The organism is Allomuricauda sp. XS_ASV26 (assembly GCF_041224615.1).
GTDB classification, from domain to species: domain Bacteria; phylum Bacteroidota; class Bacteroidia; order Flavobacteriales; family Flavobacteriaceae; genus Flagellimonas; species Flagellimonas alginolytica.
Genome location: NZ_JBGFGK010000030.1, coordinates 173,014 through 230,684, shown reverse-complemented (window position 1 = coordinate 230,684; position 57,671 = coordinate 173,014). Strand labels below are relative to the sequence as shown.

Here is a 57,671-nt window from a genome sequence, read left to right as displayed (position 1 = left end):
TAAAATTCTTGACATTGGAACAGGAAGCGGGTGCATTGCAATAGCATTGGCCAAACATCTACCGGGTGCTAAAGTATATGCACTGGATGTTTCCGAGGGAGCGTTGAGCGTTGCTCGAAAAAATGCGGAAATGAACGAAGTGGATATTACATTTTTGCACCATAACATTCTGAATCCTGGACTTGAACTTGAGTCTGAACTTGTGTTTGATGTAATTGTGTCCAACCCACCCTATGTCAGGGAGTTGGAAAAAAGTCAAATCCATAAAAATGTGAAAGATTTTGAACCCCATACGGCGCTATTTGTCCCAGATAACGACCCATTGGTGTTTTACAGGGCAATTACAGATTTTGCTGAAAAATATTTATCAAAAAAAGGAAAGTTGTATTTTGAGATCAATCAATATTTGGGAGACGAGACCAAAGCGCTTTTCCACACCCAGCACTTTTCGGAAATTGAAATGCGCAATGATATTTTTGGTAACCCGAGAATGCTAAAAGCTGATAGAAAATGAACATCCAAGAACAAATAGCATCGCTTCGTAACGAACTTCGCGAACACAATTATAAATATTATGTGCTCGACGAGCCTTCCATTTCCGATTATGAGTTCGATATGAAGCTCAAGGAACTCCAAAAATTGGAAGAAGAACATCCGGAATATTATGATGCCGCATCACCAAGTCTGCGAGTAGGTGGTATGGTCACCAAAAATTTTGAAACCGTTGCCCATGAACATCGTATGTATTCTTTGGACAATTCGTATTCCAAGGAGGATTTGGAAGATTGGGAAAAACGTATCCAGCGGATTTTGGGCGATGTGGAAGTAGAATTCACATGTGAACTCAAGTATGACGGGGCCTCTATCAGTCTAACCTATGAAAATGGAAAATTGGTCAAAGCCGTTACCCGTGGCGATGGTTTTCAGGGGGATGATGTAACTAACAACATCAAGACCATAAAATCCGTTCCCTTGCAGTTAAAAGGGGATTATCCATCAAAATTTGACATTAGGGGAGAGATTATTTTGACACTCGAAGGTTTTGCTAAAATGAACGCCGAGCGGGTGGAAGCGGGCGAGGACCCTTACATGAATCCAAGGAACACGGCTTCCGGCAGTTTAAAATTACAAGATAGTGCCTTGGTGGCACAGCGTCCGTTGGAATGTCTGTTGTATAGTGTGGTTGGCGACAATTTGGGTATCAATTCGCAGTTCGAGATGTTGGAGAAAGCGCGTTCTTGGGGATTTAAGGTCCCAACCGTGGCCAAATTGTGTAAATCTACCGATGAGGTGCTTCAATTTGTAAATCATTGGGACACAAACCGTCATCATCTGCCCTACGAAACGGATGGTGTAGTGGTCAAGGTGAACAGTTTGCAACAACAAGAGGAATTGGGTTATACGGCGAAGTCGCCCCGTTGGGCCATGGCCTATAAATTTAAGGCTGAGCAGGCCGTGACCATTCTCAATAAGATAACCTATCAAGTGGGGCGTACCGGCGCGATCACCCCTGTTGCCAATCTTGAACCGGTTTTGCTGGCAGGGACTACGGTAAAGCGCGCATCCTTGCACAATGCGGACCAAATAGCCAAGTTGGACGTTCGCGAAGGGGATACCGTTTTTGTGGAAAAGGGAGGAGAGATTATTCCAAAAATTGTGGGGGTTGATTTTACCCAACGCAGTCCAGACTCAAAACCCACCCAGTATATTGCCCATTGCCCTGAATGCGGAACGGAACTGATCCGAAAAGAGGGCGAAGCCCAACATTTTTGCCCCAATGATGTAGGTTGCCCGCCGCAGATAACCGGCAGGATCCAACATTTTATTTCGCGAAAAGCCATGGATATTGAAGGTTTGGGGGGAGAAACCGTGGAATTATTGTTTAAAGAGGGTTTGATTCAGAACTATGCTGACCTTTACACGTTGACCAAAGAACAAATTCTACCATTGGAACGAATGGCGGATAAATCTGCTGAAAATTTGGTGAATGGAGTTCAAGCTTCAAAAACCATTCCGTTTGAACGTGTCCTTTTTGCTTTAGGAATTAGATATGTTGGAGAAACCGTGGCCAAAAAATTGGCAAAGGCATTCAAGGATATTGATGCTTTGATGACTGCTTCTCACGAAGAGCTTGTGGCTGTGGATGAAATTGGTGATAGGATAGCGGAAAGTGTACTCGATTTTTTCTCAGAACCTGCAAATGTTCAGGTGGTAGATCGATTAAAATCTTACGGTCTTCAGTTTTCGTTGTCCGAGGAGCAATTGGAAAATCAAACAGAGCTGCTAAAGGGGCAGACATTCGTTGTTTCTGGAGTATTCGAGACGATTAGCCGAAACGATTTAAAGAAGATGATAGAGGATAACGGAGGAAAAGTCTCTTCTTCCATTTCTTCAAAAACCAGTTTTTTGGTCGCAGGCGATAAAATGGGTCCCAGTAAACGGACCAAAGCGGAAACCTTAGGTGTGCCCATTATATCGGAACAGGAATTTTTGCAAAAATTGGAAGTATGAGGCCAAAGACTTTTAAGCAATTTGCTTCTAGCTTAGATTTGGATGTGCCGCCAAACGATTGGCCCGAAGCTTTACAATCTTTATGGTTCGACGCCAAGGGAGATTGGGAAGCGTCCCATAATATAGCCCAAGACCTCCCTACGACCATGGGTAGTTGGATCCATGCCTACTTGCACCGTAAGGAAGGAGATAAGTGGAATGCCGGATATTGGTACGATAGGGCAGGCCGTTCTTTTCCAAATTATAGTTTGGAGGAGGAGTTAGAAGAGTTGGTGGAGGCTAATCTATAGCCTTATTTGTTCTACTGATTTTCCTAAACCCTAATACTCACTCCCTTGGCAGAGGCTTTACTATCGGCATCAAAATAAAAATCGATTCGCCCTACATTGATACCGTAGCAGCCCACTTGGTTCACCAGTACTGAATTGCCGTTTTGGTTGATACGCACATCGGGCTGGTCCAAAAAGGTGTGGGTATGCCCACCAATGATAAGGTCGGTGTGGTACGTTTGCTGTGCCAATCGAGTATCGCACGGTCTATCCGGTTCTTTGTAGTCATAACCCAAATGAGAGAGGCAAACGATCAAATCACATTGTTCCTCCTCTTTGAGTCTTTTTTCCATGTCCAAGGCGATATCAAAAGGATCCAGATATTGGGTTTCCTTGTACAGTTTTTTGGTTACCAGACCATCTAACTCTATCCCGAGTCCGTAAACGCCTATTTTTAGGCCATCCACAGTATAAATTTTGTAAGGCTTCACGTAACCATCCATTACGGTATTGGAAAAGTCGTAATTGGCAGAGATCATTTCAAAGGAGGCATTGGGCATTTGGGCCAATAAGCCATCAATTCCATTATCAAAATCATGATTGCCCACCGTGGCGGCATCATAGTTAAGGGCGCTCATTAGTTTAAACTCCAATTCACCACCATAAAAGTTAAAATAGGGAGTGCCTTGAAAAATATCCCCGGCATCAAACAGCAGCGTGTTCGGATTTTCGTTGCGAATTTGTTCCACTAAAGTGGCCCTGCGGGCCACTCCGCCCAAATTAGCATATTTGGAATGGGAATTGGGAAAAGAGTCGATATGGCTGTGCACATCGTTGGTGTGCAAAATCGTGATATGCTTTTTGCCCAGGTTGGTGCATGAGGCCAAGCTAAGGCCGCCAAGCCCCACCAATGTGGAGGCAGCGGTGGTATTGGTTATAAAATCTCTTCTTTTCATTTAATCCAATTGTTTTATGCGGTCGTCTACTTCAGATTTTAGGGTATCCACTTTTTTTAGGTGGTCGATGATGGCATTACGTAGAAGATAATCGATTTCTGTCGTAGAAACGATTTCGTCGAAAAAGCCAACGCTCGGACCTCCATTTACCAAGTAATCGGAGGTGGCCACGTAGTAATTTCGACTTTCATCAAAAGGTTGCCCTTTAATATTTACGGACTCCAAGGAACGGTTTTTGTCCGTTAAAATCTGTAATCGCGAAACGGGGTGGGGTCTCGAAGATTTGGCTACAAAATCAATAAGTTTCCTAGCGGCCGAACCGCTCAGTTCTACCACTACGATATAGTTTTCAAAAGGCATTACTTCATATGCGTTTCTTGCACTTACGTTGCCCTGCGAAATTATGGAGCGAACACCCCCGGCGTTAAGTACAACAAAATCCAGTTCTTTTCCGGTTCTGGAATTAAATACGGGCGCAGTTTCTTCAAAAACGATATCCGCCATTAGGTTGCCCATGGATGTGTTTCGTTTCCCATCGTTCAATAAAAGAGGTTGGGGGGCGTAGGCCAATGTACTGTCCAGTACTTCATTTATCCTACTTCGGAAAGGAGCAATATACTTTTCAATGGAGTCGTTTCCGGTAAAGGTGGTGTCCACAGGAATCTGCTTACCCTTGATTTCTGTTAGTTGGACAGCATCATTTTTGCATGAAACCACAACAATTAATGTTATAAATATAACAAAGTGTTTAATTTTTAAAATCTTCACAAGCGTATCTTTGTTAAGTCGTCTTGGTATAATATTTACCTTTGTAAAAATCATCAAAAATATGTTTTTGAAAGGACTCCAAGACAAATTTAAAGTTAAATCCGGGCTAAAATATTTAAAGGAGGAAATGGAAAAACCTCCTAAGTCCGTGACCAGGGAGAAGGGAGTTGCCAGCATTGGCTGTATAGTGGATGTGGACAATTTCTCCAAAGCGGAGGTCTTTTATGAACTGATCGAAGAGTTTTCGTTAAGGCCCAATGCCATTAAGATCATAGGCTATAAAAGTGAGTACGATAAAAACTCGCCCTACGCCATTCAAATGTTTTCGGACAAAGATCTTGGCTGGAAAGGGCAAATAGAAAATGGCTATGTTCTTGAGTTTTTGGGACGGGAGTACGATATCCTTATCAATTATTACGAAAGAGATAGTTTAATGATGAAGCTGTTGTCCGTTAAAACACCTGCCCGGCTAAAGGTCGGTCTCGCTGCCCAAGACCCCAAGGTCAACGATTTGATTTTAAATACACCCTTGAACGATTTTGAATTGTTCAAGAGCGAATTAAAAAAGTATTTAAAGGTCTTAAAAGAAATTTAATAAAATGGAGCAGTTTGTTGGAACAGGTGTGGCCTTGGTCACTCCTTTCAAAGATGATTTTTCGGTGGATGCAAATGCACTGGCAAAAATTGTTGAATACAATATTCAGGGCGGCACGGATTATTTGGTGGTATTGGGCACAACGGCCGAAACGGCCACACTTTCCCCGGCCGATAAACAATTGGTGGTCGATGTTGTAGTACGGACCAACGCGGGTAGACTGCCGTTGGTTTTGGGTGTTGGCGGGAACAATACGATGGCTGTGGTCAAAGATCTGCAAATGTTAGATCTTTCCGATTTTGATGCGATCTTATCTGTTTCGCCCTATTACAACAAACCAACACAGGAAGGGATTTATCAACACTTTAAAAAGATTGCCAGCACATCGCCCGTTCCAATAATCCTCTATAATGTACCCTCGAGGACAGGAAGCAACATGTTGCCCGAGACAACGTTGAGATTGGCACAGGATTTTCCCAACATTGTGGCCATAAAAGAAGCATGCGGGGAATTGGCTCAGATAGATAAGATCATTCAACAAAAACCAGAGGGTTTTTTGGTGATTTCCGGAGACGATTCCACAGCTTTACCTACCGTTCTGGCAGGTGGGTCCGGTGTGATTTCCGTTTTGGGCCAAGGTTTGCCCTCCCTTTTTTCTGAAATGATACAATTGGGATTGGATGGTAGCGCCAAGAAAGCATTTCAAATCCATCATACATTATCTCCGTTGATGGGTCAGATTTTTGAAGAAGGAAACCCGGCAGGAATCAAAAGTATCTTCGAACATAAGGGAATCAGCACAGCCGCTGTTAGGTTGCCATTGGTCGAAGCCTCCCAAAACCTTAAGGAGAAAATCAACAATTCATTGAAAAAACTGGACAAGGCCGCTGTTTAAAAATAGTTAAATGTTGCACAAATTGTTGTGTGTTGGCCAATGTACCCTTTACATTTGAGAGGTAAAATTCATTTTTTATATCCATTCAATATCACTAATTTTGCAAAATGTTTTTGAAAATGAGGTCAATACTTCTCTTCTGTTTAGTAGCAGTTTTTCTCGTATCCTGCAGCGAGTACCAAAAGGTACTTAAGGAAACCGATGTAAAGGCCAAGTACGATATGGCCGAAAAACTTTATAACGAAGGTGATTTTAAAAGAGCGGTGCGTCTGTTCGAACAGATAGCGCCAAAGTATGTGGGCAAACCACAAGGGGAGAGGGTTATGTTTTTCTTTGCGGATTCTTATTTCAAGAACAAGGATTATTATTTGGCCGGATACCAGTTCGAACGTTTTGTAAAGTCGTATCCACGTAGCGATAAAATCCAAGAAGCCAGTTTCTTGGGCGCAAAAAGCTATTATATGCTTTCCCCGAGGTATTCGCTGGATCAGTCGGAAACAGATAAGGCATTGGCAAAACTCCAGACATTCATCAATAATTATTCGGAATCGGAGTATTTTGAGGAAGCCAATACAATGGCCAAGGAGTTAACGGCGAAAAAAGAAAAGAAACAAATTGAGATTGCCAAGCAGTTCAATAAACTGGGAGAATTTAACTTGCCGGTTTTGGTTTCCGCCATCACCGCATTCGACAATTTTATCACAGATAATCCAGGTTCCATTTACAGGGAAGAAGCGCTATACTACAGGATAGAAGCTTCCACTCTGTTGGCATTGAACAGTACGGAGGATAAGAAAAAGGAGCGCTTGGAAGACGCGCTCAGTTCCTATAAAAATTTAATGCGTTATTTTCCAGAAACGCAGTTTAAGAAAGAAGCTGATAAGCTCGCGGAAACAGTTCGAGAAGAATTGAGCGCTTATCAAAATACCACATTGTCCAAATAAAAATTAGTTTTTAAACCACTGCACATGCAAGATTTGAAAAACACCAAGGCACCGGTTTCCACTGTTACTCTTAACAAAAACGAGTTCGACGCAAAGACCGAAAATGTTTATGAAGCCATTTCGATTGTGGCAAAAAGAGCGGTTCAGATCAACTCCGATATTAAAAAAGAGTTGTTGGAAAAGCTAGAGGAATTTGCCACGTACAGCGATAGCTTGGAAGAGGTATTCGAAAACAAGGAGCAAATAGAGGTTTCCAAGTTTTACGAGAAACTGCCAAAACCACATGCGCTTGCCGTACAAGAGTGGTTGGAAGATAAAATCTACCATAGAAACACAGAGAAAGACTCTTAAGTAATGCTGGGCGGTAAAAATATCCTTTTGGGAATTTCCGGGGGAATTGCCGCGTACAAAACCACATTTCTGGTAAGGTTACTGATCAAAGCTGGTGCACAGGTCAAAGTTGTTATGACCCAGAGCGCCAGCTCTTTTGTTTCTCCACTTACACTTTCCACCCTTTCCAAAAATCCGGTCTTGCTCGATTTTATAAATGAGGAAGACGGGAGTCTGTCATGGAACAACCACGTGGAACTTGGCCTTTGGGCGGATATCATGATCATAGCCCCGGCCACGGCCAATACCCTTTCCAAAATGGCCAATGGAACCTGCGACAACCTGTTGTTGGCCACATATTTGTCAGCTAAATGTCCGGTGTATTTTGCACCGGCGATGGATTTGGATATGTACAAGCACCCTTCTACCGAGGCTTCTATAAAAAAACTGGAATCCTATGGAAACAGTTTGATTCCTGCCGAGTCTGGCGAACTTGCCAGTGGTTTGCATGGCGAAGGCCGAATGGCAGAACCTGAAAATATACTTTCTTTTGTTCAAAATGATTTAAGCAAAGGACTTCCTTTGTCTGGCAAGCAAGTATTGATTACCGCAGGACCAACACACGAGGCAATCGACCCTGTTCGCTTTTTGGGCAATCGTTCTACTGGCACCATGGGTTTTGAATTGGCCAAGAAAGCGGCCGACTTGGGGGCAAATGTAATTTTAGTGTCAGGTCCAACGCATTTGAACGTAAATCATAATAATATCCAATTGATTCGGGTGGCCTCTGCACAAAATATGTACGAAGCCTGTCACGAACACTATGGGGATGCCGACATTGCTATATGTGCTGCCGCGGTTGCAGATTATCGTCCTAAGTCCATTGCTTCGGAAAAATTGAAGAAGAAGGACGACGATTTAAATATTGAACTGGAACGTACACCGGATATTCTAATGTCGCTTGGAGAGGCCAAGACCACCCAGTTCTTGGTAGGTTTTGCCTTGGAGACCCAAAATGAGCTTGAAAATGCCAAAAACAAACTCAAAAGAAAGAATTTGGACGGCATTGTGCTAAATTCATTAAAAGACGATGGTGCGGGATTTGGGGGGCACACGAATAAAATTACCTTTATAGATAAGAATTCGGGGATAAAAACGTTTGATTTGAAAACGAAGCCCGAAGTGGCTTCCGATATTTGGGAAGAAATTATCTCCAGAATCCATGCGTAACATACTTTTTGTCATTTTTCTTTTGTTTGCTGTCTTAAGGGCCTATGCACAGGAACTCAATTGTCAGGTCACTGTAAACTCGGACCAAGTAGGGCAGACCAATCAGCAGATATTCAGGACACTGGAGCGTTCGCTCAACGATTTTGTGAACAAGACCAAATGGACGAATAGGGTGTACAGGGAAAACGAACGGGTCAATGCCCGTATGTTCATCACGGTTACCCAATACGAATCGGACCGTTTCGAGGCCAATATCCAAATACAGTCCACCAGACCGGTGTTCAATACATCTTACGAAAGCCCTGTTTTTAATTACAAGGACAATGCCTTTAATTTTCAATATCAGGAATTTCAGCCTTTGGTATACAACCCAAACTCATTCGATTCCAATTTGGTTGCGGTAATTTCGTATTATGTTTATGTTATGTTGGGTTTGGATGCCGATACCTTTTCTTTGGAAGGGGGCAACGATTTTTATCGTAGGGCGCAGAATATCGTAACTCAGGCACAAAGTTCCAGTTATAGTGGATGGAGTCAAGAAACCGGGGATAGGAGCCGTTTTGAACTTGTGGACAATCTTTTGAGCAATTCTTTCAGGGAGTATCGGATTGCCATGTACAATTACCACAGAAAAGGACTCGATATTTTGGCGGACAATAACAGTACGGGAAAACAAATCATTATGGGGAGCCTTCGCCTGTTCGAAACATTGATCAGTAGAAGACCGAACGCATTTTTGATTCAAACTTTTTTCGATGCCAAATCCGAGGAAATCCAAAACATCTTTTCCGATGGCCCCAAGGTGGACGTTGTAAAACTTAAAGAAACCTTGAACAAGGTAGCCCCATTTTACTCTAGCACTTGGAATGAGATAAAATACTAGGGCAGTTCTATAAAGAGGATTATCTTTACGGATAAATTCTTCAATATTGTTAGCAAATCTTTCCATTCAAAATTATGCGCTCATCGATGATGTAAGTGTGTCATTTTTCGACGGTTTTACAACAATTACCGGGGAGACCGGAGCAGGAAAATCAATACTGTTGGCAGGTTTGTCCCTAGTTTTGGGAAAACGAGCCGACTTATCCTCTCTAAAAAACAAGGACCAAAAATGTGTGATTGAAGCTGAATTCGATATATCCAAATACCAGCTTAAATCATTTTTTGAGGGAAATGACCTTGATTATGAGGAAACCACTATCCTGCGCAGGGAAATATTGCCCAGTGGCAAATCCAGGGCGTTTGTAAACGATTCCCCTGTTACCCTTGATGTAATGCGATCGTTGGGCGATCAATTGGTAGATGTACATTCCCAGCACCAGACCATGCGGCTTACCGATAACGATTTTCAGATGAAGGTGCTCGATGCCCTTGCAAACAATGCAGAATATCTTTCTAATTATGCAAAGGCATTGGATGAGCTGAAAAAGGTGTCGAAAGAACTCCAAAAATTAGTGGATTTCCAGTCCGAGGCGTATAAAGAGCAGGATTACAATACCTTTTTGTTGAAAGAGCTTGAGGATGCCAAGTTAAAGGAAGGTATGCAGGAAGAACTGGAGGAGGAATATGAGCAACTGAACAATGTGGAACAGATTATGGAGCAATTGTCCGCAGGGCATCAGTTGTTGAACGATGAGCAATTAGGGGTCGTGGGGCGCCTAACTGACCTAAAACGGGCATTCCAAGGCTTAGTGGATTTTGGAACTGACTATAAAACATTGTATGATAGAATTCAATCCGTTCTGATCGAGACCGATGATATTGCTTCGGAACTGGAACGATTAAAAGATGGAGTGGAGGCCGATCCGGAACGGTTGGAAGTGGTTAACGGTCAATTGCAAAAATTATACGATCTTCAGAAAAAACACCATACCGATTCGGTAACGGATTTAATCGAAATTCGCGAGGAACTGGCCAAAAAGGTCGAGACCGTGGCCAATATCGAAGATAGTATAGGACAAAAACGAGAAGAGGTAGATATGCTCACGCAAAAAACTGATGCTTGGGCAAAAAAAATAAGTGAAGGCAGAAAAGCTGTAATTCCAAAATTGAACGAAAGGCTGCAAAAAAACCTGGCATCGCTCGGCATGCCGTCCGCTACATTTAAAATTGAGGTAAACTCTTCTAAATCATTTAAAACCAACGGAAAAGACGATTTGGTATTTTTGTTTTCAGCTAATAAAGGTTCAAATTATGGAGAGTTGAAAAAGGTAGCTTCGGGAGGGGAAATGTCCCGTATTATGTTGACGATAAAATCCATTTTGGCGGAATATGAGAGTTTGCCGACCATGATGTTTGATGAAATAGATACGGGCGTCTCAGGTGAAATATCCAACCGTATGGGGGAAATTATGCAACAAATGAGTAGTACCATGCAGGTGTTCTCTATTACGCACTTGCCGCAGGTAGCATCTAAAGGAAGCTATCAATTTAAAGTTTACAAACAAGAAAGCTCGGAAGGTACAAGTACGCACATTAAACAATTGAGCAAGGATGAGCGTATCCAGGAATTGGCAGAGATGTTGGGGGGCAAGTCCTTATCCGAATCCGCCTTGGCACACGCCAGGGAGCTGCTGCAGTAAAACCATGGGATTTATAGAAATTTCACTATCAAAATTGTTGATCACTACCTTGTATTTAGCTCAGTGCCTTATTAAAAAAAGCATCTGAAGATGTTATATGTACAAACAAGTTGAGTAGGACAGGAATCTAAATACTTGTGCAGGATTAACATTCAATTAGTTTAAATATCTTTGTCGAACAATTAACAATCGCAAAAAATTATGGCATACAATCTTTTAAAAGGTAAAAAAGGAATCATTTTTGGGGCTTTGGATTCGAATTCCATTGCTTGGAAAACCGCAGAACGCGTTCATGAAGAAGGAGGTGAGTTTGTTTTGACCAATGCACCCATTGCCATGCGAATGGGACAAATAAACGAATTGGCAGAAAAGACCAACTCTCAGATTGTTCCTGCAGATGCCACCAACGAGGAAGATTTGAAAAATCTCGTTGAGCAGTCCATGGAAATTTTGGGCGGAAAACTGGATTTTGTGCTACATTCCATCGGAATGTCCGTAAACGTTCGAAAAGGAAGACATTACACGGACGAGAACTATAGCTTTACCGAAAAGGGTTGGGATGTGTCCGCATTGTCTTTTCACAAAGTAATGCAATCGCTATACAAAGCTGAGGCCATGAACGAGTGGGGGAGTATTGTTGCCTTGACCTATATGGCGGCTCAAAGAACATTTCCGGACTATAACGATATGGCCGATAACAAGGCGTACTTGGAGTCGGTTGCAAGAAGTTTTGGATACTTTTTTGGAAAAGAACACAAAGTAAGGGTGAATACCATTTCGCAATCACCGACACCCACTACGGCAGGACAAGGGGTTAAAGGCTTTGATGGATTTATCAACTATGCGGAGAAAATGTCACCCTTGGGCAACGCATCAGCAGACGATTGTGCAAATTATACGGTATCTCTTTTCTCTGATCTTACCAAAAAGGTTACCATGCAGAACCTATTCCATGATGGTGGATTCTCCAATACAGGTGTAAGCCAAGAGGTGATCGATGAATTTTCAAAGTAAGATTACATTCCAATAAATCAAGATCAATTCGAGCGTAGCCCAAATATTTGTCAAACCAGGCAATGAAATTTTGGATTACGCTCGTACTGATGTTTCGCCACAGAACCTCGCTTTTTGATGAACACATTTTTTTCCATAATAGTTCCGGTTTACAATAGGCCCGAAGAGGTTCGTGAGCTATTGGAAAGCTTGCAATCGCAGAATTATGCCGAGGATTTTGAAGTGGTTATTGTGGAGGACGGATCTGCCGATAGTTCTGAGCAAATTGTAAACTCTTTTCGGGAAAACCTTCAGATTTCCTATTATTTCAAAGAAAATTCCGGGCCTGGCGACTCCAGAAACTACGGAATGGAACGCGCAAAAGGGAATTACTTTATAGTTTTGGATTCGGATTGTATTCTTCCCAAACAATATTTGTCCGAGGTCGATAAAGAACTTAAAAAAGAGTTTGTCCATTGTTTTGGCGGTCCTGATGCCGCCGACACTTCTTTTACTACAATTCAGAAGGCCATCAATTATGTAATGACTTCTTTTTTGACCACAGGAGGTATTCGTGGGGGCAAAAAAGCAGTAGGCAAATTTCAGCCCCGTAGCTTTAACATGGGTATTTCCCGAGAGGCTTTCGAAAAGGCCGGAGGGTTTGGCAGGATTCATCCCGGAGAAGACCCTGACCTTACTTTTCGAATTTGGAAAGCAGGTTTTGATACAAGGTTGTTTCCAGATGCCTACGTCTACCACAAGAGGCGTATCGATTGGAACAAATTTTATATTCAGGTGAATAAATTTGGCAGTGTACGCCCCATTTTGAACAAATGGCACCCCGGAACGGCGAAACCGACCTATTGGTTCCCTACTTTGTTCATATTGGGACTGAGTGTTGCGATCATTCTTTCAATCTTTGGACTTTGGTTGCCATTATTGCTCTATGTATTCTATTTTTCGATCCTGTTTTTGGATGCATTGATCAAAAGTAAAAACCTAATTGTGTCATTTTTGGCCATATTTGCTGCTTTAATTCAGTTTACCGGATATGGAATTGGTTTTTTCAAGTCCACAATGTTGCTTAACTTTAGTAGTAAGGAGCCAGAGGAACTGTTTCCAAAATTGTTTTTCAAGAAAAAGTAAAAGTGTTCAAAAGGGTATTGCATGGCCTCAATAAAAAGAAAGTGAAGGTGTTTTCACTTTTCTTGTTATGCTCATTTTTGGCATGGTTTATCAGTAATCTTTCCGAAACCTATGAGTCCCGGACAATTTTTACATTAAATTATCGCAATTTGCCAGATTCATTATTGTTGGGTAAGAATGCCGAAAATCAAATAGAAGCAAAACTACGGACCAGTGGATTCCAGTTTTTATACTATAAAATTTTTAAACGACGAATTGATGTGGACCTGTCCCAAGTAATTTATAGCAATGGCGGTTATGTTATAGGCGAAGATGCCCTCAAAAAGCAAATGGATCAGCAATTGTCCCAAAATATTTCTCTGTTGGAATTGGACAGGGACCCGTTGGAAGTAGATCTGTACCAAGTGAATTCCAGAAAAATACCAATACAGCCTAAATTGGACCTTAAGCTTAAACAGAATTATATTTTGGACGGTAAAATCTCAATGTCTCCCGATTCTGTGGTGGTCAAGGGGCCTAAAAATGAAATCGATACTATTCAAACCATAAAAACCGCTGTTGTTCAGCTTAGTGATGTAAGCGCGGATTTTTCGAGAACTGTATCCCTGACTTTTCCAAAAGGTCTTGACAATAGTATTTTTTCGATCTCCACCGCTACAATGAGTGGCAAGGTGTCCAAGTTTTCTGAAAAAATATTCGAGGTTCCGATCAATGTCGTTAACGTTCCGGAAGGCTATCAGATTAAAACCTTCCCGAATACCGTCACCATACTTTGTAAGGCCACTATAGATAGATTGAAGGAAATCGCCGCATCTGACTTCGAAGTTGTGGCCGATTACGAACAACTGGCAGGTTCCGGCAGTAGCACCTTGTTTCTGGATGTGGTACAGAGCCCTCTAAAAGTATATGATATTAAATTGGAAGATAACAGTGTAAACTTTGTTTTGGAACAACAATGATGATAGTTGGACTTACAGGGGGTATAGGCAGCGGTAAGAGCACAGTGGCCAAAATGTTCAAGGAGCTTGGAGTGCCCGTGTACGATTCGGATAAAGAAGCCAAAAAGTTGATGGTGGACTCCAAAGAAGTAAGATTCAAAATTGAGCAGTTGTTGGGTAACAATGCCTATGCTAATGGCGGTTTAAACAGACAATATATTGCCGGTAAGGTGTTTAAAAGTCCGGAACTACTTCAAAAATTGAACAATATTGTGCATCCGGCAGTTAGAACCCACTTTTTGGAATGGGCCAAAACGCAAGAAAGTCCCTATGTAATCCAAGAGACTGCATTGATATTTGAGAACGGGGCACAAGAAAAATATGACCGTACCATTTTGGTGACCGCTCCGGTCGAAAATCGAATTCAAAGGGTCATCGATAGGGACAATGTGGGCAAGCAAGCGGTTTTGGACCGAATGGAAAATCAGCTGAACGATGAAAAAAAGCGAAGAATGGCCCATTATTCAATAGAGAACCTGGACTTGGAGAAAACCAAGGAAAAGGTTAAAGAACTACACCTCAAACTTTTAGCAATGGCCATTAAATTTTAACATTTATGTTAAGTTTTGGTTAAACGCTCAAATTACTAAATGTTAAATTTTTAATTTTACCCCAATGAACAAGAAGCTATTCGTTCTTCTGGTTGTTCTTATGAGCTTATCCCTTTTAGGGATAATTTTTGTGCAGGTATATTGGATTCGAACATCCATAAACGACAAGGAAGAACAATTCTCAAGAACAGTTACGGACATACTGGATAAAGTAGCGAGTAGGGTGGAGAAACGGGAGATGAAGGAATACTCGGACCGTTTGGCTTCTCTTGCAGATAGTGTTGGTGAGCCAAAAAGTGCCCATTACAAAAATTTTATGTTTGTAGAAAGGGACCTTAATTCGGACGAAATCCTTTTCTACTCACATGGTATCCTGGAAGAAGATTACACAATAACCTCGGCGTTCTTTGATAATGGATTGGGTGGAAACGATTCCACTACATTTAAAAACTTTACCAGCCGAAGAACCAAAAGTGTTTTTAAGGAAGAATTTGGTATTGATGGTAAAAGCTATAGTTTAACTCCAATTGAGAAAGTAACCAATATCGGTAAACTCGACAAAATTGAGTTGGCTGCATGGGAAGATGTGTTTATGGAGTATTCCAAAACACAACCCATACACAAACGGGTTTCCAATCAAGAACTGGAACTTCTCCTTGGTCAAGAATTGAGCAATAGGAATATTGATATCGATTACGAATATGGTGTTTACAGTCAAGGCTATCCTACTAAAATAAGATCCAGAAAGTTTAAGTTCTCTGGCTCTAAAATGTACAAAGCCCCAATTTTCAAGGATAGTGAGGGAGTTTCCAATTTCTCATTGCTGTTAACCTTCCCGAGTATGAAGAAATACATATTCAGTTCGGTGATGGGAATGGCCGTATTGTCCTTTGTGTTCACGTTGGTAATTTTATTGGCGTATTCCAGTGCCATTTACCAGTTGATCAAACAAAAACGGATTTCGGAGATCAAATCCGATTTTATCAACAACATGACACACGAGTTTAAAACGCCCATTGCCACCATAAATTTAGCGGTAGAGGCCATTAGGAACCCAAAATCCATTGAGGATAAGGAGAAGGTGTTACGATATTTGGGCATGATTCGTGATGAGAACAAGCGCATGCATGCGCAAGTAGAAAATGTGCTGAGAATATCCAAGTTGGAGAAAAACCAATTGGACATAAGTAAAGATAGGGTAAACATGCACGATATTATAACCGATGCCATCGCCCATATCGAGTTGATTGTTCAGGATAGAGGGGGGTATGTAAATGCCCATCTCGATGCAGAAAGATCGGAGGTTTTGGCCAACGATATGCACTTGACCAATGTGGTGGTCAATATTTTGGACAATGCCGTAAAATATTCACCGGAAACACCAAAGATTGATGTGTTTACCGAAGTGGCAAAGAACAGCATAATAATAAGAGTACAAGATCAAGGCTCGGGAATGAGCAAGGCAGTACTCAAAAAAGTATTTGAAAAATTTTACCGGGAACATACCGGCGATATACACAACGTTAAAGGTCACGGATTGGGATTGGCCTACGTAAAACGAATAATAGACGATCATCAAGGCGAGGTTTATGCCGAAAGTGAAAAAGGAAAAGGAAGCACTTTCTTTATAAAACTCCCTTTAATTTAAAAAGCGAACTATGGATACAGAGAAAAAGAAGATACTATTAGTGGAGGACGATCCAAATTTTGGAATTGTGCTAAAAGATTATTTGAACATGAACGACTTTGATGTTGTTCTGGCCAAAAACGGAATGGAAGGTTTCGAAAAATTCAAAAAGGACAATTTTGATGTTTGTATTTTGGACGTAATGATGCCTTATAAAGACGGATTTACCCTAGCACGGGAAATCCGTGAAAAGAACGAAAATGTTCCGATCATCTTTTTAACGGCCAAGACCATGAAAGAAGATGTATTGAAAGGATATAAAGCAGGTGCGGACGATTATTTGAACAAACCTTTCGATTCTGAAGTATTGCTTATGAAGTTGAAGGCGATTCTGCAAAGAAAAGCCTCTAGTTCCTTGGCCGACAGCAAACAGTTCGAGTTCGAAATTGGAAACTTCCATTTAAACTCCAAACTACGTTTTCTAAAATATAAAGAAGAGGAGCCCATTAAACTATCACCAAAAGAAAATGAACTTTTACGTTTGTTGGCGCTTCATGAGAATGATCTAATGCCACGAGAATTGGCACTAACAAAGATTTGGAGAGATGACAACTACTTTACATCGAGGAGTATGGATGTTTATATCGCCAAGTTGAGAAAATACCTTAAGAAAGACGATTTGGTCGAGATTTTGAATATTCACGGCGAAGGTTTTAGACTTGTGGTAAAAGCCGAAAACGAGCAATAAAAAAGGTTTTCATACCAAAAAAAGCCACCTTTTATGGTGGCTTTTTTTATGCAAAGGCATAAATTATAGAAACGGTTAGTACCCCAACAAAAGCCAATATAGTGGTCATTATGGTCCAAGAACGGAAGGTCTGCTTTTCCGTTATGCCCAAATACTGACCGACCAGCCAGAAACCACTATCGTTGACATGCGAAAATATACTGGCGCCGGATGCAATTGCAATAACCAAACAGGCAAGTTCAATAGAGTTTAAACTGCTATTGACCAATAAGGGGGAAACCAAACCTGCCGCGGTAATCATGGCAACTGTGGACGAACCCTGAACAATACGGACTATAGCAGCACTAATAAAGGCAAAGGCCAAAACAGGAATTCCTGCATTACTCAAAGAGGAGGCTAAAAGTTCGCCTGCCCCTGTATCTGTCAACACTTGTTTAAAAACGCCTCCTGCACCCGTCAAAAGGATTATGGTTCCTGCTGGGGCCAAGGATTTGGTGGATATCTTTAATAGTTGGTCTTTGGTAAATCCTTTTTTTAGCCCAAAAAAGTACCAGGCCAATAAGTTCGCAATGATCAATGCAGAAAATGGATGGCCGACCAATGCGGTAATATTCAATAAATTGGTATTTAAAGTTCCAAAAGTTCCCGCAGAAGCCATTGTATTCAACAAAATCAAAACGATGGGCAGCCCTATAATTAGTAATACTTGAGTAATTGGGGGGAGTTTAGGATGGTTTTCTTCTTCAATTCCTTCCGGTGCCGCAACAAATATCTTTTTCGAAATGTGTTTTCCGAACCATAGCCCGGCGATCAATGCTGTTGGAATTCCTGCGGCAAAGCCCATCAATATTACCCAGCCCAGATCTACTCCAATAATGTCGGCCACTGCTATTGGTCCTGGTGTTGGTGGGATAAAAGCGTGAGTAATAGCCAAACCTGCCAACAGGGGTATGGCATATAGGAGAAGTGATTTACCGGTCCTACGCTGTAGGGCATAGATCATGGGGACCAATATGATAAAAGCTACATCGAAAAAAACGGGAATAGCAATCAGAAAACCTGAAATTACCATAGCTGAAGGAGCTTTTTTTAATCCAAACTTGGCAACCATAAAATCGGCAATGGCCTTTGCACCGCCCGATGTTTCCAATATTCCACCAAAAATAGCGCCCAAACCTACCACCGTTGCCACAAAACCCAAGGTCCCGCCCATCCCTTTCTGTAGCGTTCCGATGATCTGGCCGGCATCCAGCCCGGCAATAAGGCCAACGGTAATACTACCGATCAATAAAGCAACGAACGCGTGAATGCGGAGCTTTAAAATCAGGAATAATAGAATGGCTATTCCAATAAGAACGGCCAACAGTAGATTAATTTCCATGGTTAGTTGAGTTGTTTGAGTATGTCCTTGACAATACTGTCGGGAGACTTGTCAATGGAAACCGAAATTTCGTTGGAAGGAGGTTCCAATGTATCGAACTGTGATTTTAGCAGGTCCATGGGCATAAAATGGTCTTTTCTGGTTTCCAATCTGGACCGAATTAATTCAAAAGTGCCGTTCAAATAAACAAACGCCATACAATTTCCCATTCCTGCTCGTAAGATGCTCCTGTAGTTTTTTTTAAGTGCCGAACATGCTATTATTGCACCGACTTTTTTGTTTTTCAACGCCAATTTATTGAGTTCGATAAGCCATTCTTTTCGATCGTTATCGTTCAATGGGGTGCCGGAGCTCATTTTTTCGATATTGGCTTCGGGGTGAAAGTCATCGCCATCATAAAAAGGCAAGTTGAGTTTTTTTGAAAGCAGTTTGCCGATTTTGGATTTACCGGAGCCACTGACTCCCATAACTACGAGCACGGTTTTATTATGAGGCATAAAGGTCGGTTTTTAATTGGTCTGTAACCATTTGTATCACTTTCTCCGGCTTACTATCAAAAGGGACCCACAAAATAGAATTATTTTTTCGCAGCCATGTTAGCTGCCGTTTTGCAAATCTCCGGGTATTTTTCTTGATTTCAGATACGGCAAATTCCAAAGTGCAATTATCGTCAAGATATTCAAAAAGTTCCTTGTAACCAACAGTTTGCAGTGCATTAAGTCTTTTATGCTCGTGTAGTTTTCTGGCTTCGTCCAATAATCCGGCCTCCATCATTAGATCTACGCGCTTATTTATTCTTTGGTAAATGATTTCCCTGGGGGCATCAATTCCAATATAGAGTGTTTTAAAGGGTCTTTTGGCTTTGGGTCGGTTTAGAAAAGAAGAATAAGGTTGATTGGAAGTTCTGCAAACCTCAAGGGCACGGATCAATCTATGCGGATTTTCCATATCCACTTTTTGGGCGTATTCCGGGTCTCTCTTTTTAAGTTCGGTCTGAAGGCTTTTTAAGCCTTCCTTTTCCAAAGTTTGGTTCAGTGCCAGTCTAATTTCCGGGTCAACATGGGGAAACTCATCCAGTCCGTTGACCACGGCATCCACATACAGTCCACTGCCACCAACCATTACGGCAATATTGTTTTCCTTAAATAGGTGTGTGAGCAATGCAATGGCATCTTTTTCAAAATCGCCTACGGAATAGGGTTCAAAAATGCTTTTATGCTGAATACAATGATGGTTGGCTTCTTGTAGCTCCTCCAGGGAGGGCACTGCAGTTCCGATATTCATTTCCTTAAAAAACTGACGGGAATCTGCCGATATGATCTCCGTATCGAAATATTTGGCCAGTGTAATGCCCAACGCTGTTTTGCCTATTGCAGTTGGGCCAACTATAGCAAGTAGGATCTTAGTGCTCATAAACCATGTCCGCAGTTATAACAATGCGATGCATCGTCTCTGTGCCCCCCAATACCACAGCATGGACAAGCTTGTGTATTTACGTGGACCATGGGTTCTTTATCAATATCCTTTTTGTCATCTTTACCGCTCTTGGCAATTTCTGCGGTCACAATTCCAGTGGGCACCGCAATAATACCATACCCCAAGATCATAATAACCGTGGCCAAAAACTGTCCTAAACTGGTTACAGGCGTAATGTCACCATAGCCTACGGTGGTCAGGGTAACAACGGTCCAATAGATACTCCTTGGGATACTCGTGAAACCAGCTTCGTTTCCTTCAACAATGTACATCATCGTACCCAGGATCACCGAAAGGATCAAGACCACATAAATAAATACTGCGATTTTAGTTCTACTGGCTTTTAGTGCTTTTTTTAGCTGTGAGGCTTCCCCAATGAACTTGACGAGCTTTAATATCCTGAAAATCCTTAGCAAGCGAAAAGCCCTTACCGCCAAAAGTACTTGTGAGCCGGCCAAAATATAGGAAAGGTACAAGGGAATGGTCGATAAAAAATCTATGATGCCATAAAAACTAAAGATGTATTTCCATGGTTTTTTTATACTGATGATCCTTGCAATATATTCGATGGAAAAAAAGATGGTCACAATCCACTCCATTGCAAGAAGGCTCTTGTGGTACTTCTGATCGATTTCCTGAACACTTTCCAGCATTACCAGAATTACACTGATAATGATCAATACAAAGAGCATCAGGTCAAAAAACTTGCCCGCAGGGGTATCCGCTTCATAAATTATTTCATGAAGGGTATTTTGCCATTTGGGAAGTGGTTTATTGTCCATAAGAAGGTGAGGTGGTTAACGGTATGGTTTTTAGTCGATGGTTTTTTCTTAAGTAGGTTTCCACTATAAAAGTAGTGTTTTCATCGCTACGCAACGGAGTCATAATCGATTCTAAGATATGAATATTATTGATCTGATGATTGAGTTCAACGTACCCAAATCCTTGAAGCTTACCATTTTTAACCAAAACAAAGCTTCGTTCCCCGGTCTCGCGCCCGCGATCTGTTAATGCAATGTTTTTATCTTGAATACTGTACTTTTCAAAAACGGACAATACTTTTTTGTTGCAACAATCTGGGTTGGATCGATTTTCCTTTTCTTGATTATTAGTTTCCCATCCGAGAGATGCGGGGCATAGGTCAAACTCTTCAGCAACTTTTTTTAGAAAGCTTTTTGCAGCTTGCGTTCCGTTGAATGCCATTTTTTTGTATTCCAAAGCCCTGCTTTTTTCCACGTCCAGAATTATGTGGTCCGTTCCGTTCCGATTAAAGTCTATGGTGTGGGTAAACAGTTTCTTTCTGGAAACATGATTGTACCGTGGTTTGGTTCTCGTTTGCTCTAAATATGCTTTTAGAATGGCAATAAGTTCACTGCCCGTAGTTTCGTAGGTAACCTTTTTGGTTTCTTTTTGCAGTTTGCGAGCTAATTTTCCAACATTGGTAAAATGCTGGTTCACACGCTTTTTAATGTTTTTTGTTTTACCTAAATAGATGATTTCGCCATCCTTGTTGTGCATATAGTACACACCGGTATCGGATGGGAGGTTAAAAACCATGTCCAATTGATTGGGGGATAGTTCTCCGTGGGTTTCTTCGCGAATGACTTCGGTAATGATCTTCTTTTCCGAGTCCTTGTTCAGCAACAATTTAAAAAGCTTCAAAGTAGCAAGGGCGTCGCCATTGGCACGGTGCCTATCACTCATGGGAATACCCAGTGATCGTGCCAATTTGCCCAGGCTGTGCGATTCTGCTTCGGGTATGAGTTGTTTGGAAAGGTCCACGGTACAAAGTGTCTTGCGTTGAAAATCATAGCCCAATCGCCTAAATTCCGTTCTAAGGATGCGATAGTCGAACTGGGCATTATGTGCCACTAGAACAGCTCCTTCGGTAATTTCAACGATACGCTTGGCCACTTCATGAAATTTTGGCGCCGACCGCAACATTTTATTGTTGATACCGGTAAGTTTGGCCACAAATGGCTGTATTTCCCTCTCTGGGTTGATCAAGCAGATAAATTTATCGACTACCTCGTGCCCATCGAACCTATGGATGGCAATCTCTGTAATGCCCTCCTCGTTATATTTTCCTCCGGTGCTTTCAATGTCGAGTATCGCGTACATGGAAAATTACTGGTTATGAATAGTTTCTAGCCCCAAATATACTGCTTCCGATCCGCACCATGTTACTGCCTTCCTTTATGGCTAATTGGTAATCACCGCTCATTCCCATGGAAAGAATGCCGATGTCGGGCAATTCTGTTTTAAGATCATCAAACAAAGATTTAAGTAGGGCAAACTCCTTACTAACTTGTTTTTTGTCATCCGTAAAAGTTGCCATGCCCATCAAACCAACAATTTTGATGTTTTCCATGGTCTTAAATTCCTCGGAATTGATGAGTTGATCGAGTTCGTTCTTATCAAGACCAAATTTAGTGTCCTCTTCGGCAATATGTATTTGTAGTAAGCAAGGTATTACACGGTCATGCTTTTTTGCCTGTTTGTCGATTTCCTTGAGTAACCGAGGGCTGTCCACCCCATGGATCAAGGAGACAAACTCGGCCATGTATTTTACCTTATTGCGTTGTAGGTGGCCTATCATGTGCCATTCGATGTCCTTGGGCAAATCTTGCCATTTTTGGACCATTTCCTGTACTTTATTTTCTCCAAACACCCGTTGCCCGGCATCATAGGCTTGCATAATATCTTTATTGGGCTTGGTTTTGGAAACGGCAACCAAGGTAACCCCTAAAGGGAGTTCGGATTTTATTTTATCGAGATTATCTTTTATGGACATAGTTTTCTATAATTCATAAATCGCCAGACCGCTGCGGAGCTTAGGCTCAATATACGTGCTTTTTGGGGGCATTACCAAACCTGCATCGGCAATGGCCTTAATTTCTTCTATGGTTGTGGGAACAAGGCTAAAACCAACGGCAAAAGCTCCCGAATCCACCATATCTTTCATTTGGATCAGGTTGTTTTTGCCATAACCGTAACATATCCGGTCGTCGTTTCGTAGGTCTGTAATCCCCAAAATGGGTTCCAAAACAGTTTTGTACAAAATTTGAGTGTCCAATTTACTCAAAGCATCGGGAAAAACGTGATTGGTTTTTCTAAAATGAAGGGTATAAAACTCTCCGGCCAAATACATGCTGAACTCATGTTTTTTGGAGGGTTTTCTCAGTCCGTCCATTCTTTTCTCGATACGGAAATGTTCGTCCAACTGGATAAGGAATTCTTTCTTGGAAAATCCGTTCAAATCCTTCACCATTCGATTGAACTCAAAAATTTTCATCTGGGACTCAGGAATCAGATAAGCCATAAAATAATTGTAGGCTTCCTCTCCGGTATGGTTGGGGTTTTCGGTCTTTTTAATATCGGCCAACAAACTGGAAGAGGCGCTACGGTGGTGTCCGTCCGCTATGTAGAGCGAGTTTAGGTCTCCAAAAGCACTTTCCAGTTTTTTTATGCCCTCGGGGTATGAAATTTTCCAAAGCTTGTGGTTTACTTTGTCCGTAGTGGTAAAATCATATTCGGGCTCGCGCTGTATTTTTCGTTGGAATATTTCATCTACCAAATCACTGTCCTCGTAAGTCATTAAAACCGGTTCTGCATTAAAACCTACGGTGTGCAGGTAATCTGCAAAAAGTTCTTCCCGGTCTTGTATGGTGTCCTCATGTTTTTTGATGACGTTGCTCCTGTAATCATCCACGCTACATGCACAAAAGAAGCCTAAACTCTTAAAATCATCCTTTTCTATTTGATAGAGATAAAAACTGGGCTCTTCGTCTTTCAAAAAGATGTTTTCTTCCAAAAACTCCAAATACCGATTATGTACAAGTCCAAAACGCTCCTTACCCTTAATGTTTTTATCGAACTTGAATCCTGGATTGATGATATGTAAAAACGAGAACGGGTTGTACTGCAGTACAGCCTTGAGCTCTTCTTTTGAATATTCCTCGTAGGAGCGCGATGCAACAAAAAAAGCTTTGTCCTTTGTGGGGCGAATGGCCTTAAAAGGCTTAACAATGGCCATGAAATTCCTTATATAGTTAAAAGAGGTGCTTCCCTCTAATTATTAATTATCGCTACTTAATTTCGAAATACTTGGTCTTCTTTGTCATTTCGAATGTAGTGAGAAATCTTGGTAATGATTTAAAGTTATGAGATTCCTCGTCGCTTTGTTCTGTTGGAATAACGATCAAATTCTTTTTAATCCTATTTAAATTGTGCGGAAACGTTTTCGGCTTTTCTGGACTCGGAATAATCGTAAAAGCCTTCACCTGATTTTACCCCTAATTTACCGGCCATCACCATATTCACAAGTAGAGGGCATGGGGCATATTTTGGGTTTTTGAAACCATCGTACATCACATTTAGGATGGAAAGACATACATCCAATCCAATAAAGTCGGCAAGTTGCAATGGGCCCATGGGGTGAGCCATTCCCAATTTCATTACCGTATCTATTTCTCTAACGCCGGCGACACCGTTGTACAAAGTTTCGATAGATTCGTTGATCATGGGCATTAAGATCCTGTTGGCCACAAATCCAGGATAATCGTTTACCTCGGTCGGGATTTTGCCCAATTTCTTGGATAGCTCCATAATGGTTTGGGTAACCTCGTTTGAGGTACTGTAGCCCCTTATGATCTCTACCAATTTCATAATTGGAACAGGATTCATAAAATGCATTCCGATTACTTTTTCCGGGCGTTTCGTGGCCGCTCCTATTTGTGTTATGGAAATGGAAGAGGTGTTGGTTGCCAAAATGGTTTCGGGCTTGCATATTTCGTCCAAATCCTTGAAGATCTTTAGTTTGATGTCCAAATTTTCCGTAGCTGCCTCTACCACAAGATCGGTATCGTTTACACCGTCCTTTATATTGGTGTAAGTGGTTATATTGGCCAATGTACCCTCTTTTTTGGCTTCGTCTATCACTTTCTTGGCGATCATACGGTCCAAATTTTTGGTTATTGTGGCCATTCCTTTGTCCAAAGATACTTGGGAAATGTCCACAAGATTTACATGATATCCGTTTTGTGCGAATACATGGGCAATTCCATTACCCATGGTTCCGGCACCGATTACAGCTATTTTTTTCATTGTATTTAGTTTGTATGGCTTTGTTCTCGGAACGGAGAACAACACTGAGTTAATTTTTAAAGGATTCGATTATTTGAAGGGCCACTCTAAGGGCATTGGCACCTTGTTCCAAGCTCACGATCGGTGTAGTATCGTTGTTGATGGCATTGGCAAAGGTTTCCAATTCGTCCAAAATGGCATTGTTGGCGTCTATTTCGGGGTTTTCAAAATAGATCTGCTTTTTATCGCCCTCGGCATTCTGGAGAATCATATCAAAATCACCAGGGTTTTCTGGTGCGTCCTTCATTTTTACAACCTCTACCTTTTTCTCTAAAAAGTCGACGGATATGTAGGCATCGCGCTGAAAGAACCTGGATTTACGCATATTTTTTAAGGAAATCCGACTCGATGTAAGATTGGCGACACAGCCGTTCTTAAATTGGATTCGGGCGTTTGCTATGTCTGGGGATTGACTGATCACCGAAACGCCACTTGCGTTTATTTTTTCGACTTCGGATGGAACAACGCTTAAAATAGCGTCAATATCATGGATCATTAAATCCAAGACCACGGGAACATCGGTTCCCCTGGGGTTAAATTCTGCCAAACGGTGCGTTTCTATGAACATGGGATTGTCGATCTTGTCCTTTACGGCCAAAAAAGCAGGGTTAAATCGCTCCACATGTCCCACTTGCCCTTTTACGCCATGCTGTTTGGTAAGTTCGAGCAATTCTTCGGCTTCTTCAAGTGTGTTGGTGATAGGTTTTTCAATAAATATGTGCTTGCCTTTTTCAATGGCCTTTTTGGCACAATCAAAATGTGAAAGGGTAGGGGTTACAATATCTACAACATCAACGGCATCGATCAATTTATTGATGTTCTCAAAATAATTATATCCAAATTCCGCTGCGACTTTCTTGGCGTTGATCTCATCGGGGTCATAAAACCCGACCAGTTCGTATTTGTCCGATTGGTTTAGGAGCCTCAGGTGTATTTTCCCTAAATGTCCTGCTCCAAGGACACCAACTTTTAGCATATTTCCTGTTTTCGTCAAAAATAAGGATATGATGTCAGTTTCCATAAATTTTTGATCGGAAGTAGAGGGATATTTTTAGGGAACTTTTTAAATTCGTGCCTCCAGACCACAGACCATGAAGGATACGCTCAAACATAGGGGAATGCGCAAGAACTTGGCAGAAGTTGTAGCTGCCAAGGGAATTACCGATCAAAAAGTTTTAGAGGCCATAAAGACTATTCCAAGGCACTTGTTTTTAGATAGCAGTTTTGAAGATCATGCGTATCAGGACAAGGCATTTCCCATTGGTGCGGATCAAACGATTTCCCAACCGTATACCGTAGCTTTCCAGACGGAATTGTTGCAGGTTGAACCCAATGCCAAGATTTTGGAGATAGGTACCGGGAGCGGGTATCAAACTGCTGTTTTATTGTATTTAAGGGCTAAAGTGTACACCATTGAAAGACAATCGGAACTGTTTAAATCCACCCGATTGTTTTTTAATAAAATGCACTATCGCCCCAAGAAGATGATTTTTGGGGATGGATATAAAGGATTGCCGCAAGAAGCTCCTTTTGATGGTATTATTGTTACTGCTGGCGCCCCAGAAGTGCCCAAACCGTTGTTGTCCCAACTAAAAATAGGTGGTAGGCTGGTAATCCCGGTAGGTGTTGACGAGCAGATCATGACACTATTTGTGCGTAAGTCTGAAAAGGAATTCGAGAAAAAGGAATTTGGGTCGTTTCGGTTTGTTCCGCTGTTGGAAGACAAAAATTAATTGTTGAAACTCTTTTTGATCCGGGAGAGATTGCGCTTATTGTCACGATCCTTTATGGTTTCCCGCTTATCGTACAGTTTTTTCCCCTTGGCAAGTCCAATATTCATTTTGGCGAGACCTCGATCATTTATAAAAACATTTAAGGGAACAATGGTCAATCCGGTTGTGGCGACCTCTTTTTGAAGTTTTTTCAACTCCCTTTTGTTGAGCAATAATTTACGTTCTGCTTTTGGCCTATGGTTGTAATGCCCACCATGGCTATACTCATCGATCTGCATATTGATCACAAACAGCTCGCCCTTGGGATTAAACTCACAAAAACTTTGCGAAATAGAGGCTTTGCCCAATCGAAGGGATTTAATTTCGGTACCGCCCAAAACTATACCTGCTGTGTAGGTATCCAGGATTTCGTAATCGAACCGGGCTCTTCTGTTTTTTATGTTGATATTTTTCTGCATTGGGGACAAAAATATAAACTCTTTAGCAAGATTTTTGTAATGTTACGTTAGATTTTACGAATAAGTATCAAAACTCATCTATGAAAAGAATTTTATCCCTGCTCCTCTTAGTTATTGTTATTGGTTGCAAACAAGAACCTAAAAAAGAACTGACCGCCCAAGATATTGTAAATAAATCCATTGAAGATAGCGGGGGTAAACTGTTCGAAACCCATGAAGTGACCTTCGATTTTAGGGATTTAAAATATAGATCGGAAAATATTGACGGTAATCGGGTGTATACGCGTACAAGGGATTTGGACTCGGTAGTCGTAAAAGATATTATGACCATGGATAATTTTGAGCGATACATGAATGACTCCTTGGTAAAAGTCAAGGATTCCATGGCTCAACTTTATACCAACTCCATTAACTCTGTCCACTATTTTGTGCGGTTGCCATTGGGGTTGAACGATGCCGCAGTAAACAAAGAGCTATTGGGCAAGGAGACCATTAAAAATAAAGAATACTACAAGATTAAGGTAACATTCGACCAACAAGGAGGAGGGGTCGATTTCGAAGACACTTATGTATATTGGTTTAACACAGAATCATTTAAACCTGATTACTTGGCCTATAGCTTCCATGTAAACGGTGGTGGACAGCGATTTAGAAAGGCATATAACGAGCGTTATATTGGCGGTATCCGTTTTGTGGATTATGAAAACTATAAACCCAAACAAGAAGGAAGCGATATATTGGAAATTGGCCAGTTGTTCCATACGGACGGGCTGGAACTATTATCCAAAATAGAAACTAAAAATATTACCGTTACGGACGAATCGGAATAAGGCTATCTTTGGTCAATACAATTTTTTTGGAATAGAAATGGTTAATCCATTTTTAGTCGAATGTCGGTTGGGACACCATCGATAAAACGAACAATAAAAAGACTGCTGTTGTCCGAGTCGTCCATTTGATCGTATTTTTCCAAGCCTAAAATTTTATTTACCAGCATGGGGGTGGTATTGCTGTGGCCTACCACTAATATATTCTTACCTTCATTAATAAGCTTAAACTCCTCAATATCCAAAGTTTGTGGATCGTAGTACTCAATATCGATATCTTTTTTGATAGAGGTCGGCGCAGCGGTCATGGATGTGCGCTCGTAATTGGTGGAATACACTTTGTCCAAAGAAATAGGGTCGAAAACTTCTGCCCAGCGAATAGCTCTGTCGAGACCATCTTGATTTAGCTCCGGGTCCGGGTTGTCCGGATCGGTCCTGTCCTTTTCTGCATGACGAATAAAATAAAAGGTGGAGATAACAGGGTCTTCCACAATTTTTGTATCTTTTTTGCATCCGATACTTCCAACGAGTATAATTGCAAGAGCAATTAGCGGTTTGATGGTTCGCATAGTTCTATTCAAAGTTCCCTAGTTTTTATTTGTCCGTTTAAAAGTAACGTTTAATTTTTATTTTCTTGTATGCGAAAATTAGTGGTTTGTATTTTGGTACTGGTAAATTTCTGGTTTAGTAGGGGGCAAGAACTTGTTTTGCCATCGGATTTTAGGCAACATACGCTCACTCAGTTCAATGCCAGTTTGTGGAACCCTACCTATTCCCTGGATTGGAACAGGCCGAACTCACTATCCATTTGGACGCGTTGGCAATGGCAGAGTATCGACGGAGACCCAACATCTATCTTTGTAAATTATACCCATCAATTAAATCAGATGGCCGTTGTCGCAGGTGGTTTTTTGCAACATAATACGGGCTTATTTTTATACACGGGAGGCAACTTGAATTTTGCGCAAACTTTTCAGCTCGATGATGGGGTCGACCTAATGGCCGGACTAAATACATTTGCTTTTAGGCAAACCGTGGCAGATGAGCGGTTTGGGCTGGAAGACGAACTTACCCCTGAGGAATTGGAAGATCTTGAGGGATTTAGGGTCCAATTTTCACCAGCTCTTCGACTAATGGTCAATCGTTTTAGTGTTGGTGTGGCATTTGAAAATGCTGTGGGTTTTAATGTATCCGGGAATGGCGAGAATATGGATAGTTTTCAGGTGGTTACCGGAACATTGGCCAACGACTTTCCAGTAACGATATCAGATGCTTTTGGGGACAGTTTTGTTCGGCCTGTGGTGTATGTAAAATCTGTACCAGAGGGCGATACCCAATATGGCATTAATGGGCTTTTGTCCACATCCAAGTTTTGGGTGCAGGGCGGGTATAATAGTTTTTATGGTGCATCCGGAGGGCTGGGTGTTACTATAGCCAATACTTTTTCCGTAGGTGGGCTTATGGAATTTGGAACAGACGATCTATTGACCGATGAAGATACTACCATAGAAATTGTAGCGTCTTATCACTTTGGAAAAACAAAATCCAGGGAAAAGCATCAAGACCCTGAAGGTGACAAAGAAAAATCAAGGCAGCTCGAAGAAGAAATCGAGCGACAACGCAAAGAAAAGGAACAAAGGGAACTCCAAGCTAGAAGAGAGATGGAGCGAGAGAAAGATTCGTTGTCCGAAATCCAACGAAAGAACGTGCAATTGGAGCTTCAACGTAAAAAAGATAGTATTGCACGTTTACAGAATCAAACAGTGGAAGTAAAACCCAATGAACGATATGAGGAAGTTGAAAGCGAGGACGGTCTGCAGGCCGGTTTTTATCTGATCGCCAATGTGTACGGCACAAAGAAATATTTCGAGAGTTTTATGGAAACGGTCCTTGAGATGGGACTAGAGCCCAAATCTTTCTACAGAAAATCCAATAGATATAATTATGTATACTTGGAAAGGTATAACACCATGGAAGAGGCCAGAAAAGCAAGGGACAGTAAATTTTATGGCAAATACGTGTACAAAACATGGATTTTTAGGGTCAGAGGGAATTAATTCTATTCAACTATCCATGTTTGCCTTAACTTGTAAGTCATCGATAGTGGTTAAAAGGGGGGAAATCTGGTCGCAATGCATTCTTTCCTGTCCGAACCATTTTGAAAGCAACCAAAGGATTCGTCTTATTTTCTAAGCTCTTGTTTTATCAAATATTCCAAATAGGTGATGGTGTTCATCAAATATTTGCGATCCTGTGTCATCGTACTCATTGCAATGGCGCCTTGGATCATGGTGAATAATTGCTTGGCAAACTGCAGAGGCGGGACCGCAAGTCTGATTTCGTTTTGTTTGGCACCGTTTTCTAGTACGAGTGCGATTTTGCCCTCGACCTCCTTTATGGTTTCTTTTACGGCAGCGGCCAAGAGCTTGTTGTTTCCTTGTGCATCAACACCAACATTTAGCAGTGGGCATCCACCCATGGGCAGTGTAAATACGTCATATTGTTTGTAAAAACCCAGTAAGGAGTACAGTTTATCCAAAGCAGCCGTTCCAAACTCCAGTTTATGGTCTATGGCCGACAACAACAAATTTCTATTGTACTCGAAAGAAGAAAGGGCCAGGGCCTCTTTGTTTTCAAAATTACCATAAATAGCACCTTTGGTCAGGCCGGTGGCCTCTGTAAGATCACTCATACTGGTGCCCACGTAGCCATGTTTGTTGAAAATGGGAGCCACGGTTTCAATAATGTACGCTGTGGTCCTTTCGGCTTTCTTGGTCATTTTAGTAAAGGTTGGTATTGGTAGAAACTAAGATATAAAAAATTAGATACTGTCTGGTATTTTCCAAAACAAAAGCCCCTACTTTAACAAAGTAAGGGCTCGTTTTAAGGGCGATTTAATGTTATTCCACCAATTCGTTCTGATTTCTGAACACCAATTGGTCGTCAAAAGAATCCAGTAGAACAATACTGTCCGAACTAATTTTGCCCGAAAGCAGTTCTTTGGATAAGCTGTTCAATACTTCTTTTTGAATCAATCTTTTGACCGGTCTGGCACCGTATTGGGGGTCGTAACCTTTCTCTGCCAAATAAGCAATGGCTTCTTGTGTGGCATCCAACGTAATATTTTGCTTGGACAACATTTTCTTTAAGTTTTCCAATTGAAGCCCTACAATGTCCTTGATATCCGATTTGCTCAACGGGGTAAACATGATAATGTCGTCTATTCGGTTCAAAAACTCTGGCCTAATGGTTTTCCTTAGTAATCCCAGCACCTCTACTCGAGCTGCATCGGAAGCACTTTCCACATCCACGGCATCTTCGAACTTCTCTTGGATAATGTGGCTGCCCATGTTACTGGTCATTATAATAATGGAGTTTTTAAAATCTGCCACTCGACCTTTGTTGTCGGTCAGTCTTCCCTCGTCCAGCACTTGCAAAAGGATGTTGAACGTATCTGGGTGTGCTTTTTCTATCTCGTCCAACAGGATTACCGAATAAGGCTTCCGCCGTACGGCTTCCGTTAATTGTCCACCTTCATCATATCCTACATACCCCGGAGGGGCCCCGACCAACCTGCTAACGGAATGGCGTTCTTGGTACTCGCTCATATCGATCCGTGTAATTGCATTTTCGTCATCGAACAAGTATGAGGCCAGGGTTTTTGCCAACTCGGTTTTACCTACCCCTGTTGTACCTAGAAATAGAAAAGAGCCTATAGGTTTTTTGGCATCTTGCAATCCGGCCCTACTTCTTCGGATGGCATCGGAGACGGCAATTATTGCCTCATCTTGGCCCACTACGCGCTTGTGGAGTACATCTTCCAATTTTAAAAGTTTCTCCCTTTCGCTCTGCATCATCTTGTTGACCGGGATACCTGTCCATTTGGCAACTACTTCCGCAATATCCTCATAGGTTACTTCTTCTTTGATCAGAGTACCTGCGGTTTGCTGCGTTGCAAGCTCTTCTTGTAACTTGTCCAATTTTTCCTGGGCTTCTTTGATCTTGCCATACCGCAATTCTGCTACCTTACCGTAATCGCCGTTGCGTTCGGCACGTTCGGCCTCTACTTTATAGTGTTCGATATCCTCTTTGGTTTTTTGGATATTGTCCACCACGGTTTTTTCACTCTCCCATTTGGCGAAAATTTCGTTACGGTCTTCCTTAAGGTTGGCCAGTTCCAAATTCAACGACTTAAGTTTGGTCGTATCGTTTTCTCGTTTAATGGCTTCGACCTCAATTTCCAGTTGCATGATCTTTCTGTCCAAAACGTCTAGTTCTTCGGGTTTGGAATTAATTTCCATTCGAAGTTTGGAAGCGGCCTCGTCCATAAGGTCGATTGCCTTGTCTGGCAAAAAGCGATTGGTAATGTAGCGTTGAGATAGTTCCACGGCACCGATTACGGCATCATCCTTAATTCGGACCTTGTGGTGGGCTTCGTACTTTTCCTTTATACCTCTAAGTATGGAAATGGCACTTTCGGTATCGGGTTCGTCCACGATTACCTTTTGGAACCTGCGCTCCAGGGCTTTGTCCTTTTCAAAATATTTTTGATATTCATCCAAAGTTGTGGCTCCTATGGCTCTGAGTTCACCACGTGCCAACGCAGGTTTTAGAATATTTGCAGCGTCCATTGCACCCTGTCCGCCACCTGCACCTACCAGTGTGTGAATTTCATCTATAAATAGTACAATATTGCCATCGGAGGAGGTAACTTCCTTGATTACGGCCTTAAGGCGCTCCTCGAACTCGCCCTTGTATTTTGCTCCAGCAATAAGGGCACCCATATCGAGCGAATAGATTACTTTGTCCTTTAGGTTTTCCGGTACGTCTCCTTGAATAATTCGGTGCGCCAGACCCTCCGCGATCGCGGTTTTACCTACCCCGGGCTCACCAACGAGCATGGGATTGTTTTTTGTTCTACGGGACAAAATTTGCAGTACCCTTCGAATTTCTTCGTCCCTCCCGATTACGGGGTCCAATTTGCCGCTATCGGCCATTTGGTTAAGGTTGTTTGCATATTTATCCAAGGAATTATAGGTGTCCTCGGCACTTTGCGAGGTAACCTTTCCACCTTTTCGCAGTTCTTGAATGGCAGTTTTAAAATCTTTCTCCGTAGCACCCTGATCTTTTAAGATCTGGGCAATTTTACTTTTGGATTTAAAAATGGCCAATAGCAAATGCTCGACCGAAACATATTCATCGCCCATGTTCTTTGCAATGATGCTGGCCTCGTTCACCGTTTTACCTGCTTCTCTGGATAGCATTGTTTCCCCTCCCGAGACCTTGGCAAAACTCTGCAGTTCTTTGTCCAATATTTGGTTGATGAGGTTGGTATTGACATTCAATTTTTTTAGTATGAAAGGCAATACGTTTTCATCGACTTCGGCAATAGCCTTGAACAAATGCTCGTTTTCGATTTGTTGATGCCCAAATTCTTGGGCCAACTGTTGAGCCCTTTGAATGGCTTCTTGTGATTTTATGGTAAAATTATTAAAGTTCATAGTTGTTGTTTTTTTTGAATTAAGTCAACAACCTTACCATGAAGAAGATACCGTCAAAATGTCTGTGAAACTTAATAAAAACAAGACATTTAGTCAGTTGTAAGCTTTTTGTTCCCCTACGACTTATCCTGTAAATTTGTGATATGGGATTATTTGACAGTGTTTTCGGAAAGAAGGAGAAAACCAATACGGAAAAGAAGGAATTGCCCTGGGTTCCATTGGAATCATTAGAGCAATTGGAGACGATTAAGGAGAAATCAAAAGCGAGACCCCAAATTGTTTATAAGCATTCCAGTACATGCGGTATCAGCAGAATGGTATTGGGCATGTTTACCGAAGGATATGATATGGATTTGGAGGTCGATATTCATTTTTTAACGATTCAGCGCAATCGGGATGTATCGAACGCGATAGAGGACCAGTTCAAAGTACGGCATGAGTCGCCACAATTGCTAGTAATCAAGAATGGCGAAGTGGTTTTCCATACATCCCACGGAGCTATTTCGGATGTAGATTTGAAACAGTACCTGTAGGTTTTGGATAGGTTTCGACTCGAGCGTGGCCAAGAACGTTAATACATCTCGACCACGCTCGATACGGCACCATTTTTTAATTGAACTGGTACTTGGATACAATGCTCTTTAGGCGTGCTTTTAGATCTTCGCCTGCATCGTAGACCATTTGCTCGTTCGACGGAAAAGGAACTTCCCTAGCGTTCAAGTACAACAAAAGGTCGTCTTCCAAGGCTCTTTTGTCTCCTTGATAATTGGCGAAGATATGTTCAAAAATAAATTCGCTCGATAGGGGGTAGGAGTTGATTTCCTGTCCGCTCCGTAAATCTGTAAAACTCACTTTTGCGCCAATTTGAGCACTTTTGGTCTGGGTAAACTGGAACAATTTACAAGTAACCGTTCGCATTTTATCTACTTTTATTTTGTTTCCCAAACTATCCTTTACCACATTGCCATCTTTGTCCAAGAGGTATTGCCAACCGTCTTTGATTTGTCTCTCTTTTATCACTTGGGTTTCGTTAATACGCTCCGGAGACACGTTGATCTCCATAAAATCCAAGTTCATGGCATAATCATATTTTACATTTTTCAAGGGGTTGGTGTGGTATTGCAACCAGAAGTTATCAATGCCAAAGGCATTAAAATCCAAAAGCTCCGACTCCAATCGCTCCGGGATGATCTGTTGTGTCTGATTTGCAATGTCCACCCTTACGAATTCCAAACCTTTATTGTAGGCTTCATCCATTTTTGCTACCGTTTCCCGGTAGCCCGGGTTAATTTCCTGCAAATATTTTAAATCATCATAGGCATTTCTGTAATCCGATTTATACTTGGCCGTGGATAGTAGGTTCAGGGCATTTTGGTATAAATGCTCGGAAAGTTCGTCCTTGGTATTTAAGATATTGTTATCGTAGTTTACAAAATTGAACTCGGCGTTTCTTCCTTCATCTGAAATATACAAAGGTAGTAAAGGTCTTATACGCTGTTGGATTTGTTTTAACTGTAAATATTTATTGTAGATGTTTTCCAAATTCGCGGGATTGCCATCATTCTGAAGAAATGAAATTTCTTGTTGCTCCCTCGCGGCATTTTTGGCAAAGGCCTCTTCCAATAAAACAATGTACTGTTGATGTCCTTTTTTGGTCTTGTTCTCGGCCAGGTTCTTTATGGCCTTGTTCATTGCTGTAATGTAGTTGCCCGTATTGAGGGCCTCCTGTGTTTTCTTTACGCCGCTGCAAGCGCTAAAAACAATTATTGCGGTTAAGAGTAAAATTTTTTTCATAGGTTCAACTTTATTGGTTTGATTAGGGGGAATTCAATAGCTGTGCCAAAATTCCCCAATTTATAAACGAAAAAGGTCGAAGGGTAGTATATCGTGGACCAAAAGGCTTAAAAACAGGGTTTTTATTACTTTTTGGGATTTGGCACATTGTTAACTGTTGTTTAATAAAAATACACAGCTAACGGTTTTTTATAGATAAAAATCTACGGGCAATTCGTAATTTTACCGCTTATTAAAAACAAAGGCAAATGCAACGAGACCACAAAATTTTTGAACTAATAGCACAAGAAAAGGATAGACAATTGGAAGGTATTGAATTGATAGCTTCAGAAAACTTTGTAAGTCCACAGGTAATGGAAGCTGCAGGTTCCGTACTTACCAATAAATATGCAGAGGGATATCCTGGAAAGCGCTATTATGGTGGTTGCGAAGTGGTGGACCAAGTAGAGCAATTGGCCATTGACAGGGCCAAGGAACTTTTTGGAGCGGCATACGCCAATGTACAACCACATTCGGGTTCGCAGGCCAATGCATCGGTTTACCATGCATGTTTAAAGCCGGGTGACACTATTTTAGGTTTCGACCTCTCCCACGGCGGGCATTTAACTCATGGTTCGCCCGTAAACTTCTCCGGTAAATTGTACAACCCGGTCTTTTATGGCGTGGACGAGGAAACAGGCATGCTGAACTACGACAGAATTCAGGAGATCGCCGATAAGGAAAAACCCAAATTGATCATTGCCGGGGCATCTGCCTATTCGCGCGATATGGATTTTAAACGATTTAGGGAAATTGCCGATAGTGTAGGCGCTATTTTGTTGGCCGATATATCGCACCCTGCAGGATTGATCGCAAAAGGAATTTTGAACGATCCTATTCCGCATTGCCATATTGTGACTACCACTACCCACAAAACATTGCGTGGTCCGCGTGGTGGCCTTATTTTAATGGGTGAAAATTTTGATAACCCATTTGGCATACGATTAAAGAACGGTAACCTTAGAAAAATGTCGGCACTTTTGGACCTAGCGGTTTTCCCAGGAAACCAAGGAGGCCCACTGGAGCATGTGATCGCTGCCAAAGCGGTTGCTTTTGGTGAAGCACTTTCCGACGAGTTCTTGCACTATATGGTACAGGTGAAGAAAAATGCCGCTGCCATGGCCAAAGCCTTTATGGATAAGGACTACAAAGTAATATCGGGCGGTACGGACAACCACATGATGTTGATCGATTTGAGGAATAAAAACATATCCGGCAAGGAAGCCGAACAAGTTTTGGTAAAAGCGGATATTACTGCCAATAAGAATATGGTACCTTTTGATGATAAATCACCATTTATAACCTCAGGTATACGTTTTGGAACGTCGGCAATAACCACAAGAGGCCTTAAAGAAGAAGATATGGAGACCATTGTTGGGTTCATCGATGAAATTTTAATGGATGCTGAGAACGAGGCCAAAATTGCCCAGATAAAACAAAAGGTCAACGATTTAATGAAATCGAGACCCTTGTTCAGTGTTTAGTAATCGCTAGCGTAAAGCGTTATTCGTACAAGAAAATACTTTCGTCGAACAGTTTTTTCTTTCGTAGGGAATATATTAGGGCCTTGTGCTTTTGTCCTTTATCAAAGTAAAGGCCCCAATAATCGTAATAACCGCACTTTGTCCGTAGTGTAGAGGTTTTCTTTTGGATAGCGGCGTTATTGTCTTCAAAAACAGGAACAAAAATCTCATACGGCATTTCGGTCAATCCTTTGGTAAAATAAACAAAGTGTTTGCCTATGGCCGTTAAAATATTGCTGGCTTCTTCGAGGATGCTGTTCTTGTGCAAACGGGTTATAACTATAGAGGTATCCTTAAAATGGAGAGATAGCTCTAAAATGTCCATGGGATAGGGACTTTTATTGTTCAGGACCTCCAGTGCTTTGTCCAACGATTTGGATATGTCCGAGTGGGTCTCTTCTACAAAATTATAATTGCCCCAATCGCCATTGTTAAAATGACGTAGGCATTCCCCTATACCAAAATTATGATGAAGGTCGATGACCAGATTAGTGGAATGGTTTTTTGAATCGTGCCTGCAAATTACTTTGGCAGTAGCGAAAAAATACTTTTCGAGTACGCGTAAAAAATCATCCAATCCATCGGTGGCCAAATAGGTTTTTGGACCAGATTTTTTATGATTGTTATTTGGTTTATTTGATGATGACATGTGGAGTTGATTGAACTTCGTGATTCCTTCAACATAAAATTAGGATGAATCTTTTGCATGGGATTACAGATTATCCTTAAAAATTCTGGGGGTTTTCCCTTGTTTGTAAGTTTTTTTTGATTTTTTGGGCCTAAACCAACCACAAAATCGTCACAACGCCTTATTTTACGGTATTCGAGCCTAAATAAAACCTCGGTTTTTTGCGGCTAAGATCAGGGCAAGATCGTTTTCGTTTTCGGTTCCGAACAATGTCTTTAGGTGCCTTTTTCTATTTTCAATGGAAGATGGGGAGAGCCTGATAAATTTTTCCAGATCCTTGTTCTTTGTTCCTTTGGAAAGGTGATATAGTATTTGTTTGTCCTTCTCATCTATTTCTATGTCATTGGCCATCTTTTTTCTTATGGCCCCCAATGCCTTGGACGAATAATAAGGAGGCTCTGTCATTATGGTTCTAACGGCTTCTTCCAGCGTTTTGGGGTCAATATCCGTTTTAACCAAGTAACCATCTGGATCCACGGATTTCAATATACTGTTGATCCTAAAGTTGTCGCTAAAGGAAGACATAAAAACAATTTTACTCTCGGGAACAATTTTACGGGCCAAAATACCAAGATCCTCACCGGTATAGGGCTGGTCTTCATTTGGGGCAAAAAGTTGGACATCCAAAAAAAGGATATCGTATTTAAAGGTATTAACGGAATCCTCTATCAGTTTTTTACCTGTGTGGTAAGAGGTAGCTGTATCGACTATAATATTGTGGCCATCGAATTCTATGCCTTCGAGTATGAACTTGTACCCGAGCATGGTCATTTCATGGTCGTCTATTGCAAGTATTCGTAGTGTTTTCATCGTAGGTATTCTTATTAATTTGGGGGACTATGCGTTTACAACATGGTTTTGGTCCGTTGTTTCGAACTCAACATATTTGGCCGGCATGGTAACCGATATAGAGGTACCTTTCCCGGGCCGACTGTCAATGTCCAAAACTCCTTTAACTTTTTTAACTCTGGAAACAATGTTCCTTAACCCGATTCCTTTCTTTTTTCTACTGGGATCAAAACCAACACCGTCGTCGGTTATGGTTAGTTTTAATTTGCCGTTGGTTGATTGAAAGGATATGGATACATTTTGACTTTTTGCGTGTTTTACACAGTTTTTTAATGATTCTTGAACTATTCTATAGGCATTGATCTTAATGTCTCCCAGCAAATTGTCCCAATTTAATTTTTTGTCGTAAGCAAAGGAACAATTCATGCCGGACGATTTCTCAATTTCGTTGATCATGTCTTCCATGGACACGATAAAATTATGAAATTTTTCATAGGATGCATGGTTCAGTTCATGGGAAATTGTGCGAATTTCCTCTTCGACAAGACGTAGTTTTTCTATTAAATTGGTTCTTTGGTCAATTGAGGCTTGGTCCTTTCTTTCGTTCAATCCACCTAAAATAAGCCGTATGCCCAGCATTTCCCCCAAAATACCATCGTGCAGCTCTTCGGATATTCGTTTTTGTTCCAATTGTTTACCTTCTTTAAACTTTCCTTGTTGGGATAGCATTAAATTGTAAATTTCTTGATTGCTCTCCTGTAAACGCTGTTTCGATTTTAATTGACTGTTGCTCACATAAAGGGAAATAATGATCAAAAATCCGATACCAAAAGTTATAAAAAGAGCGGTAAAGTATATCCAAACTTGTTTTTCCTTGATCAAAATTTGGTTGGCTTCGATAACTTGATCGGTTTCCAATCGTATTCTGGCAAATTTATCTCGTTTGGTTCGTTCCTCTACCTTTATAATATCGCTTAATTGGGCATATTCCTCAAAATACGATTTAGAATTGGCCGGGTCTAGGCCGTTCAACAACCGCAGTGCGTCCAACATACGGTCGTTGTTGTAGGTTTCTTTGGCAACCTCGAACGATTCCTTGGCTTGGGCAATAGCTTGTAGGGTGTCTTTTTTAGCGGCCAAGACCTCTGCATAGTAATAATTAAGGCGGGCACGATCGTATAAATCGCCATATTCTGCGTTTACCACAAAAGCTTCGTTTAGGAGCTGTTCTGCTTGCTCGGCATCGTTGTCCAGTTTTAAAACAGTGTAAGCAAAACTGCCCAAGGCTTTTTGGTATGTGTCCGGCAGACTTTGCTTTAGTTTCTCATTATTAATAAGCTGTAAGTATTCATTTTTAGCTTTTTCATAATCCCCTGCATTTAAATACACACTGGCGATATTGTTTTGGATAAACCACATCGATTTATTTTTACCGGGATTATCTGATTTATCCAAATATTCGAGGGCTTTATTGTAGGATTCAATAGATTTTTCGGTATTTCCCAAACCTTTGGCAAGTACTCCGAGAACATTATAGCTGCTATGAAGCCTATAATTGTCTTCCAGATCATCGAATATTTTTATGGCGGCAGTAGCGCTGATCTCACCGCCCAAATAATCCTTGTAAGAGTCCTGTACCCGAGCCATTCCGTAATACATTCTTGCTCGGAGTGATTTTGAAGTGGAGTCCACAGGCATTTTTTCGAAACTTTTTAATGCGTTGCGGTAATAAAACATAGCACTGTCCATTACACCTTTGGATTGTAAAAAAAGAGCCAAGTCCCAATTGGAATAGCCCAACACCTTGTTTGATTTGGCGTTCTGCGATAGCTTGATCAATTCTTGATTGGTTCTCCTAAAATTTAAAGAGTCCCTAATTCTTAAATAGGCCAAAGAAATTTTGGAGAGTTGCTCAAGCTTTATGGAGTCGTTCGAAAGGGCCGTGGTTTTTTCTTCCGCTTGTTTTAAATAGGCCTTTTTGTCCTCCAAGGTCAGCTCTTTTGCGGTCTTGGCAATGTTTACCAGCTCCTGTATGGAATCTAGTTCCGGGCCGGTAATTGCCTCGGTTTTTGGGGACTGCTTGGCGCACCCCCAGATCAATACTGCCAGTATAGCAAAGGTTACTTTCTTCAAACTAATGTGGTTTATTTAACCAAGGTAACAAAAAAAGCCCCAAAGCAGTGTAGTTTGGGGCGTGGTTTTATAGTATTGTTACATTGGTTTTAGCGAATATCCGTGGGGCTTTGTTGTAACCTTATAAGGCTATTCTTTCTGAGGCCCATCTCAATTCTTTGTTGTAACGATATTTCTTGTTGACTTAACTCAGTGGTAAGCGCTAGGCTCTGCTCCAATTTCTCATCTTTTTTATATAAAAGTATGGTCAATACAATCAGAACTAAGGCAAAAAGTTTATTTATGTGAGGTTTTGGCATAATTAGCAAGATCAATTATTCGTTGTCACCACGTCCATCTGGGGGAATAATATCATCATCGTTTGCACTCTCGTCAATGGTAAGTTGTTCAAACAGGGCCTCGGTTTCCTGTACATCCGTTTCGGTTTCACAAGAGTAGAATCCTACTGTTAACAAGGCCAATGCTAAAATGCTAAATACTTTTTTCATAATATTAGGTTTTTGGTATAAATATTAGGTTTATACCGGCTAAATTATGGGGCATTTAAAGTAAGCGAAGTAGTTTTGGCCGGGGAGTAGTAAAGCCAAGGTTTCTGCTAGAATTTGGCTATGATCTGTTAGAATTCTGTTAATTAAGGGCCTTTGTTGCCGTTTTGGAGAGTGTTTGCTTTAAAAGATCCACCTTGTCCTTGTAGGTCTTGGAAAAAGGAAGTTCTTCTACTTTACCATAATTAAGGCTGCAAATGGATTTGCCATAGTTTATCCGAGAAACATACCGGCTGTTGATGATATAACTCTGGTGTACCCGTATAAATTGCCCTGGCAATTGTTTTTCGAAAGATTTCAGGGTTTTAAAAGCGCTGACAACGCTCCCGTCCTTCATAAAAAAATCGGTAGAGTTGTTATCGGATTTTAGATATAGGATGTTGTTCATATCCAAGTATCTGTAATCTTTATATGATTTTAAACAGATAGTGGAGGGCGTATCTTGCTTTGGATGCATCTTGCGCAAACGCAAAACTGTTTTTCTTATATCAAACTCGTTATGGGGCAGGATCCAATAATCAAAAAATCCGCTCTTAATGGCATTGTATGCATATGCCTTGGTTTTGGCGTACCCTATTATTATGGGAAGTGTCTGCATATATTGGTTGAGCTCCGCGACCATTTGGAAGTAATCCACACCATCTTTACCTAGATTGATGAGAACCACATCGGGGTTGAACTTTAAAATGGAATTTAGACCTGCCGAGGCATTGGTATCGACACTTGTGCACATAAAATCATCGTATTCCTCCAAGTACAGCTGTAACTGTAGCTTAGAAGATGCATCCGAGTCTATTATGTTATAGGTGTATTCCATTTACAAATTGCTGATTGCAAGTTACTAACGCACGAAAAAAACTCATTGCAGTTTTCCCTTAAAAAAACTAGGGATTTCTTCCTAAAACGGGTTATTTTCCTACAGTTTTCCATAAAAAAACGTTAAACAGGAAATAACTGTAATTTTTCTTGGAGAATTTTTAACCCAAATTTTAGGTCAGAATTAATGGTGGTCCACACCCTTTTTTATTACAAGTTTTTTAAGAAAAAATCAAAATAGGGTTTGGAAAGATGTGTGTTTAGTAGGTTCAATAAATAGCTTTGGTTTTTGTTTGGTCTACTACTATATTACAATTTGTACCATAAGGCTCAAAATTTTAATCGGAAGAATTTCGGTTTTGCCCTATAAATTCGATGAACTGCTGTTTTTTAATGGGATCAAAGCACAAAAACATGGTCAAAACTTTGTTTTACAGAGTCTTAGTCGTACAAGGGAGAGGTGCTGTTATTCAAAAAGTACTTTGATTTCTTCAGGAATTCGTTTGGGACGGAAAGTCCTTGCGTCCAACAGGCACCATTCCGTTACACTTTTTACCAAAAGATTTCCCGTTTTGCGGTCTGTAATTTCCACCACACGGGTCGATATGGGCCCTTTGCTGCTTTTTATGTACGTTTTCAGGTGTAGGGTATTGCCCAATAAGGCTGATTTATGGTATGTGATATTGTGGTTGCGGACCACCCAGATCATACTCTTTTGAGTTTCTTGCGACGTAGCAGAGGTCCAATGTTTTTTGGAAATATCCTGGATCCATTCAATATACCGGATATTGTTTACGTGGTTCAGGTCGTCCAGATCATTTTGGACAACCATTACGGTTTTGGTATAACTCCGCATTACTACTTCTTAAGGATTTTTACCTCAAAAAGTTTGTCCCAGTTTTTACCGGTCACAAAAAAAGTTTTCTTTTCTGGATGATAGGCAACCCCATTGAGCACCGAATTGTTATCGTCCCATTCAGCACCTTTCTTCACTTTATTTTTTAGACCTCCAAAATTAATTACACCCTCTATAGCACCGGATGTTGCATCTATGATCATCATGCTCTCCTTTTGGTACACGTTGGCATAAATTTTTCCGTTCACATATTCCAGTTCGTTGGCCTTATTAAAAATTGATTTGTTGGTCGCTATCTCAATGTACCCGGTTTCTTCAAGGGTATCTGGGTCCAAGAACCATATTTTTTCGGTGCCGTCGCTTTTGAATATTTTATCGCCATCGTTGCACAGGCCCCATCCTTCGCGACTTTTACCATAGGTAAAGTTTTTGATTTTTTCCAAATCGCCAATGTTGTACACAAAGCCGATACCGCTCTGCCAGGTAAGTTGATACAATTTATTTTTCAGTATAGTGATGCCCTCTCCGAATATAGAGGCATCCATATCGATCTGTTGCATAACTTCTCCCGTCTCAAAATTGACCTTTCGCACAGTGGAAGCTCCTTTTTTGCCCGTACTCTCATATAAAACTCCTTCATGAAACTCCAGGCCCTGTGTATAGGCACCGGTATCGTGGGGGTAGGTGTTCAAAATTTCGTAGGTGTAAATTTCTGGTGCCGACTCCGCCAATACCCTGATCTCTTTTTCAACTTCTACGGTTTGATCTTCAATATTGAACTTGGCAATAAGTGTTTTGGTGCCCAAAGTGGGCAGGTCCATGGTCAATTTTCCATTGGTGAGGGGCATTTCCTTACCATCTATTAAGTACTGCAGATTCGAAATTTCGATGTCCTTTTTGTTCTTTAAAGCAACACCCACCTGCTGGTTTAGCTGTATTGATTTGTTTTCCAGCTGAATGGAGAAGTGCTTGGCCGGGTCGGGATTACCGCCACAGGCCAAAAAGAAAAGCAGTGTAGTTGTTGCGAAAAAAAGTTTGCCCATGGTTTTGAGTGTTTGTGTCATAGCAAGTTATCAAGAATCTTCGAAATTAAGAATGAAATGGGATTGCCACAAATTTTAAAAGGTCGTATATTTGCACTCGGCAAGTCCTACACGACCAGCTCCTGCAGAATCCCCCAGGGCGGGAACGCAGCAAGGGTATGTGGTCGTAGCGGTGCGATGTAGGTAGCTTGCCTTTTTTTGTACCCAAAAATCAGATGATCATGGATAAAAAAGTTGTACTGATCACAGGCGGTTCTTCAGGAATTGGTAAGTCCATTGGCTCATTTTTGACCCAAAAAGGCCTTACGGTTTATGGTACTACGCGAAATCCTAAAAATTATCCCGGCTTTGATCATTTTGAACTGGTCCAATTGGACGTGAAGGACGTGGAAAGTATACAAAAAGCAGTTTCCTACGTTATTTCCAAGGAAAACCGATTGGATGTTTTGATCAACAATGCCGGTGTCGGCATTACAGGGCCTATTGAAGAGACACCACACGAGGAAATTCTACATGTTTTCGATACAAACTTTCATGGTCCCGTGCATGTAATGAAGGCGGTATTGCCACAAATGCGCCAACAGGGTGGGGGTACCATCATCAATATAACCTCTATTGCAGGATATATGGGATTGCCTTTCCGAGGATTCTATTCTGCCACCAAAGGTGCTTTGGGGCTAATCACAGAGGCATTGCGTATGGAAACCAAAGATTTTGGCGTTACCATTACCAATGTCGCACCAGGGGATTTTGCGACCAACATAGCCTCTGGCAGGTACCATTCCCCGGTGATCAAAGGTTCGGCTTATGCAGAAAAATATGGTCAAACCCTTAAAGGGATCGATGAAGATGTGGATGGTGGGGGGGACCCCGTTCAAGTAGCTGAGGCTGTATATAAGATCATAAATCAAAAGAAGCCCAAGGTCCATAATCCGGTAGGGGCATTTTTACAAAAATTTTCACTTAGGTTAAAGAAGATATTACCCGATAAAGTCTACGAAAAATTACTCCTCAACCATTATAAATTGTAATTTTATACCTCTTACGAACCTATATAAATACTTAGAAATGAAGTTTTTTATCGATACTGCCAATTTGGACCAGATTAAGGAAGCCCAAGAGTTGGGCGTACTGGACGGTGTAACCACCAATCCCTCCCTAATGGCCAAAGAAGGTATTACTGGAAAAGATAATATCCTTAAACATTATGTGGACATTTGCAATATTGTGGATGGTGACGTTTCCGCCGAAGTGGTGGCCACGGAGTTCAACGAAATGGTGAAGGAAGGTGAGGAGCTTGCCAAATTGCACGATCAGATCGTGGTAAAAGTCCCTATGATAAAAGATGGGGTAAAGGCATTGAAATACTTTTCCGATAACGGTATCCGTACCAATTGTACTTTGGTTTTTTCACCAGGGCAAGCGCTGTTGGCCGCTAAAGCCGGAGCAACTTATGTTTCCCCTTTCTTGGGTAGATTGGACGATATTTCCACCGATGGACTTAACCTGATCGCGGAAATCCGTTTGATTTATGATAACTACAATTTTGATACCCAGATATTGGCAGCATCAATCCGTCACACGATGCACGTAATCGACTGTGCAAAGTTGGGTGCCGATGTAATGACCGGCCCATTGTCCTCGATCGATGGATTGTTGAAACACCCCTTGACCGATATTGGATTGGAAAAATTCTTGGCGGATTATAGAAAGGGAAATTCCTAATAGAAAAGAATAAACAATTAAACAGGCCCTGAATGAAAATCGTTCGGGGCTTTTTTATTCGCTATAAGGAAGTGTAAAGATTGGCAAACCCATCTACTATTACCGTATCCTTGGCAATAACGCATTTGTTGAGCCCGTCAATGATCATGGCCATCTGGAGCTCCTTAAAGTTTTCTCCAAAATACTGTTTATTGGTGTCCAACTGATACTCTTCCATTAGCTGTTGCCATTGGTTGTAATTGGTTCTTAGGTTAATCCCTATAAAATTGTAATGCGGGTATTTTTCTTCAAGAGATGTAATATGCTGGTTTACATTTCTAAAATGTCTTTTTTGCTCAGCGGTCCAGAAGTAAAACACCGTATTCTTTTTGTTGTTGGCCAGTTCCTTTATGGACACTTCCTCATTGTTCATGTTCTTGACCAACAAATTGGGCAGAGCCGTGTTCGGCTGCAAATTTTTGATGCCTTTGTAAAGTAGATCGATCTCTTCCTTGTGTTGATCGTTGGATGATAGCTTTTTGAACTTCTCGATAAAAGCTGATGCCTCCTCGCTGGTTTTGTGTTCCCTCAATAAGTAATCCATGGCAACATTTCTAAATAAAATGTCTCTTAGCTCTACCTGATGCACCAAACTGTCAACAAGGGCCAATTTATGTTTGTTAAAGTGCAATCTATCTACAACAGGCTCTTTATTGTCGGAAGTACAATCTTCCAAACAAGCGGTATAGGACATATTGCCAAAATGCCATTTCATAAAATCAAAATAGGGTCTAAAATAAGTCAGGTCCTTATTGTTTAGATCTATCTTTTTTCGGTACTCGTAAAAGCTGTCGTCCAACTCGTGGATGGTTTCCTCCCCGGTTCGTTTTTTATGATAAAAAGGATATTTCTCTTTGGTAATGTAGGTGTTGTAATCTATGGAAGCCTCCGCCATTGCATAAGCACGATCGGAGAATTCGTTCTCCAGGGCCAAATCTTTTAAGTGATTCACTTTAGCGGTATGCAATGAATCTATTTTTTTGCTAAAAGTTTCTGGATCCATTACGTAAAAATCTTTAACGACATCCTCCTCTTTTTCGTTCTTGAGGAAAACCTCGATCAAGAAATTATTGATTTCGCTTCCTTTTCCGGAGTAGACCAAAGATTCGTCGAACTCAACCGTGTTCAGTCTGGCCAAAAGACTATCCCCTTTGCTTAAGTAGACATACTGTAGTTCTGGGGCATGATCAAAATGATATAACCCTTCTTCTATGTTATCAAACCTGAAAGCAAAATGGTTGTTGTTGTCCAACTTTACGGAATCAACATAGGCATCGTTGTGATACAGCACCACATAATCACTAGTGGGGTTCACAATTTCACCCCCAAAATAGATGGAGGATTTGTTTTCTGACGTACCAGAACAAGATACAAGTGAAGAAAGTACAGTGAGGCCGAGTAATAATCTTACCATATATAGCTAAGGATACAATTGAATCAAAAATAAACAACCCGATTAGCCTAACTTGTTAACGTGTAGTTAAATGTTGTTAAACGGTTATTTTTGATCGGTTAAATATGGGCATTTAAATTAGAATTACGAATCCTATTTAACTATTTTTGCAAAAAATAAAGATAGTTGCATGTTATCAGTATCGAATTTATCCGTACAGTTTGGCAAAAGAGTTTTGTTCGATGAGGTCAATGTAACCTTTGCCCAGGGAAATTGTTACGGTATTATTGGCGCCAACGGCGCTGGAAAATCCACTTTTTTAAAGATTTTATCGGGACAGATAGATCCCACCTCGGGACATGTGCACTTGGAGCCCGGCAAGCGTATGTCCATTTTGGAGCAAAACCACAATGCCTACGATGAGTTTCCTGTGTTGGAGACCGTGGTAATGGGCAACAAGCCTTTGGCCAAAATTAAAAAAGAGATCGATGCACTGTACGCAGACTATACAGATGAAAATGCAGAAAAAATCGGGGAGCTCCAGGTCAAGTTCGAGGAAATGAACGGCTGGAACGCCGATAGTGATGCTGCCGCCATGCTTTCCAATCTAGGAATTACCGAAGATTTGCATTACACCAACATGGGCGATCTGGATCCCAAGTTAAAAGTAAGGGTACTTTTGGCACAGGCCCTTTTTGGAAGCCCGGATGTATTGATTATGGATGAGCCGACCAACGATTTGGATTACGATACCATAAATTGGTTGGAAAACTTTTTGGCCAATTACGACAATACGGTGATCGTGGTTTCCCACGATAGGCACTTTTTGGATGCCGTTTGTACCACTATTGCCGATATCGATTTTGGAAAGATCAACCTGTTTTCCGGAAACTATACGTTCTGGTACGAGAGCAGCCAATTGGCAGCCCGACAAAGAGCACAGCAGAACAAAAAAGCGGAAGAAAAAGCAAAGGAACTCAACGAGTTCATACAACGTTTCAGTGCGAACGTAGCTAAGAGCAAACAGGCTACTTCCCGTAAAAAAATGTTGGAGAAACTAAAGGTCGAGGACATTAAACCGTCCAGTCGAAGGTATCCGGCCATCATCTTTGATCGCGAACGCGAGGCTGGGGACCAGATTCTGAACGTAGAAAAGCTCTCTGCGATGTCTGATGATGGAGACCTGCTGTTCAAAGATGTCAACATCAATTTGGCGAAAGGGGATAAGGTGGCCATTTTGTCCAAAGACTCCCGTGCCACTACGGCATTTTACGACATTGTAGCCAATAAGATAAAGCCCGAGAGCGGTAAATTTCAATGGGGCGTAACCACCACACAATCGTATTTGCCGGCCGATAATTCGGATTTTTTCCAAGAGGACGTCAACCTTGTGGACTGGCTGCGTCAATGGGCCAAAACCGAAGAAGAAAGGGAAGAGGTGTACATTAGGGGATTCCTGGGCAAGTTGTTGTTCAGTGGAGAAGAAGCCCTAAAAAAGTGTACGGTACTTTCAGGTGGTGAAAAAGTGCGTTGTATGCTAAGCCGTATGATGATGCTCCGTGCCAACGTACTTATGCTGGACGAACCAACTAACCACTTGGATCTAGAAAGTATAACGGCGTTCAACAATTCCTTAAAAAACTTTAAAGGCACCATACTGCTCACCACGCACGATCATGAGTTCGTTAACACGGTAGCGAACAGAATTATTGAGCTTACACCAAACGGTGTTATCGACCGCTATCTGAGTTTTGACGAATATATGTCGGATAAATCCATTAAGGCCCAGCGCGAAAAAATGTACGCAGTAACCGCCTAGGCGTTAAAATATTTGCTTTTCCAGATAGCGGGGTTAAAGTTTTTTCCAAGGGCAAATCCATAAAAAATAACTATGGATGCGATACATTTGAACATAAAAAAGAAGATAAGGAAAAACTCCGCTGTGGAACTTTTTTTGGAAAAAAGTCCTTCAGGGACCAATAAGGTTGTCAAATAACTGATCAACAATACCAGAACGATCAGATTCACCATATTTTTGAACGGCCAGGCAAACCATTTGCGCAAGGGGTGAAGGTCGTTGCCCCATTTGTGGATCAAATAATAATAATTGTTACCTATTGGTGCGAACAAAAGAGGGTCGTCCTTGTCCTCTAATTTGAACAACTTGGAAGGAGCTATGATCTTAAATCCTTTGAGTTGGGTTTGATGCATAGCTTCCAAGTGCTTTATTTTTGAAATGGCCTCCTGTGGAATGTCACCTTTAAATAGAGAACTGTCCAAAAAGCGTAATCTGTAGTCGATACAGATATCCTTAATTTGATCAATGTGATAGATTTTTTCTGTTTCCAAGAGCTCAAAATCAAAGGTATTGGCCAAGGTGTTGCTTGGTGCATCAATACGCGTGGCAATTTGCTCTTCGTTAAGTGCATCTTCATTTAAAATACGTTGCACTTCAGCTAGAATGTTATTGTCGTTTTTGGCTCTACGTTTTCTGTCCTTAAGTTTTTGTTCGATGTTTGTTCCTTTCAAAATCATGCTATTTTTTTGGTAATCTTCTCAAATTTAAGCATTTGATTTTTTGATCATGACATCCATCATAAACCATGAATGTTAAGTTTGTGTTAAATGAAATCTTGGTTGTAAAAAAGTACTTCGTTCTCTCGTAAAAAGATGTATCTTATCGGAGTTTTTGGCATTTAATCGTATAACAGTACCTTAAAATATAAAGTTTCGGCTTTTGATCGCAGTATAATGAAGACCCCCATCTCTAAATTCCTACTTGGCCTTGGTTTGGCTTTTAGCCTTTTTGCCTCTGCACAAAATACATCGAACGCATTGGCCTATGGGTCAGATAAACTCGATAATCACAAAATCTTGTTCAATGCTGTAAATGCAACCGAATTGGGGTCTCTTCTTGCTAAATCGGGCCCATTTACCATATTTGCACCTTCCGATGCAGCGTTCGCTAAGTTTTCCAATAATAAGATAACGGAATTGATCAATGCAGAGGATAAGAGTGCGTTAAAATCATTGTTGGCCTACCATATTGTAGCTGGCCAATTAACGGCATCAAGAATGTTGAGAGCTATCGGTAGAGGAAATGGCACAGCGGCTTTTACCACAGTTCAGGGCAAAAAGCTCACGGCTCATTTGGATGGTTACGACATTGTACTGACCGATCCGGTCGGAAACACGGCCAGAATTACTACGGCAGACTTAAATCTCGAGAACAAAGGGGTTATCCACGAGATTGACAGTGTTATTTTGCCTGCACAAATGTAATTATCGAAGTTCAGCTCCCAGTTGCTTCTGGTATTGGGTCAATAATTTCCCCATTATTTTGTCGATTTGCTTATCGGTAAGAGTTTTGTTTTCGTCCATAAGGGTGAAGCTTACCGCATAGGATTTTTTACCATCAGGAAGATTTTTACCTGTATAAACATCGAATAGGTTTACCTTTTTAAGTAACTTTTTCTCCGTGCTCCAAGCAATATCGTACACCTTTTGAAAAGTAATGGAGTCGTCCAATAACAGGGCGAAATCCCTTGTTACCTCTGGGAATTTTGGAATTTCTTTAAAAGTAATATTGTTCCTGTTAACGGCATTGAGAACGGAATCCCAATCCAAATTGGCATAGAATACCTCTTGCTTAATATCAAAACGTTTCAATGCTGATTTAGCCACCAAACCAAGGGAAGCTATTTGATTGCTGCCCTTCACAAAGGTAATACCCTCGGCAAGATTATCGTCAGTAGCTGGCTCAACGTCCAAGTTTCCTAGACCAAGGCGTTCAAAAAGAATTTCAACAATTCCTTTTAAATAGAAAAAATCGGATTTTCGTGAACTTGTAGCCCAACTATTTTCCGTGCGTTCTCCCGAGATAAAAATGGATAAATGCTGATTTTCTTGGAAACCTTCATCCATTTTGTGGTAGGTTTTCCCAAATTCGAACAATTTTAGGTCGTTTTTTTGCCTATTATGATTGTAGCTCACAGTTTGTAGACCAGAGTGCAGCATGGAGGTTCTTAAGATGGATAGGTCCGAACTTAATGGGTTCAACATTTCCACGACAGATGTATTTTCCTCAACAAAATCCGAAGAAACCAAGCTATTGGTCATAATCTCATAGAATCCCTTTGCAGCCAAGGTATTCCCGATGATATCCTGTAATCTGTGGTTTTCAAAGCGGGAAGATTTGGCAATGGATGCGTTTAGTTTTTCCTTAAAATCAACATTATTGTATCCGAACACCCTTAAGATCTCCTCAATAACATCCACCTCTCTTGTTACGTCGACTCTGTAGGTAGGAATGGTAAGACCCAATCCGGACTCTGTTACATTGTTGATGCGTATTTCTAGCGAGGATAATATCGATTTTATGGTATCTTGGGGTATCTCTTGTCCAATTAGTGAGTTTATTTTATTAAAAGTCAAGAAAACCTGTCTGTCCTGTGGTTTTTTAGGGAAAAGATCAATTATATCCGAAGTGATATATCCCCCAGCTATCTCCCTAATAAGCAAGGCGGCTCTTTTTAGTGCATATTTGGAAAGGTTGATATCGATACCTCTTTCAAACCTGAAGGAAGCATCCGTGCTCAGACCATGTCTTTTGGCTGTTTTCCGGATGGATACAGGGTCAAAATAAGCGCTCTCCAGGAAGATGGATGTAGTGTGCTCGGTGACCCCGGAGTGAATACCTCCAAATACACCGGCAATACACATGGGCTTTTCACCATCACAGATTATGAGGTCGTCCTCGTGCAATTCCCGTTCCACCTCGTCCAGAGTAGTAAACTTTGTGCCTGCTGGTAGTGTTTTGACCTCAACTTTGTTGCCCTTTATTTTCGAAGCATCAAAAGCGTGCAAAGGCTGTCCTAATTCGTGCAATACATAATTGGTTACATCCACTACATTGTTAATGGGGGTAAGTCCAATGGATTTCAAGCGATTTTTTAGCCAATCTGGCGACTCCTGAACAATCAAGTTGCTAATAGTGACCCCGCAGTATCTTGGTGCTAGATCACTATCCTTGACCTCAACATCGATTTTTAAAGATCTATTGTCAACGGAGAAGTTGCTGGTAGATGGTGTAACCAGTTCTTTCTGTATCTCTTTTTGTTCCAGCCCGGCCTTAAGATCGCGAGCCACACCAAAATGGCTCATGGCGTCGGCCCGGTTAGGGGTCAGTCCTATTTCAAAAACCTCATCGTTCTCAATATCAAAAACTTGGGCGCATGGAGTTCCGGGAACCAAGTCATCATTTAGGACCATAATACCATCATGACCGTCACCAAGACCTATTTCGTCTTCTGCACAGATCATACCTTGGCTTACTTCGCCTCGGATTTTTCCTTTTTTAATCGTCCAAGACTCACCTTCTTTAGTGTACAATGTGGTCCCAACGGTGGCAACCGGTACCTTTTGGCCGGCAGCTACGTTTGGAGCGCCACATACAATCTGCAATGGGGCTTCTTGTCCAACATCTACGGTGGTCAGTTTAAGTTTATCTGCATTTGGGTGCTTTTCGCAGGTCAGAACTTGTCCGACCACTATGCCCTTTAAACCACCTTTAACTGATTCGAATTGGGCAATACCCTCAACCTCCAGGCCTAAATCCGTTAATAGCTCACCTGTTTTCTGAGCATCCCAATCAATTTGCACAAATTGCTTTAACCAGTTGTAAGAAATCTTCATACCCCATTTTTAGAGGGCACAAATATATAACAATAGAGCAACAGATTCAACGATTATAATGACCTTAGACCGTAACTGATTCTTCAAATTAAAATGTAATTGCTACATTTAAGAAAAATCTCTCACTATATGAATAGGATAGCCTTGGTAATGGCTGGGCTTTTTTTGTTATTGGCCTCTTGTAAGAATAATAAAACACCAGAGCTTAAGGAGGGGCAATGGCTTGCCGAAATCGAAGTTTCGAATGGGCAACGCTTGCCTTTTGAGTTTACTTTGTCCAAAAACATGGACAGTGGTTACGTTATGAAAGTTTTTAATGCTGAAGAAGTAATTACCATTGATGAATTTGAATTTAATGGTGATTCCATTGATATCCGTATGCCCATTTTTGAGGGTCACATATCCGGAACATTTACTGATGAGCAGATCACGGGACAATTTTTGGAAGAAAGTAAAGGCAGGAGTGTGCCGTTTAAAGCTACTTATGGTTTTTCCGAACGCTTTAAAACTGCAAAAGACGCTCAAGTGAACATTTCCGGTATCTGGGAAACCTATTTTAATGTAAATACCGAAGGGGAATACCCTGCCAAGGGTATTTTTATGCAAAATGGAAACAAAGTAAAGGGCACCTTTAGGACCAATACGGGAGATTACCGTTACTTGGATGGGGTGGTTACGGGAGATAGTCTAAAACTATCCGCTTTTGATGGTTCACATGTATTTTTGTTCTTGGCCCAAGTGACCGATAGCACCCTAAACGGTACATTTTACTCTGGAGAGCATACCGTTCAGGAGTTTATGGGAGCAAGAAACGAAGCTTTTGAACTGCCCGACTCGAATAGTTTAACTTATTTGAGGGAAGGCTACGATAGATTCAATTTTTCTTTTCCCAATACAGAAGGGGTAGAAGTGTCCTTGGACGACCCCATGTTCAAAAACAAGACGGTTTTGGTGCAAATTATGGGTACTTGGTGCCCCAATTGTTTGGATGAGACGCGTTTTTATGTGGATTATATAAAAAACAATCCAGAACTGGACGTGCAATTTGTAGGGTTGGCTTTTGAGTATGCTAAAACCGAGGAAAAAGCATTTGAAGGGATTCAACGCTTAAAAGAAAGGGAAGAGGTCCCTTATCCAATTTTATTGGCGCAATACGGAACATCCAATAAGCAAAAGGCGAACGAAAAATTACCTATGTTAAACCACATTTTGTCCTACCCAACAACTATTTATATAGATAAAAATGGGGATGTAAGGAAAATCCATACAGGTTTTAACGGCCCGGCAACTGGAGATAAGTTTGTTGAATTTAAAAAGGAGTTCAACAAGACCATACAGGAACTGGTCAATACCGAAGATGGTAATTTAGGTAATTGATCTATATAATGGTCGACTTGCCTAAATCTATATTTTCATCGTTCATAAGGGTGTCGTCCTCAAAGTCGACTATACTATGCGCTATAAAGTCCCCGACGTGATTGGTGCCGTATGGGCTATCCTTCTTTAAGTCTGGGGTGACTATTCCTTTTTTCAGTGATTTATCCACTGCTTTTTTAACGGCCAAAGCCTCTTCGTTAAGGCCAAAATGCTCCAAAAGCATGGCTGCGGAGAGTATAGATGCGATCGGGTTGGCAATATCCTTGCCCTTGGCTTGTGGGTAGGAGCCATGTATGGGTTCGAACAATGCATTTTCCTCTCCTATGGAGGCGGATGCCAATAACCCAATGGAACCACCAATTACACTGCCTTCGTCGGAAATAATATCCCCGAACATATTTTCTGTCAGGATAACATCAAACTGTTTGGGATTCAATATAATCTGCATTGCCGCATTGTCCACAAATAAATAGTCCAATGTAACCTCCGGATAACTCTCGCCGATTTTGGTCACCACTTTGCGCCATAAACGCGAGGACTCCAGTACGTTGGCCTTGTCAACCAAGGTAAGTTTCTTATTTCGACCTTTCGCAGCTTTAAAGGCCAAATGTGCAATTCGGCTTATTTCTTCTTCGGTATATTCGCAAAGGTCGGATGCTTTAGTGCCTTCCTCGTTCAGTTTTTTCTCGCCAAAATATATACCTCCGGTAAGCTCTCTGTAGATTACAAAATCCGTTCCCTGGATTACTTCTTTTTTTAAAGGCGACCTGTCCAAAAGAGTTGGGTAGGCTTTAACCGGCCTAATGTTCGCAAACAATTCAAGTTCCTTTCGTAATTGCAATAAACCTTGTTCCGGACGAACCTTGGCCTCAGGGTCATTATCGTACTTTGGGTCGCCAATGGCACCAAAAAGTACAGCATCTGCCTCTTTGCACAATTTTAATGTGTTATTGGGTAGGGGAACTCCTTTTTTGTCTATGGCGATAGCGCCTACCGGTGCCTCTTTAAAAAGAAAATGTTGATTGAATCTTTCTTCGACCGCCTCCAAACATTTCACCGTTTGGGCCAAAACTTCCGGTCCAATACCATCTCCGGGGAGCAATGCTATTTTTAATGCCATATACAATTGTTGTTATGCTAAACTCTTCATTCCAATATTGCTGGTTTCCACAATTTCGTGAATGTCCTCGTCCATGATTTCCTTTTTTCTATCGGCATACTGCAAAAAGTTCTGATATACCGTATCCAATTGAAGCTTGGTGAGTTCGTAACCAATATTTTTTGCTCGATAGGCGAGAGCAGCACGCCCGCTACGTGCCGTAAGCACAATGGATGATTCGCTCACTCCTACATCTTTTGGATCTATGATCTCGTAGGTCTCTCTTTGTTTGATCACCCCGTCTTGGTGGATTCCAGAACTATGCGCAAATGCATTGGACCCTACAATGGCTTTGTTCGGTTGAACCGGCATACCCATTTTTTGTGAAACCATGGTACTGGTGTCCCAAAGCAATTTGCTATTGATGTCCGTGTCCAAATTTAGGTAAGGATGTTGCCTCATGATCATTACCACTTCCTCCAAAGAAGTGTTCCCGGCTCTTTCCCCAATACCGTTTATGGTACACTCGATTTGCCTAGCACCATTGATAACTCCCGCAATGGAGTTGGCCGTGGCCAATCCCAGGTCGTTGTGGCAGTGACAAGATAGAATAGCTTTGTCGATTCCGGTTACGTTCTCCTTCAAGTACTTCATTTTTGCACCGTACTCTTCGGGCAGGCAATAACCCGTGGTGTCTGGAATATTGAGCACTGTGGCCCCTGCTTTGATTACCGCTTCGCAGACTCGGGCCAAAAACTCATTGTCGGTTCTACCTGCATCTTCTGCATAAAACTCAACGTCCTCCACAAAAGACTTTGCATAGGAAACGGCCTCAACGGCACGTTCAATAATTTTATCTTGTGTGGAATTGAATTTATATTTAATATGGGATTCGGAAGTTCCGATTCCAGTATGAATTCTTGGTCTTTTAGCATCTTTTATGGCTTCGGCGGCAACTTCAATATCTTTTTTTACCGCGCGGGTCAATCCACAGACCGTTGCATTTTTGACCAATTTGGCAATTTCGTTGACAGATGTAAAATCACCTGGGCTAGATATGGGGAACCCTGCTTCGATTACATCAACACCAAGCTCATCCAGTCTTTCGGCAATGATTAATTTTTGTTCGGTATCCAGTTTACAGCCTGGTACCTGTTCCCCATCCCGTAGCGTTGTATCAAAAATTTCTACCTTATCTTTACCCATTATATCAACCTGTTTTTTTCTATGACTTACGAAAATAGAGAAGGAGGGCTGAAGACGAAAAGCAATTGCGTAACCGTTACAACGTTAAACTGCTTTTAGGTTGATTTAATATACTGATTATCAATTGTGTAAATAATATTTTTTACGATGACAAATGCCCATAAGGATGCTTTGTTCGTTTTGGTAAAGTCGCTATCAAAATCCGAAAAACGCCAATTTAAGCTGTATGTTGGGAGATTGGGTGTAAACGCCGATGCTAAATTTTTGGCATTGTTCAATCTTTTGGACAAACTCCGTAAGTATGATGAAAAGCAGATTTTGGATAGTGGCATTGTCAAAAAATCACAACTCTCCAACCTCAAGGCACATTTGTACAAGCAAATATTGGTGAGCCTGCGATTGAATCCGGTAAACCAGAACGTCCGTATCCAAATTCGGGAACAATTGGATTTTGCTACAATTCTATACCAGAAGGGACTGTACAAGCAAAGCTTGAAGATTTTAGAGAAAGCCAAAAGCTTTGCTATCGAAAACGAGGAGAAAAATGTGGCATACGAAATTGTAGAGCTGGAAAAAGTAATAGAGACCCAATACATTACCCGAAGTATTCCGGATAGAGCGGACGAACTTGCTGTGGAAGCCAAGGAATTGTCGGAGCTCAATGTGTTGACCAGTAAGCTTTCCAACCTTTCTTTACAATTGTACGGAATGATGTTGAAAGTTGGCTATGCAAGAAGTGACGAGGATCTTAATAAGGTCAAGACGTATTTTGATGCACATATGCCGGACTATACAATTGAGAAAATGGGTTTTCGGGAAAAATTATGGCTGTACAAAGCACATTTATGGTACAGTTTGTTAATTCAGGACTTTTTGTCAGCCTATAAATATTCCAGCAAATGGGTGGACCTTTTCTATGAGAACGATCATATGATATCCTTGAACCCAGTATTCTTTTTAAAAGGGAACCATTATCTGTTGGAGTCTCTTTTCTTCGTAAAATATGCATCACAGTTTAGGGAGACGCTGGAGCGTTTGGAACAACAGGTAGGTGATGACAGGTTCCCCAAGAACGACAACATTGCCTCGCTTGCGTTTTTGTACATCAATACCAATAAATTGAACCTTCATTTTTTGGAAGGCACGTTCGATAAAGGCATTTATTTGGTCAATATTATAGAATATGGTATCAAAAAACATAGGCAACAGATAGACGAGCACCATATTATGTTGCTCTATTATAAAATC

The 57,671-nt window shown here is 41.2% G+C and carries 55 protein-coding genes and 1 other RNA gene (2 of these 56 only partly in view); 28 read left to right on the top strand and 28 right to left on the bottom strand.

The features are described 5' to 3' along the window. The 3 genes in view from prmC to AB9K32_RS06170 are tightly spaced (each overlapping or abutting the next) and all read left to right on the top strand, a layout consistent with a single transcriptional unit that may run on beyond the window. Window positions 1-514, top strand: partial view of a peptide chain release factor N(5)-glutamine methyltransferase gene (prmC, locus tag AB9K32_RS06180; RefSeq protein ID WP_369884673.1) — the 3' portion only. The gene continues 404 nt to the left of window position 1, outside the view; 514 of the gene's 918 nt are visible here — the last part of the coding sequence; its start codon lies off the left edge, out of view; its stop codon occupies window positions 512-514. Then, complete coding sequence (gene ligA, locus AB9K32_RS06175; protein WP_369884672.1) at window positions 511-2,511, top strand: NAD-dependent DNA ligase LigA; 2,001 nt, start codon at window positions 511-513, stop codon at window positions 2,509-2,511. Before prmC ends, ligA begins: the two co-directional genes overlap by 4 nt. Next, window positions 2,508-2,801, top strand: coding sequence for a hypothetical protein (locus tag AB9K32_RS06170; RefSeq protein WP_224836691.1), 294 nt, complete (start codon window positions 2,508-2,510; stop codon window positions 2,799-2,801). The genes ligA and AB9K32_RS06170 overlap by 4 nt, the downstream gene beginning before the upstream one ends. Window positions 2,802-2,824: 23 nt before the next feature. On the opposite strand, the gene AB9K32_RS06165 is transcribed toward AB9K32_RS06170, so the two are convergent. Together AB9K32_RS06165 and AB9K32_RS06160 are read right to left on the bottom strand one after the other, a co-directional pair. Continuing rightward, the gene (locus AB9K32_RS06165) at window positions 2,825-3,736 is read right to left on the bottom strand and encodes a metallophosphatase (RefSeq protein ID WP_224836692.1); all 912 of its coding nucleotides are present in this window, start codon (window positions 3,734-3,736) and stop codon (window positions 2,825-2,827) included. Beyond that, window positions 3,737-4,453 (bottom strand): 5'-nucleotidase, encoded by a 717-nt coding sequence (locus tag AB9K32_RS06160; protein ID WP_338195547.1) that lies wholly within the window; start codon window positions 4,451-4,453, stop codon window positions 3,737-3,739. 112 nt (window positions 4,454-4,565) lie between these two features. Between AB9K32_RS06160 and AB9K32_RS06155 the strand changes: the two genes are divergently transcribed. The 13 genes from AB9K32_RS06155 to AB9K32_RS06095 all read left to right on the top strand — a co-directional run bounded on the left by AB9K32_RS06155 (window position 4,566) and on the right by AB9K32_RS06095 (window position 17,143). Continuing rightward, complete coding sequence (locus tag AB9K32_RS06155) at window positions 4,566-5,099, top strand: hypothetical protein (RefSeq protein ID WP_224836694.1); 534 nt, start codon at window positions 4,566-4,568, stop codon at window positions 5,097-5,099. Between the two features lie 4 nt (window positions 5,100-5,103). Then, window positions 5,104-5,994, top strand: coding sequence for a 4-hydroxy-tetrahydrodipicolinate synthase (gene dapA / locus AB9K32_RS06150; RefSeq protein ID WP_369884671.1), 891 nt, complete (start codon window positions 5,104-5,106; stop codon window positions 5,992-5,994). Between the two features lie 107 nt (window positions 5,995-6,101). Beyond that, window positions 6,102-6,938, top strand: coding sequence for an outer membrane protein assembly factor BamD (locus AB9K32_RS06145; protein ID WP_369884670.1), 837 nt, complete (start codon window positions 6,102-6,104; stop codon window positions 6,936-6,938). 24 nt (window positions 6,939-6,962) lie between these two features. Further along, window positions 6,963-7,289 (top strand): DNA-directed RNA polymerase subunit omega, encoded by a 327-nt coding sequence (locus AB9K32_RS06140; RefSeq protein ID WP_224836697.1) that lies wholly within the window; start codon window positions 6,963-6,965, stop codon window positions 7,287-7,289. 3 nt (window positions 7,290-7,292) lie between these two features. Beyond that, a complete protein-coding gene (gene coaBC, locus AB9K32_RS06135; RefSeq protein ID WP_369884669.1) occupies window positions 7,293-8,498 on the top strand; it encodes a bifunctional phosphopantothenoylcysteine decarboxylase/phosphopantothenate--cysteine ligase CoaBC in 1,206 nt (401 codons plus the stop codon). Next, window positions 8,491-9,381 (top strand): DUF4835 family protein, encoded by an 891-nt coding sequence (locus AB9K32_RS06130; protein WP_369884668.1) that lies wholly within the window; start codon window positions 8,491-8,493, stop codon window positions 9,379-9,381. The genes coaBC and AB9K32_RS06130 overlap by 8 nt, the downstream gene beginning before the upstream one ends. Before the next feature lie 46 nt (window positions 9,382-9,427). Further along, window positions 9,428-11,080, top strand: coding sequence for a DNA repair protein RecN (gene recN, locus AB9K32_RS06125; protein ID WP_369884667.1), 1,653 nt, complete (start codon window positions 9,428-9,430; stop codon window positions 11,078-11,080). Window positions 11,081-11,281: 201 nt separating this feature from the next. Then, window positions 11,282-12,094: an enoyl-ACP reductase gene (locus AB9K32_RS06120; protein WP_252079930.1), complete on the top strand. Its 813-nt coding sequence runs from the start codon at window positions 11,282-11,284 to the stop codon at window positions 12,092-12,094. A 117-nt stretch (window positions 12,095-12,211) separates the two neighbouring features. Next, on the top strand, window positions 12,212-13,219 hold the full coding sequence (locus tag AB9K32_RS06115) for a glycosyltransferase family 2 protein (RefSeq protein WP_369884666.1): 1,008 nt from the start codon (window positions 12,212-12,214) through the stop codon (window positions 13,217-13,219). 149 nt (window positions 13,220-13,368) lie between these two features. Beyond that, entirely contained in the window at window positions 13,369-14,178 is an 810-nt protein-coding gene (locus AB9K32_RS06110; protein WP_369884665.1) for a YbbR-like domain-containing protein, read from the top strand. Next, window positions 14,175-14,768: a dephospho-CoA kinase gene (gene coaE / locus AB9K32_RS06105; protein WP_224836704.1), complete on the top strand. Its 594-nt coding sequence runs from the start codon at window positions 14,175-14,177 to the stop codon at window positions 14,766-14,768. The genes AB9K32_RS06110 and coaE overlap by 4 nt, the downstream gene beginning before the upstream one ends. A gap of 64 nt (window positions 14,769-14,832) precedes the next feature. After that, the gene (locus tag AB9K32_RS06100) at window positions 14,833-16,416 is read left to right on the top strand and encodes a sensor histidine kinase (protein ID WP_369884664.1); all 1,584 of its coding nucleotides are present in this window, start codon (window positions 14,833-14,835) and stop codon (window positions 16,414-16,416) included. Window positions 16,417-16,426: 10 nt separating this feature from the next. After that, window positions 16,427-17,143, top strand: coding sequence for a response regulator transcription factor (locus tag AB9K32_RS06095; RefSeq protein ID WP_224836706.1), 717 nt, complete (start codon window positions 16,427-16,429; stop codon window positions 17,141-17,143). 46 nt (window positions 17,144-17,189) lie between these two features. Here AB9K32_RS06095 and AB9K32_RS06090 read toward each other — a convergent pair whose 3' ends face one another. From AB9K32_RS06090 to AB9K32_RS06050, 9 genes are all read right to left on the bottom strand, one after another. Continuing rightward, on the bottom strand, window positions 17,190-18,524 hold the full coding sequence (locus AB9K32_RS06090) for a GntP family permease (protein ID WP_369884663.1): 1,335 nt from the start codon (window positions 18,522-18,524) through the stop codon (window positions 17,190-17,192). Window positions 18,525-18,526: 2 nt separating this feature from the next. Further along, window positions 18,527-19,021 (bottom strand): gluconokinase, encoded by a 495-nt coding sequence (locus AB9K32_RS06085; protein ID WP_293295058.1) that lies wholly within the window; start codon window positions 19,019-19,021, stop codon window positions 18,527-18,529. Continuing rightward, window positions 19,011-19,937: a tRNA (adenosine(37)-N6)-dimethylallyltransferase MiaA gene (gene miaA, locus AB9K32_RS06080; RefSeq protein WP_338195521.1), complete on the bottom strand. Its 927-nt coding sequence runs from the start codon at window positions 19,935-19,937 to the stop codon at window positions 19,011-19,013. Before miaA ends, AB9K32_RS06085 begins: the two co-directional genes overlap by 11 nt. After that, window positions 19,934-20,782, bottom strand: a complete 849-nt coding sequence (locus tag AB9K32_RS06075; RefSeq protein WP_224836710.1) for an ion transporter — start codon at window positions 20,780-20,782, stop codon at window positions 19,934-19,936. The genes miaA and AB9K32_RS06075 overlap by 4 nt, the downstream gene beginning before the upstream one ends. Next, entirely contained in the window at window positions 20,772-22,121 is a 1,350-nt protein-coding gene (locus tag AB9K32_RS06070) for an exonuclease domain-containing protein (protein ID WP_369884662.1), read from the bottom strand. Before AB9K32_RS06070 ends, AB9K32_RS06075 begins: the two co-directional genes overlap by 11 nt. Window positions 22,122-22,134: 13 nt before the next feature. Then, on the bottom strand, window positions 22,135-22,794 hold the full coding sequence (locus AB9K32_RS06065) for a YggS family pyridoxal phosphate-dependent enzyme (protein WP_338195516.1): 660 nt from the start codon (window positions 22,792-22,794) through the stop codon (window positions 22,135-22,137). Window positions 22,795-22,800: 6 nt separating this feature from the next. Next, window positions 22,801-24,036 (bottom strand): DUF1015 domain-containing protein, encoded by a 1,236-nt coding sequence (locus tag AB9K32_RS06060; protein ID WP_224836713.1) that lies wholly within the window; start codon window positions 24,034-24,036, stop codon window positions 22,801-22,803. 182 nt (window positions 24,037-24,218) lie between these two features. Next, window positions 24,219-25,106 carry a 3-hydroxyacyl-CoA dehydrogenase family protein gene (locus AB9K32_RS06055; protein WP_369884661.1) on the bottom strand — a complete coding sequence of 296 codons (888 nt, stop codon included), beginning with the start codon at window positions 25,104-25,106 and terminating at the stop codon, window positions 24,219-24,221. A gap of 49 nt (window positions 25,107-25,155) precedes the next feature. After that, on the bottom strand, window positions 25,156-26,121 hold the full coding sequence (locus tag AB9K32_RS06050; RefSeq protein WP_252081252.1) for a Gfo/Idh/MocA family protein: 966 nt from the start codon (window positions 26,119-26,121) through the stop codon (window positions 25,156-25,158). Window positions 26,122-26,236: 115 nt separating this feature from the next. On the opposite strand from AB9K32_RS06050, the gene AB9K32_RS06045 reads away from it, so the two are divergent. After that, the gene (locus AB9K32_RS06045) at window positions 26,237-26,878 is read left to right on the top strand and encodes a protein-L-isoaspartate(D-aspartate) O-methyltransferase (RefSeq protein ID WP_224836715.1); all 642 of its coding nucleotides are present in this window, start codon (window positions 26,237-26,239) and stop codon (window positions 26,876-26,878) included. Here AB9K32_RS06045 and smpB read toward each other — a convergent pair. Next, on the bottom strand, window positions 26,875-27,336 hold the full coding sequence (gene smpB, locus AB9K32_RS06040) for an SsrA-binding protein SmpB (RefSeq protein WP_224836716.1): 462 nt from the start codon (window positions 27,334-27,336) through the stop codon (window positions 26,875-26,877). The two genes, AB9K32_RS06045 and smpB, sit on opposite strands and share 4 nt — an antisense overlap. 80 nt (window positions 27,337-27,416) lie before the next feature. Between smpB and AB9K32_RS06035 the strand changes: the two genes are divergently transcribed. Beyond that, window positions 27,417-28,166 carry a DUF6503 family protein gene (locus AB9K32_RS06035; protein ID WP_369884660.1) on the top strand — a complete coding sequence of 250 codons (750 nt, stop codon included), beginning with the start codon at window positions 27,417-27,419 and terminating at the stop codon, window positions 28,164-28,166. 41 nt (window positions 28,167-28,207) lie between these two features. Here the strand turns inward: AB9K32_RS06035 and AB9K32_RS06030 are convergent, their stop codons facing one another. Further along, the gene (locus tag AB9K32_RS06030) at window positions 28,208-28,732 is read right to left on the bottom strand and encodes a histidine phosphatase family protein (RefSeq protein ID WP_224837041.1); all 525 of its coding nucleotides are present in this window, start codon (window positions 28,730-28,732) and stop codon (window positions 28,208-28,210) included. A 69-nt stretch (window positions 28,733-28,801) separates the two neighbouring features. Between AB9K32_RS06030 and AB9K32_RS06025 the strand changes: the two genes are divergently transcribed. Further along, the gene (locus tag AB9K32_RS06025) at window positions 28,802-30,220 is read left to right on the top strand and encodes a PorP/SprF family type IX secretion system membrane protein (RefSeq protein WP_369884659.1); all 1,419 of its coding nucleotides are present in this window, start codon (window positions 28,802-28,804) and stop codon (window positions 30,218-30,220) included. A gap of 125 nt (window positions 30,221-30,345) precedes the next feature. Here AB9K32_RS06025 and AB9K32_RS06020 read toward each other — a convergent pair whose 3' ends face one another. Further along, window positions 30,346-30,942 (bottom strand): TetR/AcrR family transcriptional regulator, encoded by a 597-nt coding sequence (locus AB9K32_RS06020; protein ID WP_252079917.1) that lies wholly within the window; start codon window positions 30,940-30,942, stop codon window positions 30,346-30,348. 121 nt (window positions 30,943-31,063) lie between these two features. After that, entirely contained in the window at window positions 31,064-33,664 is a 2,601-nt protein-coding gene (gene clpB, locus AB9K32_RS06015; RefSeq protein ID WP_252079916.1) for an ATP-dependent chaperone ClpB, read from the bottom strand. A gap of 143 nt (window positions 33,665-33,807) precedes the next feature. Between clpB and ytxJ the strand changes: the two genes are divergently transcribed. Next, window positions 33,808-34,197 carry a bacillithiol system redox-active protein YtxJ gene (gene ytxJ, locus AB9K32_RS06010; protein ID WP_293295067.1) on the top strand — a complete coding sequence of 130 codons (390 nt, stop codon included), beginning with the start codon at window positions 33,808-33,810 and terminating at the stop codon, window positions 34,195-34,197. 76 nt (window positions 34,198-34,273) lie between these two features. On the opposite strand, the gene AB9K32_RS06005 is transcribed toward ytxJ, so the two are convergent. Beyond that, window positions 34,274-35,458 (bottom strand): hypothetical protein, encoded by a 1,185-nt coding sequence (locus AB9K32_RS06005; protein WP_369884658.1) that lies wholly within the window; start codon window positions 35,456-35,458, stop codon window positions 34,274-34,276. Between the two features lie 248 nt (window positions 35,459-35,706). Here AB9K32_RS06005 and glyA point away from each other — a divergent pair, with 248 nt between their 5' ends. Beyond that, complete coding sequence (gene glyA, locus AB9K32_RS06000) at window positions 35,707-36,981, top strand: serine hydroxymethyltransferase (RefSeq protein WP_252079913.1); 1,275 nt, start codon at window positions 35,707-35,709, stop codon at window positions 36,979-36,981. A gap of 19 nt (window positions 36,982-37,000) precedes the next feature. Here glyA and AB9K32_RS05995 read toward each other — a convergent pair whose 3' ends face one another. The 7 genes from AB9K32_RS05995 to AB9K32_RS05965 all read right to left on the bottom strand — a co-directional run bounded on the left by AB9K32_RS05995 (window position 37,001) and on the right by AB9K32_RS05965 (window position 43,890). Then, a complete protein-coding gene (locus AB9K32_RS05995) occupies window positions 37,001-37,669 on the bottom strand; it encodes a hypothetical protein (RefSeq protein ID WP_252079912.1) in 669 nt (222 codons plus the stop codon). 180 nt (window positions 37,670-37,849) lie between these two features. Then, window positions 37,850-38,518, bottom strand: coding sequence for a histidine kinase (locus AB9K32_RS05990; protein ID WP_224836725.1), 669 nt, complete (start codon window positions 38,516-38,518; stop codon window positions 37,850-37,852). A gap of 27 nt (window positions 38,519-38,545) precedes the next feature. After that, window positions 38,546-40,630 carry an ATP-binding protein gene (locus AB9K32_RS05985; protein WP_369884657.1) on the bottom strand — a complete coding sequence of 695 codons (2,085 nt, stop codon included), beginning with the start codon at window positions 40,628-40,630 and terminating at the stop codon, window positions 38,546-38,548. Between the two features lie 314 nt (window positions 40,631-40,944). Then, the gene (locus tag AB9K32_RS05980) at window positions 40,945-41,118 is read right to left on the bottom strand and encodes a hypothetical protein (RefSeq protein ID WP_369884656.1); all 174 of its coding nucleotides are present in this window, start codon (window positions 41,116-41,118) and stop codon (window positions 40,945-40,947) included. Window positions 41,119-41,257: 139 nt separating this feature from the next. Then, window positions 41,258-41,992 (bottom strand): LytTR family DNA-binding domain-containing protein, encoded by a 735-nt coding sequence (locus AB9K32_RS05975; protein ID WP_224836728.1) that lies wholly within the window; start codon window positions 41,990-41,992, stop codon window positions 41,258-41,260. A 465-nt stretch (window positions 41,993-42,457) separates the two neighbouring features. Further along, entirely contained in the window at window positions 42,458-42,847 is a 390-nt protein-coding gene (locus AB9K32_RS05970) for an acyl-CoA thioesterase (RefSeq protein WP_369884655.1), read from the bottom strand. 2 nt (window positions 42,848-42,849) lie between these two features. Then, window positions 42,850-43,890 carry a glutaminyl-peptide cyclotransferase gene (locus AB9K32_RS05965; protein WP_369884654.1) on the bottom strand — a complete coding sequence of 347 codons (1,041 nt, stop codon included), beginning with the start codon at window positions 43,888-43,890 and terminating at the stop codon, window positions 42,850-42,852. Between the two features lie 98 nt (window positions 43,891-43,988). Here AB9K32_RS05965 and ffs point away from each other — a divergent pair. From ffs to fsa, 3 genes are all read left to right on the top strand, one after another. Further along, window positions 43,989-44,087: signal recognition particle sRNA small type (gene ffs, locus AB9K32_RS05960), an RNA gene on the top strand. Window positions 44,088-44,111: 24 nt separating this feature from the next. Continuing rightward, on the top strand, window positions 44,112-44,921 hold the full coding sequence (locus AB9K32_RS05955; protein ID WP_369884653.1) for an SDR family oxidoreductase: 810 nt from the start codon (window positions 44,112-44,114) through the stop codon (window positions 44,919-44,921). 37 nt (window positions 44,922-44,958) lie between these two features. Next, window positions 44,959-45,615, top strand: a complete 657-nt coding sequence (fsa, locus tag AB9K32_RS05950) for a fructose-6-phosphate aldolase (RefSeq protein WP_224836732.1) — start codon at window positions 44,959-44,961, stop codon at window positions 45,613-45,615. 61 nt (window positions 45,616-45,676) lie between these two features. On the opposite strand, the gene AB9K32_RS05945 is transcribed toward fsa, so the two are convergent. Further along, window positions 45,677-47,068: a TlpA family protein disulfide reductase gene (locus AB9K32_RS05945; protein ID WP_369884652.1), complete on the bottom strand. Its 1,392-nt coding sequence runs from the start codon at window positions 47,066-47,068 to the stop codon at window positions 45,677-45,679. 169 nt (window positions 47,069-47,237) lie between these two features. Here AB9K32_RS05945 and AB9K32_RS05940 point away from each other — a divergent pair, with 169 nt between their 5' ends. Next, complete coding sequence (locus AB9K32_RS05940; protein ID WP_369884651.1) at window positions 47,238-48,866, top strand: ABC-F family ATP-binding cassette domain-containing protein; 1,629 nt, start codon at window positions 47,238-47,240, stop codon at window positions 48,864-48,866. Here the strand turns inward: AB9K32_RS05940 and AB9K32_RS05935 are convergent. Next, window positions 48,863-49,582, bottom strand: coding sequence for a hypothetical protein (locus tag AB9K32_RS05935; RefSeq protein WP_252079903.1), 720 nt, complete (start codon window positions 49,580-49,582; stop codon window positions 48,863-48,865). The two genes, AB9K32_RS05940 and AB9K32_RS05935, sit on opposite strands and share 4 nt — an antisense overlap. 216 nt (window positions 49,583-49,798) lie before the next feature. Between AB9K32_RS05935 and AB9K32_RS05930 the strand changes: the two genes are divergently transcribed. After that, window positions 49,799-50,329, top strand: coding sequence for a fasciclin domain-containing protein (locus AB9K32_RS05930; protein WP_224836735.1), 531 nt, complete (start codon window positions 49,799-49,801; stop codon window positions 50,327-50,329). Here AB9K32_RS05930 and pheT read toward each other — a convergent pair whose 3' ends face one another. Further along, complete coding sequence (gene pheT, locus AB9K32_RS05925) at window positions 50,330-52,741, bottom strand: phenylalanine--tRNA ligase subunit beta (protein ID WP_369884650.1); 2,412 nt, start codon at window positions 52,739-52,741, stop codon at window positions 50,330-50,332. It abuts the gene before it with no gap. Between the two features lie 129 nt (window positions 52,742-52,870). Between pheT and AB9K32_RS05920 the strand changes: the two genes are divergently transcribed. Next, a complete protein-coding gene (locus AB9K32_RS05920; RefSeq protein WP_293295079.1) occupies window positions 52,871-54,118 on the top strand; it encodes a TlpA disulfide reductase family protein in 1,248 nt (415 codons plus the stop codon). 1 nt (window position 54,119) lies between these two features. Here the strand turns inward: AB9K32_RS05920 and leuB are convergent, their stop codons facing one another. Together leuB and AB9K32_RS05910 are read right to left on the bottom strand one after the other, a co-directional pair. Further along, window positions 54,120-55,238, bottom strand: a complete 1,119-nt coding sequence (gene leuB / locus AB9K32_RS05915; protein WP_224836738.1) for a 3-isopropylmalate dehydrogenase — start codon at window positions 55,236-55,238, stop codon at window positions 54,120-54,122. Between the two features lie 12 nt (window positions 55,239-55,250). Continuing rightward, window positions 55,251-56,423 carry a 2-isopropylmalate synthase gene (locus AB9K32_RS05910; RefSeq protein ID WP_293295081.1) on the bottom strand — a complete coding sequence of 391 codons (1,173 nt, stop codon included), beginning with the start codon at window positions 56,421-56,423 and terminating at the stop codon, window positions 55,251-55,253. Between the two features lie 147 nt (window positions 56,424-56,570). Here AB9K32_RS05910 and AB9K32_RS05905 point away from each other — a divergent pair, with 147 nt between their 5' ends. Next, on the top strand, window positions 56,571-57,671 hold the 5' portion of the coding sequence (locus AB9K32_RS05905) for a hypothetical protein (RefSeq protein ID WP_252079898.1). The gene runs 444 nt beyond the window's last position; 1,101 of the gene's 1,545 nt are visible here — the first part of the coding sequence; its start codon is at window positions 56,571-56,573; the stop codon falls past the right edge of the window.

Excerpts from the sequence above, each read along its gene's own strand:
- miaA (WP_338195521.1), bottom strand. The coding sequence starts at position 19,937 with ATGAGCACTAAGATCCTACTTGCTATAGTTGGCCCAACTGCAATAGGC.
- AB9K32_RS05910 (WP_293295081.1), bottom strand. The coding sequence starts at position 56,423 with ATGGGTAAAGATAAGGTAGAAATTTTTGATACAACGCTACGGGATGGG.
- AB9K32_RS05980 (WP_369884656.1), bottom strand. The coding sequence starts at position 41,118 with ATGAAAAAAGTATTTAGCATTTTAGCATTGGCCTTGTTAACAGTAGGA.
- AB9K32_RS06170 (WP_224836691.1), top strand. The coding sequence starts at position 2,508 with ATGAGGCCAAAGACTTTTAAGCAATTTGCTTCTAGCTTAGATTTGGAT.
- AB9K32_RS06120 (WP_252079930.1), top strand. The coding sequence starts at position 11,282 with ATGGCATACAATCTTTTAAAAGGTAAAAAAGGAATCATTTTTGGGGCT.
- AB9K32_RS06050 (WP_252081252.1), bottom strand. The coding sequence starts at position 26,121 with ATGCTAAAAGTTGGTGTCCTTGGAGCAGGACATTTAGGGAAAATACAC.
- clpB (WP_252079916.1), bottom strand. The coding sequence starts at position 33,664 with ATGAACTTTAATAATTTTACCATAAAATCACAAGAAGCCATTCAAAGG.
- AB9K32_RS06090 (WP_369884663.1), bottom strand. The coding sequence starts at position 18,524 with ATGGAAATTAATCTACTGTTGGCCGTTCTTATTGGAATAGCCATTCTA.
- AB9K32_RS06065 (WP_338195516.1), bottom strand. The coding sequence starts at position 22,794 with ATGTCCATAAAAGATAATCTCGATAAAATAAAATCCGAACTCCCTTTA.
- AB9K32_RS05990 (WP_224836725.1), bottom strand. The coding sequence starts at position 38,518 with ATGAAAACACTACGAATACTTGCAATAGACGACCATGAAATGACCATG.
- glyA (WP_252079913.1), top strand. The coding sequence starts at position 35,707 with ATGCAACGAGACCACAAAATTTTTGAACTAATAGCACAAGAAAAGGAT.
- AB9K32_RS06045 (WP_224836715.1), top strand. The coding sequence starts at position 26,237 with ATGAAGGATACGCTCAAACATAGGGGAATGCGCAAGAACTTGGCAGAA.
- AB9K32_RS05930 (WP_224836735.1), top strand. The coding sequence starts at position 49,799 with ATGAAGACCCCCATCTCTAAATTCCTACTTGGCCTTGGTTTGGCTTTT.
- AB9K32_RS05970 (WP_369884655.1), bottom strand. The coding sequence starts at position 42,847 with ATGCGGAGTTATACCAAAACCGTAATGGTTGTCCAAAATGATCTGGAC.
- AB9K32_RS06115 (WP_369884666.1), top strand. The coding sequence starts at position 12,212 with ATGAACACATTTTTTTCCATAATAGTTCCGGTTTACAATAGGCCCGAA.
- coaBC (WP_369884669.1), top strand. The coding sequence starts at position 7,293 with ATGCTGGGCGGTAAAAATATCCTTTTGGGAATTTCCGGGGGAATTGCC.
- AB9K32_RS06025 (WP_369884659.1), top strand. The coding sequence starts at position 28,802 with ATGCGAAAATTAGTGGTTTGTATTTTGGTACTGGTAAATTTCTGGTTT.
- AB9K32_RS05945 (WP_369884652.1), bottom strand. The coding sequence starts at position 47,068 with ATGGTAAGATTATTACTCGGCCTCACTGTACTTTCTTCACTTGTATCT.
- AB9K32_RS06020 (WP_252079917.1), bottom strand. The coding sequence starts at position 30,942 with ATGACCAAGAAAGCCGAAAGGACCACAGCGTACATTATTGAAACCGTG.
- AB9K32_RS06005 (WP_369884658.1), bottom strand. The coding sequence starts at position 35,458 with ATGAAAAAAATTTTACTCTTAACCGCAATAATTGTTTTTAGCGCTTGC.
- AB9K32_RS06140 (WP_224836697.1), top strand. The coding sequence starts at position 6,963 with ATGCAAGATTTGAAAAACACCAAGGCACCGGTTTCCACTGTTACTCTT.
- AB9K32_RS05955 (WP_369884653.1), top strand. The coding sequence starts at position 44,112 with ATGGATAAAAAAGTTGTACTGATCACAGGCGGTTCTTCAGGAATTGGT.
- AB9K32_RS06085 (WP_293295058.1), bottom strand. The coding sequence starts at position 19,021 with ATGCCTCATAATAAAACCGTGCTCGTAGTTATGGGAGTCAGTGGCTCC.
- AB9K32_RS06055 (WP_369884661.1), bottom strand. The coding sequence starts at position 25,106 with ATGAAAAAAATAGCTGTAATCGGTGCCGGAACCATGGGTAATGGAATT.
- AB9K32_RS06035 (WP_369884660.1), top strand. The coding sequence starts at position 27,417 with ATGAAAAGAATTTTATCCCTGCTCCTCTTAGTTATTGTTATTGGTTGC.
- ytxJ (WP_293295067.1), top strand. The coding sequence starts at position 33,808 with ATGGGATTATTTGACAGTGTTTTCGGAAAGAAGGAGAAAACCAATACG.
- fsa (WP_224836732.1), top strand. The coding sequence starts at position 44,959 with ATGAAGTTTTTTATCGATACTGCCAATTTGGACCAGATTAAGGAAGCC.
- AB9K32_RS06155 (WP_224836694.1), top strand. The coding sequence starts at position 4,566 with ATGTTTTTGAAAGGACTCCAAGACAAATTTAAAGTTAAATCCGGGCTA.
- leuB (WP_224836738.1), bottom strand. The coding sequence starts at position 55,238 with ATGGCATTAAAAATAGCATTGCTCCCCGGAGATGGTATTGGACCGGAA.
- AB9K32_RS06130 (WP_369884668.1), top strand. The coding sequence starts at position 8,491 with ATGCGTAACATACTTTTTGTCATTTTTCTTTTGTTTGCTGTCTTAAGG.
- smpB (WP_224836716.1), bottom strand. The coding sequence starts at position 27,336 with ATGCAGAAAAATATCAACATAAAAAACAGAAGAGCCCGGTTCGATTAC.
- AB9K32_RS06070 (WP_369884662.1), bottom strand. The coding sequence starts at position 22,121 with ATGTACGCGATACTCGACATTGAAAGCACCGGAGGAAAATATAACGAG.
- AB9K32_RS05920 (WP_293295079.1), top strand. The coding sequence starts at position 52,871 with ATGAATAGGATAGCCTTGGTAATGGCTGGGCTTTTTTTGTTATTGGCC.
- AB9K32_RS05935 (WP_252079903.1), bottom strand. The coding sequence starts at position 49,582 with ATGATTTTGAAAGGAACAAACATCGAACAAAAACTTAAGGACAGAAAA.
- AB9K32_RS05995 (WP_252079912.1), bottom strand. The coding sequence starts at position 37,669 with ATGTCATCATCAAATAAACCAAATAACAATCATAAAAAATCTGGTCCA.
- AB9K32_RS06095 (WP_224836706.1), top strand. The coding sequence starts at position 16,427 with ATGGATACAGAGAAAAAGAAGATACTATTAGTGGAGGACGATCCAAAT.
- pheT (WP_369884650.1), bottom strand. The coding sequence starts at position 52,741 with ATGAAGATTTCTTACAACTGGTTAAAGCAATTTGTGCAAATTGATTGG.
- AB9K32_RS05975 (WP_224836728.1), bottom strand. The coding sequence starts at position 41,992 with ATGGAATACACCTATAACATAATAGACTCGGATGCATCTTCTAAGCTA.
- AB9K32_RS05965 (WP_369884654.1), bottom strand. The coding sequence starts at position 43,890 with ATGGGCAAACTTTTTTTCGCAACAACTACACTGCTTTTCTTTTTGGCC.
- AB9K32_RS06100 (WP_369884664.1), top strand. The coding sequence starts at position 14,833 with ATGAACAAGAAGCTATTCGTTCTTCTGGTTGTTCTTATGAGCTTATCC.
- dapA (WP_369884671.1), top strand. The coding sequence starts at position 5,104 with ATGGAGCAGTTTGTTGGAACAGGTGTGGCCTTGGTCACTCCTTTCAAA.
- coaE (WP_224836704.1), top strand. The coding sequence starts at position 14,175 with ATGATGATAGTTGGACTTACAGGGGGTATAGGCAGCGGTAAGAGCACA.
- AB9K32_RS06060 (WP_224836713.1), bottom strand. The coding sequence starts at position 24,036 with ATGGCCATTGTTAAGCCTTTTAAGGCCATTCGCCCCACAAAGGACAAA.
- AB9K32_RS06075 (WP_224836710.1), bottom strand. The coding sequence starts at position 20,782 with ATGGACAATAAACCACTTCCCAAATGGCAAAATACCCTTCATGAAATA.
- ligA (WP_369884672.1), top strand. The coding sequence starts at position 511 with ATGAACATCCAAGAACAAATAGCATCGCTTCGTAACGAACTTCGCGAA.
- AB9K32_RS05940 (WP_369884651.1), top strand. The coding sequence starts at position 47,238 with ATGTTATCAGTATCGAATTTATCCGTACAGTTTGGCAAAAGAGTTTTG.
- AB9K32_RS06165 (WP_224836692.1), bottom strand. The coding sequence starts at position 3,736 with ATGAAAAGAAGAGATTTTATAACCAATACCACCGCTGCCTCCACATTG.
- AB9K32_RS06030 (WP_224837041.1), bottom strand. The coding sequence starts at position 28,732 with ATGCGAACCATCAAACCGCTAATTGCTCTTGCAATTATACTCGTTGGA.
- AB9K32_RS06145 (WP_369884670.1), top strand. The coding sequence starts at position 6,102 with ATGTTTTTGAAAATGAGGTCAATACTTCTCTTCTGTTTAGTAGCAGTT.